A 43661-nucleotide genomic window follows, 5' to 3' on the forward strand; every position below is an offset into this window, starting at 1 on the left:
TGGGATTTTTTTAATTTTTTATTCTTTTAATTTTGTTTAGGTGGAACTTTTTCTGGAAGTTCACATTCCAACCTTTTAAAATAAAATCATCAGTTCTTAGTTACATTCTGGTGCTTGGCTAGCTCCTGCTTTAGCCGCTGAATTTCAAGTTCCATTTGATGCTTTTCTTTTTCTGCTTTATCTGCGCGGGAATTCGCTTCGTCTGCCTTTTTCTCTGCTATATCCGCGCGTTCCTTTTCTCTCTGCGTATTTCGTCTTTCAGCCTGAATGTCCATTTTTTCCATATTCTCAAACAGATAGCCCATTCCACGACCTCCAATCTCACCCATTAATTCTCTTGCTTCTTCCGTGGGCACATTCATCTTCATCAGTAAAGACCATATAACATTTTTATATATTTCTTTTATCTCTTCCGGAGCATTGCCATATATGGAATCTATCAGTTCTTCGGAAACATTCCTGAACTTTTCATAATCCTCCGGTGTCTGTATTTTATTAATCAGCATCACAAGTGCCATTTCATCACACTTTTTGCTGAGTTCTTCATTGGTATATTGGTTAACACTCACTATCTGATATGCAAAATCAGGGATATACTTTTCCATTCCTTCTGCGAAATCAATCCGATCTTTCAGATGTAAATCAGCTGTCCACTTTTTCGAACCTTCGTAATACACAATTGGAATAATTAATGGATACTTGAAATTTTTCCTTTTGCTGGCATCCTTATTCTATTTTATTATTTCATTTGTTTTGCAATACACAATAATTCCTTAAAGCTACAAAGAGTTTCTTCCTTATCGGTGTCTGGTCCCCAGCTTATTCTTATCGAACTTTCAATTTCTTCTTCCGCAATTCCCATCGCCATTAATACATAACTTGGAGCATAACTTTTAGACGTACATGCAGATCCATTTGACACACTGCAAAATTGTTTAGTTGATATCATCAGCGCCTCTGAAGAAACTCCTTCAATACATAAATTTAAAGTACTCGGAACACAAAATTCCTGATCTCCATTAAAATGATATTGAAGGTCTGAATCCTTAAGCAATTTCAATATCTCAATCTTAATAGCCTGGGTATGTTCATAATTCCGTTTATATTCATTTTGGGCAATTTCACATGCTTTACCACATCCTGCGACTAATGCCACTGGTATCGTTCCAGGCCTAATCCCATGTTCCTGTTGCCCGCCATACAAAATATTCTTCACCGGCGGAAGTTTATATGCCTTTTTCCTCAATATCAAAACACCAATTCCCTGTGGTCCCATCAATTTATGAGCACTAAAAGAAAGCATATTGTACTTAATCTTTCTAACTTCCTCAACCAGTTTTCCACAACTCTGTGTTGCATCTACATGAAAAAGGACATTCCCTTCCTGTAATTTTTCCCCGATTTCTTCTACGGGCTGAATAATTCCAGTTTCATTATTCACATGCATTACGCTCACAAGAAGTGTATTATCCTTCACTTTTGTAAGAATTTCTTCAGCACTTATTCTGCCGCTTATATCTGGTGATACAATATCTACTTCAAAGCCTTCTTTTTCAAGATGTTTTACAGTTTCTAATACCGCCTTATGTTCAATTGATGTTGTAATAATATGCTTTTTATTATTCTTTTCAGCATACTCCCGGAGGCCCTGAATTGCAATATTATTGCTTTCAGTTGCGCCACTGGTAAAAAAAACCTCATCCGAATTGACCTGCAGTAAACTTGCAACCTGTTTTCGCGCTGTTTCAACAACGTTTCGCGCCTTTTCACCAAAATTATGCGTTCTGCTATCAGCATTTCCTATGTCATTTTTATATACATCAATCATAAAATCCAGAACTCTCTCGTCTATAGGAGCGGTTGCATTATAATCTAAATATACACTCATACTACTTCTCCTTTATTGCAAGATTAACTAAATCTTCGGCACTTTTTATAAATCCTGTACCACATAAATGGGCAATTCCTCTTTCCAAATTCAGACGGAAATACTTTGCAACAGTTTCATTGTCTGTAGGTAAATTCATTTTGATACACCAGGCTTTCACTAAAGCCTCATATAACTCATAATACTCTCCGCCAAAAGTAAACCAGGACATTTCCAAATTACTGTCTGCAACAATAGGAATATCTGTAGGAATTGTTTTCTCACTTAATGAATAACAAAGAGCCCATCTGCAAAGAATGTTCCAATTTTTTATTCCTGTTTTTCCCTTTAAACGAGACAATTGGTCTTTCGCTTGTTGAGACAAGCGTATTTGTTTCATTATCATAATTTTGCTCCAATCAAATAACCACGCTCAATAGATGTACTTTTGGAATCCTCATCATATTTCAACGTAAACTCATCCCCTACATTCTCTCTCATTAATTCATAATAATTCTCGTCTATTTCTGAGTCAGTTGATAAAATTATTGTTTGTTCTCCAGCATTTGGAAAATATGTTGTAATTAACGCAGTACGATGCAATGAATCCAACCTTGATAAAGGTGTATCAATTATCACTGGTAACTTCTTTTTCGAACAAATTGCCAATGCCCAAAGTATGGAAATAACCATTAACTGCTGCTCACCAGCTGACAAAGAATCTTTCGGAATCTCTATTCCTTCTTCTGACAAATACTTTAGATCTAACGTTTCAGGGTCCATTACTATTGTTTTGATTAAATTTTTCTTATTCGCCAACTTTGTATAGCAATTAGTAATAGTCTCTGCTAATACATCAATTTTTCTTTTCTGTAATTCAATCTCGTATCTCTCTATAATCTTCAATGCAATATTAGAATACCTTTTAGTTCTATCTGCCTTATCTTTAAGCTCCGCTATGGATAAATATGTTTCCACTTGCTTATTTAATTCAGATGTTGCTGAATTCATTTTAGAGACCGCTTCACTATATCTTTGTTCCAAATCAGCAATTTTAATCTTATCGTCAATAATCTGATTCTCCATAGTCCTTATTTTATTTTGAATATCCTCTAACTCATTTTCATTAATATCCAATGTTAAATAACTCTGCAAATCGCTGATTTGTTCACTTATTTTTATTTTTCTTTCTAAAATAACGCGTGCTTCGGAAACAACATTTTTTAACACACCTTCAACTAAATTATTAGTTTGGAACAGAGCCAATTCGGATAATCCATATATTTGCTCTTTCTGATTTTCTTTAATTCTTCTTTTAACATATTCCACAAAATCAATACTAGATTTCTGACTTCCATTATATTCAGCCTTAAAGTCATCTAAAAAATCATCTAATTGGCATACAGCTTCCTGCATAATCATATCCTGGTGTTCATCAGTTGCCTGTAATTTAACGTCAACAATTAAATCATTTACTAACACCAACGGAAGCAAATCTGCCATTAGCTCAAACAATCTTTCATTTTCACCATCTCGTTCTTTTTCTAGTGCAGATTTTTGACTCTCAATTTCCAACTGTTTTTCAACTGCATTCCCACCTTTAACAGTATAGGATTGGCGTAAAATCTCCAGAGAATCTTGATCTTCCAACAAAATTTGATGCATTTTTTCTAATTCAAGCTCTATATCTCTAACATATTTTATTGAAGCTTCTTTTTCTTCGCGTAATTGATCAATTACATCCTCTGTTTTTTTACCTTTTTCAGCTCTAGTTATTCTTTTTAAATTGCGTAAAATATCACTGCTTAACACATCCAATACCGATATTCCCAGCATAGAACGAATTGAATTCTTAAGTTGAATATTTGTACTATCTACTGCTAATTCGGCGATTTTCTCACCATCAAAGAAAAAGAAACTAGATAATGCACTAGGCAATATGTTTTCAACAAACATTGGCCAATTTGCTGTCAAAAACTCATTAAACATCCCATCTTTATATACATAAATGTGTTCTCTGGTTCGCTTATTAAGCGCATCCCATTCTCTTCTTACTACATAATTTTCTTTGATTGTATTATTAATCTCAAATTCTAGTTCTACTTTACAAATATTATCATCTGCATTTCTATTTATGAAAGATCTTAGATATTGTGAATATGATTTTCGCCCACTTTCTGTATATGCGAATGAATTAGAACCATATAGTGCCAATAAAACAGCTTCTAGAAATGTAGTCTTACCTCTTCCGTTCATACCACCAATCAAAACTACTGGTTTATGACTGTTAAATACAAATTCATTATCGCCTGCATAAACTCCAAAATTATGCATGTGTAGTTTCTTTATTACCATAAATTATTCATCCTCACCATCTTCGAATTCAGTTTCTAATGGTTGATAATCTAAAAATTTCTCATTATATTTTCCGCCATGTGCTTTTTTTCGAACCATCATATCAGAATAAAATTGTGTTGCATCATCTTCATTTCGATAAAAAGTTTTCTCTATAGTACTATTAATACTTTCAAGAATTTCTTTTCTTTGATTTATTCCAGCTGCTTTAATTTCTAAATCTATTAAAGTATACATCATTTCAAAGGATAGTTCTTCATCAGGATACATTTGTTGACAAACACTTTTTAATATCTCCCATTCTTCCTGTCCAAAATTTTCATCATGAATCCATTCCGGATCATCAAATTTTCTGCCCAGCACACGCTCATAAATCTTTGGCAGTGTATCATCAAATTCATGTTTTTTATTTACCCAAATTCTACGAATCGCTCGTAATTCCTCAATTCTTATAAGCTCTAAGTTTTTGAACTCCTCTGGTCCATTTTCATTAATTTCGTTTTGAATACTCAATAATTTTTCAAGCCATTCTTCTCGGATTTCCTTTTTGTATGGACCATGAAATAGTTTACCGTAATTCCCCTGCAAATTTCCCTTCATTCGTCTGAAGCTTCTTCTTCCACGATCCTCTTCCTCATTTCCAAATTCATTTCTAAATTCAAGAAGTGGAGTCATCCACTCTTTCTCTTGATCATTAGCAATCATGGCTTCCATTGATTTATCTTTTTCAACCATTGTGCATACCCAACAGCCAAATCTACTTTTTCCACATGACGGTGCTGACTTATCTACTTGCAGAGGACACTCATTATCAGCAGTGGCTCCTCTATACATTGTCAGTAAATCCATATTTGAATATCCCCATGGATTCTTATATTGCATTAAAAATGTCCAGACATCATCATCACTCCAGTCTTCCATTGGAGAAAAAACAAGCTCATTTGCAAGTGTAGGGTTTGGGCTTAAAAGCTCTCTCACCCTTTTCTTCTCCAGATTTGTCATTGTTCTATTTCTTCTGGCACTTTCCTGTTTTCTTGTGCCAAGAACAAGGATAACTTCACCATGTTCCGCTATTCTTTCTTTAATAAATTTATTAACTGGCTGAATTTTCAAACGATCTGTGCACCAACGATATTTCATTCTCGGAAATGGATATCCTCTTCCAATGAGATTAACCCAAAAAGTATTATCATAATCGGGTTCTAATCTACAAGTAATAAACTTAAGGGATTTTTCTCTTGATTCTTTTTCCATACAATCCAATGATTTTTTAACCCATTTCGATACTACCGGAGATTCTACCAATGTATCTGTATTCATTATATATATTAGCTTCTTTCTCTTCTCACGTGGTAATTTTTCCATCGCAAGCCACACTAGCTGAACAGCTGCAGTACTGTCCTTTCCGCCAGAATATCCGATCATCCACGGAATATCATCTGCCAAATACAGATTTTGTATTGTTACAATTAATCCTTCTATAAAGTCTTTTGTTATAGCCATTTTATTTATTCCTATTCTTTTTGATGTTTCTTGCGATAATAAAATTTTATCACAGGATAAATATATTTATTGTTTATTTTTTATTCTAATATACATTCTATCATAAATTCATTTTCTATAATAGCCCTAAATTCATAAATTTACAAAGGAAAAGATATACTTAAGTAACCACTTGAGTATATCTTTCCTAATACATAATGTCAACTCTAGCAAATCTACCTATTTTCCATCAGCTTAATGTAGGTTACTGTTCACTAGTAGCATAATTACTGTCTCCAAAACATTTTCCCAACAATTGGAATCAGTATAGTTCCTTATACAATTGCCAAAAGGCCTTATCTTTCATATACACCGGCTTATCATTTCCAATTTTCACTACACTATGATGTTTTTCAAGCGTTTTAATTGCATTAAACAAAGCCGAACTTTCCTGGCTTTTTGACTCTGTCTTAAACACAAAATCAATATCTGAATTCTTTAAATCAGACACATTATGAACTACCCAGGTTAATATATACTTTGCATAATCATCATCCCCACTTCCAAAATGTTTTAAGGACTGAGTAGACAAAATCGTTCCAACACCAAATTCCCTTCCCTCTTTCAATATTTTTTTCAAAGAGGGAAAATCACGACTCATAAAATTATCTGCCTCATCAACGAGAATCATCTTTGTAAGTTGTCTATAATTTCCTTCCATTTTACTAGAACCCAAAGCTTGCATCTGTGAATAGAATAAATCTAATGTTATTGCAACAACCAAACTTTGAATATTTTCGTCATATGAAGATAAATCAATTACCACTACTCCATTAAGTATTTCAAATAGTGTTTTAGTATTATTTGGATTCGCCTCAAATACTTCGAACATCATTAAAGTATCCAATGCAGCTGATAAAGAATCACCTTTTTTTATTTCTTCATCATTCATATAGCGCTGATATACTTGATATAAGGTAGGTGCAGGTTCATCCCATGTATCTGGATTTGCAGGCATTATTCCACTCGCTCTATAAGTTTCCAAAATGCATTGCAATAATGTATTTTGCTGCTTGGGACCAAGATTAAATGCTTTTGACAGAGTATCCTTAAATGCATTGGCTGTATGCATTGGCAACAACGGTTTAAACACAGATGATTTTGTCAATGCTAATGGATTAAACGGTAAATGATATGGTTTATATATTGTAGCATTTGTTACTTCAACGAAGTCCGTCTTCGTTTCATTGTAATCACCTTTATAATCAAAAATTAAAATTCCTACAGGTTTTCCCTCTACATTCTTCCCCTGTTCCCTATACATCTGCGTAATCAAGGATTTCGTAAACTGTGTTTTTCCGGTCCCCATTGTTCCTATGATTCCTGTATTTGTATGAAACAACTGAGTCGTGTCATTTGGACTCCAAATTATCGCCGAACCATTCTGGTCATTATTGCCAAATAACACCTGCATACTTTTAGACTCTTCAGCTACTTGACCCTCCTCTTTAGTTTCTGTATGTTGCGCTACTGCAGTTTTATTCTCATCTTCTTTTACAGAAAAAGCGCTACTGTCTTTATCCATACTATCTTGATTTTTTTCTCGTCCTTCAACTACTGTTTCATCAGAGCCTTCCATATGAGACACATGAATTTTTGTCAAATCTCCAGTTAAATTATCAACAGGACAATCAGCCAGAATTAAAAAATCATTATCCTTATGTTCATGAATATTTATATATATTTCCGATACTGTTTTTAAAATAAGATTAAACTCATCATTCTCTGGTACTTCAATGAAGTTTATCGCATCTTCTTTGAAAGATGTTTTTCTTTCAATAACCGCTTTTCTAAACGATAAAACTGCACCTTTTCCTATAAGCTCCTGTATATCCTCTGATAAGACATATTTTTCATTGAGAATTGCCTCTCGGTATTTATCTAAAACTAAATCCCAATCCTGCGAGTCGTCTACGTGGTAAACTTTCATTTTTTTACAACTTGTAACAAGCATTTGCATAAGAAAATTTCTATTAACCTTGTACAAAATTGTATTCTTTAAGCATTCTTCTGGACAGAAAGCATTACGTAACCCATTTGCAGTCGAAGATACTTGCTCAAATGCCTTTTTTATTACAGATGTATCATTATTTCCAGTCTTTACCTCTGTTGGGTACAAATATATCTTAGGCTGTTCACTGCTTTTATTCACGCCAATAAAAAGAAGATCATCACTCGTCGGTCCTTTTTCAAAACCAAGATTTTTTGCAGAAAGTACGCCTTCATCTTTTGACAAACCAGTTCCTCCTGAAACCCTCAGCATTTCCTCCAAAGATATTGGCACCCATACTATATCATCATGTCTCAAAAATGCCAGCATGAATTTAATCGCAGCAACAATACTAATCTTCTCCCTGCTGAAAGTCGAGTCTTTCGCTCCTCTCTTTGAAGAAACAAGGCGTAATAACCAGTCTCCGTTAATTGCATTAAACAGATTAATAATATTATGAACATCATTAAAATTTGCTTCAACACCTTTTAGTTTTAAATACTCCTGGATAACCATTGAGTACTGTTGTGACTTGTGCGTTACCGTAATGGCGTCATATCCACTACTTGATGTATACTGGTCACTGTAATGAATAATTAACAAATCGCTATTAGCCTCTTTTTCACTAAAAAAATCCAAATCAACCTTAGGATCCACAAATACTACCCAATTAGAATTTTTGTAAATATAATCCATTTTATGTTCCGCAGTTTCATCAATCTGCGTAGAAATACTTGTCTCCTCATGATACGGATTTCCCGTTGATTCAACCTGCATTAATGCATTGCACTTAGATGCCAATTCCACAATTGGCGTTTTTTCTGCATATTTAGAACCATATCCCGTCCTGTACTTATGTCCATATTTGCTTGATGGAATTCCAGATAAAAGCCCTTCTAAAGATACTCCTGTCTCAATCTGACTCATTGTTGCCTGCTCTGAGGTAATTTCTGACTCCATTTCATAAAATGTCACATGCGCATATTCATATGATTTTCCACTATCTTTATGAAAATAGCATGAAATATTTTTTGAAATAATTCCCTCCAAATTATTCATGGATTTTCCGCTCTCAACGAAAAGCTTTTGTTCCTCCAAATAATTTTTTAATGTGGCATATTCCTTTATATTTGAAAATACATTGTTTACTACATCATCTGTATAAATATGAAGTTCAAACTTAACTAATTTATCAATATCAGCATTCCGATTAATTGCATGCACCAAAAACTGAGCAAGTCCCAAAAACACCTCACTACAGTCTCCCATATTTATTAAATTGATCCTTACCGTTTTGTTATTGATATCATCAAAAATATATCTAAAATGTGATATAAATTCTGATATTTTCTCTTCAACAAGCCTAGGCACATATCGTCTACCACCACGATATTTTTTATTCTCAACAGGAGCATAATACTTCCACTCCTGAGAATAGAGCTCATCGGAAAGGGTGAAATGGCGTAAACAATATTTCTTCAGCATTTCTTCCCACTTCAATCGTACCAATTTGAAGAGCAGATTCCTGTTCTGGAGATAAAATCTCGCCATCTTGTAATGAAGCGTAACAGTCTTTAAATGCTTCTATATATGCACTAACAAAGCTCTTTAAACCACCACCTAAATAAGCTAACGTAGGAATTGTTTTTTCTTCTTCAAAAGCTGATAATAATTCTGTATAAGCTTTCGCCAACTTTTCTGGCACTTTAAGTTCCTTTTTTTCCAACACGACTTTGTCTGATGTGTAAAAATTTCTTATCTGTCCATATATTGCTTTCTGAGATACAATCTCCTTTTCTATTCTTAATTCTCTAAGTAAATTAGTTTTCGCAAAATATTCCTGAGCATCAGTTTGAATTGCATCATTTTCAAATACAAAACTTTTCTTTGCAGCCAGCTTTTCCTTTAAAATCCTCCTTCCTATAATCTCTTGACTCTTAGGCTCATCTGGGTACAAAACAAAAGGAACAATTACTCCAGAAAAATTAATATCAATCTTTATCCCACTGCCTAAATTCACTAATTCATTTTCAGAACTATAGATGTAAAGCCTTTCACCACATTTGCAACTATAAATCTCATTATCACCTAATTTACATTTTCGAATATCTTCTGCACCTTTATTAAATACTAAGTCAGTACCAACACCAACCAGTTTAATACGGCAATTGGATTTTTTTGGCTTATAAACAATAGAAAAGCTATGTTTTACTGTAGGAAGTATAAACTGCGCAGGCATATCCATAATAGCAATTTTAAAAATATAAGTTATATTATTCGATTTATCTTCAATCTGAATTTTATGAAAACTAATTTCTTCTCTTATAAATTTAAAAATAATGCTTTTGCCCTTCTTCGTATACTCTGCATCATCTGCAACAATTGCATTATTCAATACTGTAATATTACAAGACACCTTCAAATGTATTGAAGCATATTGGTCTGAATTAAATATAAGAATATTTTTAGTTCGTTTTTTTGCAGTTTGAGACCCTTCATTACGAATTATTACCTGATCATTTACTGCAAGTGCATTGATAGGCAAATCTCCATAAACCACAATGTCCTCATTTTCAATATTTAATGGGTTCTCCATTTTAGCTTGCTTTTTTTCCATTGCAGCAACAATACTGGCATATGTAAATGTTTCGCTCCACTTTTCTGAATTTCTTTTATATTCACGTTCAATATCATTAATAATATTGGTATCCAATGTCTTTGACATTTCCGCCTCAAGATTTCCAAATCTAAGTCCTCGGTCAATTCTTTCATATAATATATTATTCTCTTTTATTATTTTATCGATTTTAGCATCGCTTTCATTTTGGTAATCTGTCTTGCCTGCAACTGCAAATAAGCGAAAGCTCTGATAATTACTCTGGTCAATTTTTCCACTACTCATAATAGATAATAAATCACGATATTCATAAATAGATGATTTATCACTAAATACATCTGTATCTCTTCTATTTAATTCAAATTGTAGGACTCTCTTTTCCAAATTGGCAAGCTCTGTACTACTTTCCACCTTCTCTTTAATCTCAACCATCAGCTGCTCTGAGTAAAAAGGCATACCATTTGCAGCCATATCTCTTGAGCCACTTTTAGCACTATCAATAGGATTAGAAGATATCATCAACAATGATTTCTGCATAGAATTAGCCGCATTTCTTAATGTCGCACAAAGAAAATCATTCGTCATTCCATCAATTTGTGCCGCAATAATTACTTCATCATTTTTTACTTTTAGAGTATATGTTTTATATACAGAATTATCCCTGCACACAAGTTCATATATTCCGATTATTTTATTTTCTTCTGCAAGATGTTTCAGAGCAGAAGAAACCTTAGCAACCATATCATCATTATCCAGTTTTAAGCAAAAACTCTCTCCCTTTAATAATGTTCCATCAGATGCTGCTTTCTGAAAGAAACTGTTTACTTTTTTTGCAATAAACTCATAAAATTCGTTTAACATACTGTGCATCCCCACTGTCACTCTTTCTGTCAATCAGATTCAATTTCGTAAAGAACTCCTGTAAATATTCTCTTGAAGTATTGTCTAAACAAATTCCTCTCAATTCATATTCTTTAAACAGTTTATTTAACCGTATTTTCTCCTCATTTCTAAGACAAATTTTAGTTAAAAAAATTATGTCCCGCTCTGTTAGGTTTAAAACTAATCCTGATTTTTTTCGATTCTTAACCCAACGTTCTTTGCAAAACCCAGAAAATTTTTCACTGTAAGCCTGATTCGCTCTTTGTCGTTCTGTATGCAAAAACTGTAACTCAACGCAATCAAATAAATGCCTTATTGCAGTTTCCGTTTTAGAACTCCCTTCCTTATATGAAATATCTGAAAATCCTTTAAAATCTCCAACATATGAACAATACGTAGCCTCTGCTTTTTCAACTTCAGCAGCTATTTCTTCATCAAAATAAGGAGCACTTCCTGCCAGCTGACTTAAGGATATATAATCTACTTTCTCTTCATCCTCTGTCTGATTTAAAATCTTCAATGTTATAGCATGACTAAACATATGATTGATACTATCCTGAAGTCTATTCCATCCTTCTTCACAGCATTTTCTATTTTTACTGACTTTTTCCCAATCAACTGCATAATAAAGTTTTTCTTCACCAGTTCTCTTTCCCGTACAAAACTGATCCAAAATAATACACGTCTGAGATACATAATAAAAATAATATACAGCTAATAAATTTGCCAGATCCTCCTGTGAAGTCATTCCAGACTCTAACATAAAGTAAAAATCATTTTTGAATCTCTCTTGAATATCATTCTTAATAATAAAATATTCTTTTCTATTACCGCCTTCCAGTGCCTTATTAGACTCTATATTTTTTATAACTAGTTCTTCCAAAACATTATATTTATATGTGTTCTTCACATCTTCTATTTTCTTACAATCATCATCATTCATATCCAAAATAGAAAATAAAAAATGAGCTAAACTCTCAACGCTTTTATTATTTGCCAAAGTTTGATACGGATACAATCCTAAATTATATGCTACAAAACCATCTTTAGAAAAAAATAAACTTCGGATCATATCTTTAAAGTAATCAGTATCTTCCTCTTCAATCTCCAATTCTTCTAAAAGCTTAGCGCATAGAGTATTATATTCTATTGGTTCTGTTTTCTTTTTTAACACTTCTCTAAAAAATCCGCTTACTACAGTTTCCAGCTCTGTAACAATTGGTGCCTGTGCCTTTCCCGTTGCTTTATATGGAAACACTTGAAAATTCCCATCTGGTCTATGAGTAATTCTTACGGAATCAATAGACTTATCAGTTATATCCTTCGCATTAAAGTTTTCTTTGAATTTTTCTACACTAAACCTGTATCCCATTATTTCACCACCTTAAACTTATACCCAAACATACGCTTAGCAATTGACGCCTTAGTTCCATTTCCCGATAGAATAGTCAACGTTTTATCCAATGATCCTGTTTGCAAAATTCGATTAATAAAACTTATAAATTCAGCATGATTATTTCTATCATTCGCAGTTTGAATATAACCACGATTTAGCTTATCTAATAATTCATATAATGAATAATCAATATCAAGCTTAATTTTTTCTTCATTTTTCCCTTCAAAAGCAACTGTAATAGATGGAATAAATCTCTGTAATTCTTCTTTTTCTTCCAGATATGGAACATTCTCTGCCTTTGGAACCATTTCAATTTTTTCATATAGTGAAAATCCACCACGTTTTTCCAAGCAACAATTCCCCTCTTCATCACCATTGCACCATTGCATTACAGCTTTTTCAACTAATGCATAAACTCTATTCAATTTCCTAAACATGCCAGAATTATACCAGTATAAATCTTGTAAATAATTTTTATAAGTTTCTTCCGAAGCCATACCTTTATCTAGTGTTTCCATTCTAGCAACAAGGCTGTAAAAATTCGCTTTTATTGTTTTATCTGTATTTATTTTTTCAAGCATATTATCATCACAAATCACACTATAATATGGGCTGTTTTCAAATACTCTTTTAATTTCTTGCGACACATTTGAACTGACATAATAAGACACAGCAGCCTCATCTGCTTCTTCAGACCTTAGTAATAAAGGATCATGCCTTTTAAGCATATTCATTAATGCAGTTATATCTGCCGATTCAAATAATAGTGCTGGTGTGATTTGTTTTACAAATTCTTTTAAGTACGCAGAATTATCTATACATAAATTATGAAAATGATTAACACTAAAACGTGGTGAGACAATTATATCATATATAAAATTCAAAATTTCTCTTGTAGTTAAAATCATCTTATCCTGAATAATTGTTTTTACAAGTAATTCAGCCACAAATCTTTGACGTTTTTTGTCTTTCATATAATCATAGTTCAATTTGACAGGACACTTTTTGGCAAGAGAGCAATTTAAGCATTCTTTCGAATATGTTTTATAGAACAGATTCTCCTCATCTGCAATAAACACTTTTTCCAATAATTTTTCTATGTAGTCAGCGTGAATTCCCTCCGCAGAGAGACTATATAAATTATAATCAGAAAAACTAATATGCTGAAAATTACTTTCACAATCATATTCATTATTATTCACTCGCGAAGTAAGTATATCACTATTCTCAATGTATTTTCTCAAAGTACAAAAATGATCCGCATATTTTGAATCTATAAAGTTACTAAGAACGCCTAAATTAATTGCCAAAATAACATTTTGCCCAAGTGATGCTAAATTCTCGTCTCTATAATCAGATAGAAATTCATTTAGTGTTTCAATCGCTGTTTTTGACGGGGCACTACTTTCAGTCGCATCATTATAAACGAAATAGTCATCTATCAAATGCTCTTCGTCCAAGTTTTTTAAGTAAGATAAAAGATGTGACTTACCATCGCCAGCACTTCCACATAATAATACCAGTGTCTTTTTTCCAGAGGCATTAACCTTACGAAGAAGCCCCTTAAGATCTTCCTCCATCTTTCGAACTACATGCATATAACTTTTGAATTGATCAAATTTCTCCACATTATCAATAGAATCACTTGATGATTTTCTTAATCTATTAAGTTCATTTATAAATTTACAATTTTTCATTACGTCCCCCATTAGCAATTTTTCTAAAAGTCTATAATTCAATTTAACGTGATCATCTTAACTCCTATTTCAACAAATCAAGTAATGTATACTCTCCTTTTGGAATCCTCGCAGTTCTGTGATATTCTTTTATTGCTGACACAAGAATCTGGGAATCCGAAAAATAATTAAACACATAGTCATAAGACTTTACCTCTGGCATTCTAAGATTTTCTTTACAAAAATCACTTGGTTTTTTTCCGGACTTTTTAAATTCTTTGTATTGATTTTCGGCAAAGATAATCAACATTTCAATTTCCGGTGCAGTTATTACATTGATAACATCTATTTTATGTTCATACGCTTTGCCAATTTTAAATTTTTCTCTTCTTGAATCCAATATCCGAATCACTGATATTTTATCCGCAAACCCTTTTCTCAAATACTTCTGTTCAAATTTATTTCCCTCCCTGCAACGAATTACCGCTTCTTCTAACATTTCTTCTCGTGAAAACACAAGCAAATCAGCATCAAGAAGAATATCCATAACGGCATTTTCCGCTGCACCCTCACATATACAAGCTTTATATTTTGCCAACTCCATAGCACACCTCCATTTATTTCAGAGATGCAGCTATACTTTTCTTCAACTGCATATATGCTTCATAAGTAGGTGTCGTTCCTTCCAGGAATCCGCTCTGGTAAGCATCACTTTTTTTAATATCATTCCTTTTTAAAATATTGGAAAGATTTTCGGCTGTAATGCCATTTCGGTTTCTGGTAATAAATATACTATCGTTACGATCATATTCATCTAAAAGCTCTGAATAATGAGTAGAAAAAATCAGCATTCCTCCATTTTTGTTCAGCTTTCCATCCAGGAAGAACCGGATTAAAGTGCTTACGATTTCCTTGTTGAAATGATTCTCAATCTCATCCACAACCAGGCAGCCCCCCTCTTTCAGAACCTCCTGTGCAAGTGTAAAAGTAATCATGCCTTTTATCGTTCCGGACGAAAGATAATTATTCAGTTCTATAGAACTATTTAAAATAATCTCTTCTTTCTCCTTAAATTTCAAATGAATTATTGGTTTCTCATTTTTTTCTTCAAAATATAAATATTCAATTGTCGGATCCAAATAAGAAATAATCTCCGTTGGAATACATTCGGAAAATGGTAATACATTCATATTAGTAAAGAACAGCAAACTGACTACCTTGATATGTTCACCGTTTTTCTTATTGTAAGCGATCATAATGCTCACATCATCAGACAAAAAACTTTCCTGCTCATTTCGAACTATAATTGGTTCTCTCCCATCAAAATCCAGCATAGTTTTACGCGTTGTTACTTCTTCAATATTCTTCGTCCACAACGATTCCGAATCAATCTGATATACTACCCCTTCTACTTTAACGTTCTTAGATGTAATAACTGTCTCTAATCTACAAATTTCTTCATTAACTTCTGAATAAAAATATATATTCAAGACCGCTTTTTCCGTATTTCCTAATATATCTTTTGTATTGATATGATTGATTGGTTCGTTATTTATGATTCCCAATGCAAGAATAAGAACCTTCAATACAGAGGTCTTTCCAGAGGCATTGATTCCTATAAATGCATTAGATGGATTTAAATATATATTGGAAAACAACGAATATAAATTTATTTTATCTTCCTCTGCCACTCTTTGCTGCGCATAAAAAGGCAAATCCAATTTTTCTTTAAACAATGGCAACCCTTGTGCTGTGACTCTTAATAATTTCATTTAGTCCTCCAAATTTAAAAACGTTTTTTGCGTTGATATTTTATATTTATTACTATTATATCCATATCTTCATAATTTATCAACGTATAATTCGTTTTTATTTATACTGTCCAACCAACCTCCCAATCTCCCCTTTCATCATCTCCACCACATCATCCGGTCCAAGAATTTTTATATTTTCTCCCAGTGAAAACACCCACCCCAGGAACTGTTTGCTGACGTGTATATCTACACTCACGGTGAAGTGCTCGTTGTCCGCTGGAATCATCATTACATCTTTGCCAAAACGGTCAATAATTACACCTGCCAGATTATTCTTTACCAGTAATTTTACTGTCCGTTCTTTTCCACCAAACATTCCAAAACTTTTCTTCGCATAATCTGCCATATCCAGCTTTTTAAAATGTTCATTTCCTTCTCTGCTTTCTTTTGATAGTTTGATATGCAGCATCTTGTCCACGCGGAAATGCTTAATCTTTTCTTCTTCTGAGTCATATCCGACCAGATAATAATTTTCATTATTCCAGGATAAGCCCCAGGGACTAATGTGATACCAGGCACCACTGTGGCGAAGTTCCATTTCTTTTTTCTCATTCCACTGATAATACTGGAACTTGATCTTTTTATCCGCTGAAATTGCATTGTGAATCGCATCTACTGTGTAATAGATACTCTCATTCATGGTTTTAATTCTTCCAGATACAAATACCTGGCGTTGCAGTTTCTGGGCATCATATTTACTTACCAGGGTTTCCAGTTTTTTGATCAATGCATTTGATTTTTTCTCTGTGATAAATTTCGAAGACTGGATTGCATCAACCAAAAGTTTTAATTCCGGGAGTTCAAAGGCACGATCTACAACATGATAATGATAGCGGTTTCCATCTGGTTCTCCCTCTACCTCAATACCAAGAACACTCAAATCTCTCAGATCATTATATATACTTTTCCGGTCTGCCGTGATATCATATTTGGCCAGTTCTTTCATGATTTCAGGCATGGTAATATAATGCTCATCATCTGTCTTCTCCTGCATGATCTGAGCAAGCCGGTATAATTTGAATTTCTGGTTACTTCCTTTTGGCATCTGACCCATCTCCTTTTATCAAGTGATAAGTCCAGTATACCATATTGCTATTGTGATTGTCCCTTTCTTTGCAACATCGCCTTTAATCATTCATATAATCATAGTAATCGGATTCGCTGGCAAACAAGATATATTTACCATTTACCAAACCCATGTAACCATCACCTGTATTAAATCCCTTCATCACCAGTTTCTCCATTTCTTTGAATTTCTGATTTAACCTTCTTTAATGGTTACAGTTTACAGCAATAGGTGGGGTATAAAAATCCCAGATAAACTTATTCTTATATACAAAATGGAGACAGCCCTAAGGACTGTCTCCAATAAACTTTAAAATCTTTCGCTTCTATAACACTTCAAACTCACTTCAATGTCCACTTCAAAGTTACTTCAAACAATCTTCATTTTACTTTGAAGCATTTTCATTTAAACCGTTTTAATTCTTCCCCTTCCACTTTCTGAAGCTATCTTGTCAGCTTTATACCTTCAATACTATCTACTATAGCTTTCCGATTTCGCTCATGCAGGTACACCGGATTCAGTTTGCTTTCCCAGTAGCACTATCACCTTTGATAATTGTAATATTACGCTTTATTTCAAACTCATAATGCAATTTATTATTTTTTACAACTACTTTATGTTTACCTTTCATTCATTATCCCCTAAACATACTCTCCAGCAATAGCCAAAAATTCCTGCATATTATGAACGATCTGGTTTGTATTTAACACCTTAGCTTCGAATTTTCCCTCTCCAAAGTCCATAATATGGCGAAGATTTATCGTCAAGTCTTTATTTTCCGCAATTTGCATTATCCATTTTGCACAGTTGTCACCGCACACAGAGGCATTAAACACCCGATCATTTTCATCAAATGCCATGAGCATCAATGTTTTTACTCCACCCGATAAAGCTTTAGGAGATATCGGACCTAACACAGGGCTCTCAATTAAATGTGCCCCTACTACTTTCGATTTATCTACATCAAAAATCATCTCAACAGATAACGGATTTGTAATCCATTCATCCTCATACATATTATCAAAGTATGTGGGATGATGATAAACAGCCTCTTTCATATCACCTAAATAAATGTTTAACATTTAGCACCCCATATAATCAATACAGTCTGTGAAGTCCATAATTCATCATCTTCTTTTATTATATACACAAAGAGACCGGATCACCAGTTCCAGTCTCTTTTATTTTTATTATTCTCTTGTATAAATTAATACAACTTCGCACCCGCCGGAATATGGTTATCCACCATCAGAAGATGAAGTTTCTCTTCTCCCTCTTCCTCATGAATAGCGCTAAGGAGCATTCCGCAGGATTCAATTCCCATCATAGCTCTTGGCGGCAGGTTTGTGATTGCGATTAATGTTTTACCAACCAGTTCTTCCGGCTCGTAGAATGCATGGATTCCAGAAAGGATGGTACGGTCTGTACCGGTTCCGTCATCCAGTGTGAACTGAAGAAGTTTCTTGGATTTCTTAACAGCTTCGCAAGCCTTTACCTTAACAGCTCTGAAATCAGATTTGCTGAAGGTATCGAAATCTACCTGCTCTTCAAACAGCGGCTCAATTGTTACCTTGGAGAAGTCGATCTTCTCGTTTGGTGTAAAGAAGCCATTGTTGTCACCTGCCGGTGCTGCAACTTCTACGTTCTCTGCGGAAGCAGCGCTTCCTGCCTGAGCAGCATTATTTGCTTCGTTCTTAGCAGCGCCCTGGCTCTTCATTGTGGGGAAGAGCAGTACGTCACGGATGGCCTGGCTATCGGTGAGAAGCATAACCAGACGGTCGATTCCGTATCCAATACCACCTGTCGGCGGCATACCAATCTCAAGTGCATTCAGGAAGTCTTCATCTGTATGGTTAGCTTCCTCGTCACCAGCGTCTGCAAGAGCATCCTGTGCTTTGAAACGCTCGCGCTGATCGATCGGGTCGTTCAGCTCGGAGTATGCGTTACACATCTCCCATGTGTTGATGAAAAGCTCGAAACGCTCTACCTTGCTCGGATCAGTAGGTTTCTTCTTGGTCAGAGGAGAAATCTCGATCGGATGATCCATAATGAATGTTGGCTGGATCAGCTCTTTCTCGCAGTATTCCTCGAAGAAGAGATTGATGATATCACCTTTCTTGTGACGCTCCTCATACTCAATATGATGCTCAGCAGCAAGCTTCTTGGCAGCTTCATCATCAGGTACCTGATCGAAGTCGATTCCTGCATATTTCTTGATTGCATCGTTCATAGTCAGACGTTCGAATGGTTTGCTAAGGTCAATCTCGATACCATTATAGGAAATCTTCGCAGATCCGCACACCTTCTCTGCCAGGTAACGGAACATGGATTCCGTAAGTTCCATCATTCCTTCATAATCTGTATATGCCTGGTAAAGCTCCATCAGTGTAAATTCTGGATTGTGACGGGTATCAACACCCTCATTACGGAATACACGGCCAATCTCGTAGACTCTTTCAAGTCCGCCAACGATCAGTCGTTTCAGATAAAGTTCCAGTGAAATACGAAGCTTAACATCTTCATTCAGTGCATTGTAATGTGTCTCAAATGGTCTGGCAGCTGCACCACCAGCATTGGAAACCAGCATTGGAGTCTCTACTTCCATGAAGTCACGGCCAGCAAGGAAGTTTCGGATCTCTTTAATGACCTGAGAGCGCTTGATAAATACGTTCTTGCTCTCCTGGTTCATGATCAGATCTACATATCTCTGACGATAACGCATATCTGTATCTGTCAGTCCGTGGAATTTCTCCGGAAGGATCTGCAGGCTCTTTGATAAAAGAGTCATTTTCTCTGCATGAATAGAAATCTCACCGGTTCTGGTTCTAAATGCAAAACCTTCCAGACCGAAGATATCGCCGATATCAGATTTCTTAAAGTCTGCATAAGAATCTGCTCCGATAGCGTCTCTTGCAACATATACCTGAATGTTTCCCTGTAAGTCCTGGATATTGCAGAAAGAAGCTTTTCCCATGACTCTCTTGAACATCATACGTCCAGCGATTGCCACATGGAGCGGGCTGGCATCCATAATACTTCTTCTCTCTTCGTAGTCGTTCTTCTGAACTTCCTTCGCCTGCTCTTCATCAAGACCTGTTACATCCGGCTCTGTACGATCCTTCAGCAGCTCTGCTTCGTGTGCCTCATAAAGGTTCTTTACTTCCAATGAATGATGGGTCTGATTAAATTTTGTTATCTGAAATGGATCCTTGCCATTCGCCTGAAGCTCTGCCAGTTTATCACGGCGGATTTTCAGAAGCTGATTCAGATCCTGATTCTTCTGTTCTGCCACTTTTGTGCCTCCTTAAATATTACGCTGGATTTCCAGCACTTTGTACTTCATGATACCGGATGGCAGCTCTACTTCTACAATATCACCTGTGTGTGCGCCCATAAGAGCCTTTCCTACAGGAGATTCATTAGAAATCTTGCCTTCCAGGCTGTTTGCCTCTGTGGAGCCAACCAGCTTCAGTTCTATATCTTCGTCAAACTCGAAGTCATGTACTCTTACTTTACATCCTACGCTGATCTTGTCAAGATCGACTTCGTCCTCAACTACAACCTCAGCGTTCTTCAGGATTTTCTCAATTTCTTCAATACGCGCTTCGATATCTCTCTGCTCATCTTTAGCTGCATCGTACTCTGCATTCTCGGACAGGTCTCCCTGCTCTCTTGCCTCTTTGATCTTACCTGCTACTTCTTTTCTTTTTACTACCTTTAAATCATGCAGCTCTTCTTCCAGTTTTTTAAGTCCTGCATAGGTTAGTAAGTTCTTCTTTTCTTCCATTATAGCCTTACTCCCTTTCATTCCGGCGGCTTGTCGCCCCGTATCATACATTTCTTATATGCTGTTTCTCCCGGAAAATTCCATTACTATAAAAGTCCTGAACAAAAAGCTGCAGAAATATACCAACCACAGATAACATTCATTCGCCAAACAGTCCACTTTTATAATTGTTAATGCCTGCAGAAGCAGACATTTCATTACCCAAAAGGGTACAAATTCACTAGGATATTCACAGTTTCACCATTATAGCTAAATCAACAGGCATTGTCAAGACAGAAAAATAGCGAACAAATGTAAAAAAAGATGCCGCAGAACCACCATTTTCCGTGATTCTGCGGCATCTTACTTCTTAATTATGCTATTCTCTCAGAATATGCTTCTGAAAGGGGAAAAGTTATCCTTCGATGGCAATGTGTTTCTTCTCTTCCACTGCTGGTTTCGCTTCTTTCTTCGGAACAAACAGTTTCAGAATGCCATGTTTAAACTCAGCCTTAATATCCTCCTGCTGAACATCCTCGCCTACATAAAAGCTTCTGCTGCAGGCTCCTGCGTAACGCTCCCTGCGGATGTAATGACCGGATTCTTTCTCCTGCTCATCTTTGTCCAGACCTTTCTCAGCGCTGATGGTCAGGTAGCCATTCTCCAGGGAAGCCTTAATCTCATCTTTGGTAAATCCTGGAAGATCGACTACCAGCTGATAACCGTTATCCATTTCCTTAATATCAGTCTTCATAACGTGGCTGGCTCTCTTGCCATAAAGCTTCTTCTCGGTATCTTTCATTGCTTTATCATCATAATAGAATGGAAAATCATTAAAGAAATCATCAAATAAGTTCTCTCCAAAAATACTAGGCATTAACATAAGTCATCTCTCCTTTTTATATATGCTGTTTACCTTGTTTCTTGGAACTCGGGTGGTAGGGAATTCATAAAGCCTTTCGCTTTTGCTTTCTTTTTATCCCCTTCCTTTGTTCTAGTTGTAATATAGCACCTATTATTAGCACTGTCAAGAGGTGAGTGCTAATTATTTTGTGAAGATTTTGTGAACGCTACGGTCTGTGCTAGACGGATATCCACCGGACATCCAGCCCCCATCACATACTGCATAAAAAGGAACAACATATTTTTGCAACTTATCTTGCACTTTCACTGCTATCAACAAATGTATCTTCTGTTTATATATATTATTACCATGAATTTGCATTGCTCAGTCTACAATCCCCAATAACCAGTCTCTGGCATTAATACGTCGAATTCCCTCATATTGTTCTTCTGGTTCTTCATCCATTGTTAAGATAATCTTTGGATAATGATCTCGTATCGCCTGTAATGGCCTTAATTCTCTTAAAAGTGTATTTTCATCTCGTACAGTCAGTGCCACCTGGAAATATACTGTTCCCTTTTTATTCTGTGCCACAAAATCCACTTCATATGAATCGATTTTTCCAACATACACCTCATATCCTCGACGTAACAATTCCAGATAGACTATATTTTCCAGAACATGTCCTGCATCTGCCTGCCTCGAACCTAAAAGCATATACCTCATTCCAATATCAACTATATAATATTTTTCAAGAGTTTTTAAATATTGTTTTCCCTTTATATTATAACGTTTTGCCTGATATATAATATAACTCTCGCTAAAAGCCTCTAGATATTTTTCCACCGTTTTTGTATCAATTTTTCGCCCTTCTGAGGTCATCGTATCTGCAATTTTTTTTGATGACAATGGATTTCCTATATTATCAAACACAAATCTTAAGACACTCTTAAGCATCATAGTATCTGTAATTTTTTTTCTGTTTATAATATCCTTTACAACAATCGTATTATAGATTCCTTCCAGATAATCTCTGATCTCATCTGGCTGATTTTTTAATTCCAGTGTAAACGGAAATGAACTATTCTGCAAATACTCAGCATATTTGATTCCTCTGTCATTCATACTGCCAGTACTCTCCATATATTCCTTAAAAGACAACGGCAACATTTCAATCTGAATATATCTTCCTGAAATCATAGTTGCAATCTCACTGGACAACATATATGCATTGGAACCAGTCACATAAATATCTATGTTTTTTTTAATATAAAGACTGTCCAACACTTTCGGAAAATCTGTTACATTCTGAATTTCATCAAGGAAAATATATGTCATTTTTCCATCAATCAGACGTTCCTTTAAATATTTATATAATTTCCTGTAATCTGTCAGTTCTTCATAATCAAGATCTTCAAAATTAATAGAAATAATCTGTTCTTCCTCAATCCCATGCTCTTTTAAATAATTGCGATAAATTTCCAGAAGCATAGATTTTCCACAACGTCGTACACCTGTAACAATTTTAATCAACTGCTTATCTTTCCAGGCTATCAGTTTTTCTAAATATTCTTTTCTTTCTATAATCATAATAATGCTCCTCTCTTTACTAATTATATTCCAAAAGCAACAAAAAAATCAATAGTTTTAGGATTGTAGTCCCAAAACTATTGATTTTTTATTTTTATTGGAACAAAAATTAACTTACTAGCTGCTTCTGATAATTTACTGATGGCAATAGATCTTGCAGATGGCATTACTTTCCACAGCACTCCACAATGGCCTTTTCCACATCTTCTATCTGGAATGGTTTTGCCAGATGTGCGGTCATGCCGGCTGCGAGACATCTTTTTGCATCTTCCTCAAATGCATTTGCAGTCATTGCAATGATCGGAACTGTTTTTGCATCCGCCCTGTCCATAGCACGTATGGCTTTTGTTGCTGCGATACCATCCATAACAGGCATCATGACATCCATCAATATGGCATCAAAGGTTCCCGGAGAATTACTTTCGAAGTACTCCACCGCCTGTCTGCCGTTTTTTGCAACTGTAACCTTCGCACCGTCATCAGTCAGCAACATTTCTATGATTTCAGCATTAAGCTCATTATCCTCGGCTGCCAACAGATGCAATCCACGAATATTATATTTCTCTGCAATCTCAAAAGGAATGGTAATGACAAACACAGATCCAACTCCCACCTGACTTGTCACTTCAATACTTCCATGCATCTGCTCAATCAATCCCCTGGCAATCGCCATTCCCAGACCAGTTCCCTGATAAACACTACGGGCATCTGTTTTTTCCTGTGAGAACGGATCAAAAATGCGGCTCAGGAACTCTGCACTCATCCCTATACCTGTATCAGAAATTGTCCATCTGTATGTACAGATCCCATCATGTACATCTACAGCCTCCATTACCGTGGTAATCTTTCCTCCCGGCCGGTTATACTTAATGCAGTTTCCATAGATATTCAGAAAAATCTGGCGAAGATGCAGTGAGCTTCCATAGACATAAGGATAGGGAATATCCTCCTTATTTTTCTCATAAATCCACTGAATATCCTCATCTGCTGCCCTGTGTGTGATAATGCTCTCAATCTCATAGACCAGATCTTTAAGACAGATATATTCATGAGTCAAAACAATATGACCTTCCTCTATTTTGCTCATCTGCAGAACATCATTAATAAGGGAAAGTAAATAATCCGCTGCTATCTTCATCTTTTTATGATTTTCCCGTATCAGTGCTTTATCCTCAAAATGGGTCTCATCAATCTTTAACAGACCAATAATACCATTCAAAGGTGTCCTGATATCATGGCTCATACGGCTTAGGAAATTCGTTTTCGCCCTGCTCTCGGCACGCATTTCATTAAATGCAGCCTGAAGGCGTGCCTGTTCCTGCTCATCCCGTTCATGTCTCTGTGTGGTATCCTGCAACAGAATGATTGCATAAATCATAGGGATCTCAGCAAGAATTTCTGTATCAAACACCACCATTCTGGTCATAAGAACTGTTTTCTGTACCCAGCGGATACTTCCATCATCTTCGCGGGCACAATACTCCACAGACATATTTGTTTCTCCGTTCTCAAACCTCTTACGAAGCTTTTCACAATTATCTGTCATACAGTAACCGGCAATTGTTTCCTGGGTGATTTTTTTCTCATATTCCCAGCAGTAATCCTGATAAGAACATGGAAGTGAATAATCCATAAAAAGTTCCCGGCTCTTCTGTTCTTTTCCATTCAGTACAATCCTTCTTTCCAGAACATCTTTTGTCAGATTTACTGTATAGATCACATCTGACAATTCCAGAAGCGCATCCACATAGCTGTCATTTTCCAGGATAGACTGTTTCAGCTGTTCATAATAAAGCTGCAGCTGCTCTTTTGCCCCTGTCTGACCTTCTGAAGTCTTTCGGATGGTTTCAAATGCCAGGAGAAAATGATGCAGCTTTTTGTCCTCATCCCAGTCCACAGGAATCAGTGTCAGGCGGTTATATGCCCCCTGTTTCCCGATATTATACTCATATTCCAGCACATCTTTCTTCGTATGCATTTTCTTTTGAAGTTCCGAAATCTGCAGCCCTTCGCGAATATCTGCCTGACAGGACTTTTCAATCTGTTCCTCTATGATCTGTTCCACTGCACCGGAATATGCACCATCAGAGGCCAGGAAAAAATTTTCACTGGAACGAATCGCCCGATAGGTATCCATCCCGGCATCACAATATAGACAATCTGAGAAATTACTGCCGTGCTGATTAAGCAGCTTTAACAGCTGATATCCCTGATTCTTTTCTGCTGCAGCCTCTTCCCTTTTTACATGATTCTTATTGATATACATGTTTTTGTCTGCGCAGTTAAACAGCTCCCTCATTGTACTTCCGGGAAAATCACAGGCCAGTGCAAAACCTACCGCATAGCTTAGCTGAGTATCCGGATACACTCTGGATTCCTCTGCCATATCTCTGCGCACCTTTTCAAGGCACTGTGTCATCTGTTCCCTGTCCAGTCCATGGGTAACTACAAGAAACTCATCTCCACCTGCTCTTCCCACAAACTGCTCTGCTGGTATGGAAGCCCGCAGGCAGATAGCAAATCTACGGATATAGGCATCACCGGCTTCATGTCCTCTGCTGTCATTAATACGCCGGAGATTATTAAGGTCAAAACTGCAGACACCGGTATCTGCATCCGTTTCTTCCTCACTCAGTAATTCTTCACATTTATTTTTGTTCGGAAGTCCTGTCGCATCATCCAGATATACTTTTCGCTGCAACAGACGGTTCATTGCAGCATACTGTATTGCTTTTATAAACTCATATCCGATCAGCAGCATCAACACAACAATATCTGCTGTGATATATTTTTCAAGCAATGATAAGGATGTGGCTTTTTTCTGCGAATATTTTTCGGCCAGACCTGTTGCTTCATCACAGATTACAAAGAAATCCTCACTTCTGGATATAATATCTGTTTTTTCATATCCTTCAGACCGCCCCAAACAGATTTCTTTATACAGATCAGAAAATCCCTCGTCCAGTTCCTGCATTTTATTCTGAAAATCCGTATCATTCAGATATACCAGATTCAGTTTCGTATTTCCATTGCGCAGACCATCAATGAAAGACCTTACCTCCTGGATCATTGCATCGTCCTGTTCCCCGGCAACCTCCAGCTTGATGATCCTCTGTGTCTCTCCACGGACTAAACCAGTATAATTTACAATACGAGCCGTTCCCTGAATATCAGAAACAATTCCCATCATTATAATAATAAGAATAGCCAGAATAACTGCCAGAACACCAATACTGACCTGAATCATACTGGATTTCTTTTTCTTATTCTTTACTTCGGACATGGTCCTCCCCCTTCTTGTTTTATTCTGTAAAAAATGGCCTGGATGAACCGATATCCCAGATATCCTGATATAGCGCCTGCCAGGACTCCGCCAAGAACATCTGTGGGATAATGCACATACAAATACAATCTTGATATTCCTATCAGACAGGCAAGAACCAGAACCGGTTTCCACAGCTTCTTTTCTCCCATTCTTTCAGCATATGCATTATTTTACCCTACTTTTTCCTGTATGCCTACTCAAATTTGAATGTATTTATTTATAAACAGGATTAGGGTGTCAAAAGGTCACTGACCTTTGATATATATTTCCTTTTGCATCAAATAAGTGAAACCGGCTCAGTTCCGGTTCTTCTTTTGGATCTCGCTCAAACCGAAGAATATACTGTTCCAGTAATTTCTCAACTTCTTTCTGGTTATCCAATTTGCCAAGATACTCCTTCTCTTTGAACAATTGCCAGCCTGCTTTTCCATCAAGACCAGCGTCTTTGAAAAATGTCAGTAACTTATCACTTCCTTTCAGGCAAAGAAAAAGACGCAAGCCACATTTCTATGACTCACGCCTTACTTCGCTCACAATATTCTATTTTCGTTAGTTATCTGCTAGATTGTTTACTGGCAACATTTATACATAAATCAATTCCTTGAGAATAATCTCTTCCGCAATCGCTCTGTGCTGATTAGCAGCTCTTACCCAGGCAATCTGATTTTTCTCTTTATCCGGTAATGGTTCTTTTTCTTCCAACTGTTTCAGGATCACTTCTTCCCGTTCTCTGGCTGCCTGCGTTCATTTTATTAGCACTCTCCATTTCTCATCATTTTTTGACCACAAATTTACGACATTTACGACAAATCTGACACTGCTTTACAATACCAGACAAAATGACTGATGCCCCGGAAAGCCTGTAAAACAGGCACTTCTAGGATACACAAGCCAGGACAAAAATCGACTTTCATTATCAAGAGGTGAGTGCCAATTTCACATTTTCCAATTTTTCTATTTTCCTACAGCATTTCCCTCAGCTGATAATTTGTATACACCTGTTCATAATCATATTCCGAATCATACCTGGTAAGTGTCACCATAGGATCTGCACCTGGAATGATCTGGTAGCTATAGGAAACCTCGTAATCCTCATCTATAAATTTCACAGCACCCTGGTTTTCAGAGCCTTCTGTGATTTCTGTCCTGTAAGCTGTGAAAACACGTCCGCTGTTTATGTCATTTGCCATGGCAGTCATAACTTCGGCCAGATTTCCAAGATCCTCATTTATCGTAAACTGGTTCCAGCGGTCTACCAGAACCGCACCATAGCATTTATCGCCATACTCACTGGTGGCCTCTCTCCAGCAAATATTGATATAGTTATCATCCGTTATTCTGTAGCTTCCAACGTAGTCCCTGGGATCATAATATTCATCTCCTGCCCAATGAGCTGTAAAGGTTCCATTGTCTTCATCCACGGAAACTTCATAACCTTTTTCTAAATTCGCAGCCCCAAGATAGCGGGCAATGATTTCCTCCGGATTGTCTGTTTCCGGATGATAAATATAGGGATTCTCCTTTGGAATCTTAGCCTTTTCACTATCTTCCAGATCGTCCAGATTATCCAGGCTCTGAGCTTCTCCTGTCTGCACCAGTTCACGTCCAAAAATCACCTGGGTATCCTCATCTAAGCTCCCCACAAACTCTCCGTCTACCGTATCAAGATAAATGTCTCCTTCCTCCAGGGAAACAAGTATTTTCCCATCCTCCAGTTTCCATGAGACCTTCAGAATTTCTGCCGAGTCTGGCTCCTCACTATTGTAGGACATTTCCATGTAAGCACTTCCGTCTTCCATCAGCCTCATTTCCAAGTATTGGTTCAAATATTCTGCTACATTGTGGCGTTCGCTGCTTTCGTCAGAATATATTACATAATTGGCATACCAGATGCCCATATAGTCCTCCGGATTTTCGATTTCTGCATGGGCAATAGCAGGAAACAATGCGACGGTTAACATTCCGGTAAATACTGCAGCAATTATTCTTCTTTTCATAAGCACCCTCCCTGAATCATATAATTTTTCTGAAAAATATAATTTCAACTTTGCAGCCAGATACAAAACAGTAACCAGAAATTTTTTCTACAACTGTATCATTCTGCTGTAACTATATTATAAGAAATTTACCCAGGAAAAAGCACTATACTCTGGTTAGTATTTTTCTCATTGTCCATATAAAAAAAATCCAGCTTGCAGGATTCTCCGCCTGCGACGGGTCGCCTCGAGCGACAGCTACCCTTTCCGCCGCAGTGCGTTCCTGCTCAGTAAGGCTTTTGATGTAATAGGCAATTCCAACAGAATTTCCTATTACATTAAAAAGGCGTCCCCTGCAAGCTGAACCACTTACAAGAACGCCCTATACATCGAATATTAAGAAACTGCCATATTAACTTGTCAGATTTTTCAGACACGCGCTACCGCTCTATACCATATTCTATCTCTCTAAAAGCTTCCCAACCAGGCTTGTCACCAGAAACGCCGCAATATCTACAGCCACAATAGTAGACCCTACCGGCGTTCCGCCCAGAATGGAAACAATAATTCCAAAAAATGCACACAACACGGATAAAATCGCCGAACAGATAATTACTGCGCTGAATCGTTTATAGAGCCTCATTGCCGACAGTGCCGGGAAAATGATCAGAGCTGAGATCAACAGGGACCCCACCAGATTCATAGCCAGTACAATGATCACCGCTGTGATCACCGCAATCAGAAGATTGTACATATCCGTCCTGGTTCCAGTAGCTTTTGCAAAATTTTCATCAAAGGTAACCGCAAATATCTTATGATAAAATACTGTAAACAATGCCACAACAATAACAGACACCACCACACACAGCCACACCTCAGCTGTGGTCAGAGTCAGGATTGACGTAGAACCAAACAGGCTGCTGCACACATCTCCGGAAATATTAGAGCCTGTGGAAAAAATATTCATCAGCAGATAGCCAACTGCCAGGGCTCCAACAGAAATCATAGCGATTGCCGCATCTCCTTTGATCTTTGTACTCTGTCCTGTACGAAGAAGCAGCACCGCACAGATCACAGTTACCGGCATGACAAACAGCATATTGTTGCTGAAATTCAGCACCGATGCAATGGCCATAGCTCCGAATGCCACATGGGACAGTCCGTCCCCAATAAAGGAAAATCGCTTCAGCACCAGCGTTACCCCCAGAAGAGAGGAGCAAAGTGCAATAAGCACGCCTACGATCAAAGCATACCACACAAATGGATACTGGAAATAAAATACCAGTTTTTCAAAAATTCCGCTCATGCTTTTCCCTCCTCTCCAGCATCCACAAGCCGCTTTCCAATCTTGCTTTCCAGATATTCCTCTTTTGTTCCGAAGAAAACCTTCTGTCCAATATGCAGCACATGACTTGCATAAGTTGCTACTTCACTGATATCGTGGGAAATCATGATGATGGTTACTCGGTCTTCTTTATTTAATTCGTTGATAATCTGGTACATATCAGCAGTTGCAACCGGATCCAGACCAGAAACAGGCTCATCCAGAAGGAGGATTTTCCTTGTGGCGCAAAGGGCTCTGGTCAGAAGCACTCTCTGCTGCTGCCCGCCGGACAACTGGCGATAACAACGGTCAGCCAGATCCGTAATCCTGGTTTTCTCCATCAATTCGCGGGCTTCTTTTTTCTCTGCTTTATTGTAAAAAGGACGAAGCCCCATTCTTCCCAGGAAACCAGACATCACAATTTCGTCTACCGAAGCAGGGAAGTCTCTCTGAAGCGCAGTCTGCTGTGGCAGATAGCCAATCTCGTTGATTTTTAAATCGTCTCCCAGAATGATGCTGCCGCTCATAGGGCTCTGAAGATGAAGAAGGGTTTTCATCAGTGTGGATTTCCCAGAGCCGTTTTCTCCTACAATACAAAGGTAATCACCGGAATTTACGCTGAAATTCAGCCCGGACAAAATCGCTTTTCCTTCATATCCCAATGTAAGGTTCTCACAAGTAATCAGACTCATAATGCCTCCTTCAGAATCTGGAGATTATTTTCCATGATGGAAAGGTATGTGGTTCCCTCTTCCACATCCTTTGTAGTTACGGACTGCATGGAATTTAATGTCAAAATCTTCTGATCCTTAGTATTTGTATTTTCAATTACTGCTTTCGCCACTTTCTGATCGGAATTCTCGATAGTGAGAACAGCCGGAAGGTTCAGCTCATCCAGCTTACCAGCCAGAAATGTGATGGTCTCGAAGCTGGCATCTGTTTCTGCGGAACAGCCGGCAAATGCAGCGTAATAGGTAAGATTATAGTCGTCAATTAAATAGCGGAACGGGAAACGATCCGCAAAAAGCAGGGTTTTTGACCGGGATTTCTCCACTGAAGTCTGGTATTCCTGATCCAGAGCTGCCAGTTTTTCTTCATAAGCCTCGGCGTTCTGCTGATAAAGCTGGGAATGCTCCGGATCAGCATCAGCAAGACTACTGGCAATGGTGTCGCAAAACAGAGACGCATTTTTCAAGGACAGCCAGACATGCTCATCGTATTCCAGATCATCATCGTGGGTATGCTCTTCTTCGTGAGTGTGGCCGTCTTCTTCCTGCATTCCCTCTACAAGCTCTTCCTCCTTCACCTGATCTCCCAGCACATCCATCAGGTTGATTGCTTTTCGGTCTGGGTTTCCGGCGCCCTTCAATGCATCGGCTACCCAGGAATCAGACTCACCGCCTACATAAATAAACAGGTCACAGGTGGATACCTTCAAAATATCTTCCATGGTAGGCTGGAAACTATGCATGTCTGTTCCGTTACCCAAAAGCAAGGTAAGATCCACATTCTCAGCCTGGTCACCCAGGATTTCCTTTACCCAGTCGTATTCTGGAAAAATAGTGGCTACAATCTGAAGCTTCTGACTATCTGTGCTGGCATTCTCCTGTTCGCTGCCATTTCCCCCGCTCTGGCTTTCCGTCACACCGGAATTGTCAGTTCCTGCCGCCGCACCTGCACCGCAGCCTGCCAAAAGGCAGGCCGTACCTATTGTGGCAGCTGACATGAGTAGCCTTTTGAATTTATTTTTTAATTTGTGCATGTTCAACCTCATTATTTTCCTCTACACTCCTCACAGATTCCATAAAACACCGTCCTGGTAAAATCCCACTGAAATCCATGGTCTGCCAGCATATGCTCGCCCAGATGTGTCATCTCCTCACATTCCAGATGAATCACCTTTCCACACTTCTCGCATTTGCAATGAAAGCATATATGCTTATGACAATGCTCATCATGTCCCAGATACTCGAAGCATGCACTGCTGGTGCCGTCTACCACATATTTGGCAACCAGTCCCTGCTCCACCATCCGGTCAAGCTGGCGGTACACCGTTGTGGTTCCGATAGAAATCCCCTGACTTTTAAAGTATTTACATATATCGCTGACTGTAACATGTTTTCCTTCCATAGAGCACAGATAATTCTCCAGCTCTGTAATCTGTCTGGTACGATATTGTGCTTTTTCGCTCATTTCCCGCGCCTCCAATTTGAAAATCATTTTCATATTATAGCAGATTCTTTTTCAAAGTCAATATGAAAATCGTTTTCATTTTTATCATTCCGTATTTTTTACAGTGCAATCCAAAATTCTCTTGTTTCTGCAGCACACAAGTGCTATTCTTATTCACAAAACAGACATGTCGTCTATCGGTGACATCACTATATAAGAAAGTTTACGTTTCTAAAGGAGCCTGACATCATGGAAAATATAAGTTATGGAAAAATTGTTCTGATCGGCGCAGGTCATGTGGGATCTGCAATTCTGGACTCTCTTCTGCGAATGAATCTTGCAGATGAGATCGTTGTCATAAACAGAAATGAAAAAAAAGCATTGGGAGTCGTACTGGATGCCAGCCACACCACCGCCTTTGCATACAGTGCCAACGCAAACATCCGGGTGGGTACCTACGAGGACTGTAAAGACGCCCAAATTATCATCAACACCGCAGGTCCCAGCATTCAGCCAGGTAACTCCCGTGACCGCATGGTGCTGCTGCAGACCAATGTACAGGTGATGAAGGAGATCATGACACAGATTACCACTTACACCCGTTCTGCCATTATTATCAATGTTTCAAATCCAATGGATATTCTTACTTATATTGCGCAGAAGGAATTCAACTACCCCCGAAATCTTCTGATCGGTACCGGTACTCTTCTGGACACCGCCCGCTTCAATAAAATGCTTGCCGACCTGTGCGGTGTAGATGCAAAAAATGTCACCGGATTCGTTCTGGGCGAACACGGCGGCACAAGCTTTATTCCATGGAATGCGGTTAATATTGTAGGAATTCCTTTCCATGATTTTCAGAAACAGTTTGGTCTGAAAGAGTCTGTTGACTGTGAAAAGCTGCTTCACGAGGTGAAGGTCAGTGGTCTGGACATTGTAGAACTGAAGGGCTACACAAGCTCCGGCATCGCCCTCAGCGTCTGCCGTCTTGTAGGAGCCATTATGCGAAATGAACGTGCCGTTGTACCGGCTTCCGTTGTTCTGGAAGGGGAATACGGATTAGAAGGAATCGCAATGAGCCTTCCATGCGTTATTTCACGAAATGGCGTGGAACGCACACTGCAGATTCCGCTGGATAAAGAGGGTGAGAAAAATCTTAAGATCTGCTACGATTATCTCCGTAATGTAATCGAGAGTATTTCCTGACACCATAAATAATAAAAGCTTACTACAACTTAGACATTTATTTTTTCAATGTCTAAATCGCAGTAAGCTTTTTTACTTATAAAACATACATAAAGTTAATCCCCATAAAAATGGTAAAAACATTCCTGTTATCTCTTGCACCCACTTGCAATGGCGTGTACCGGACATGCCTGCTTACACCGTCCGCAACGGATACATTCCGGACTGTTGGGGTTTTCCACAGGGTTGACCACCATCTGGCAAGCCTTTGCACATTTTCCACAGTGAACGCATTTTTCCATATCTACACGGTAGCGGTAAATGGAGACCTTATTGAATACGGAATAAAACGCGCCAAGCGGACAAATATAACGGCAAAATGGTCTGTAAATAATAATGGAAAGAACAATTGTCACGATCAGAATTGTATTTTTCCATATGTACAGCCAGCCAATGGCACCGCGCATAGCCTTGTTCAAAAGTACCAGCGGCAGTCCGCCCTCCAAAGTTCCGGCCGGACAGATCAGCTTACAGAAATAGGGTGCTCCCTGGCCCATTATATCTGTGAGAAACAGGGGAAGCAGAATTACAAACACTAGAAAAATCACGTATTTCAGCTTTCGAAGAAGTTTGTCTCCTTTGAAAGTACGAATTTTCTTTGGAAAAGGAATCTTATTCAGCAGATCCTGGATCAGTCCAAACGGACAGAGAAATCCGCACACCAGTCTTCCCAGGATCGCTCCTACAAAAATCAGAAATCCGATTACGTAGTAGGCAAATTTAAAGTTCCAGCTTCCAACCACGGCCTGTAAGGATCCAATTGGACAGGCTCCTGCTGCCCCGGGACATGAATAGCAGTTCAGTCCCGGAACACAGGCATTTTTCAGCTTTCCTGTATATATTTTTCCAGTTACAAATCCGGATATATGGGAATTTGTAAGTGCTGCCCAGAGTGCCTGTATGGTATGTCTGGGCCAGTTTTTTATGTTCATTTTCTTATCATCCAATTCCAATACACTCCATACAGATATTTACAGCTTTTGTAAAAACAACTTCCATTTCACCCCGGTAAATACCAAAGGCCATCATCAGAATCCCCACCGCTGCAAGGGCGATTCCTGTCCATTTGGACTGAGTGATTTTATTTATATAATTTTTCATCCTACATTCCCTAACCACTTTTTATTTTCCGGAATTAATTTTTTCCAGTGCATCCTCTACAGCTGTTTTCCAGTCTTCCAGATTTCTGCTGCCCATGATCGGATCTCCTACAATGTTTCCATCTTTATCTACAAAGAAGGATTCCGGGAAGCTGCTGAGACCGCTGATACGTCCATTCATGTTTCCTGCATCCGGAATCAGAAGAGGATAGGTAACTCCTGTTTTTTCCTTGAGAATCTGCGCTTTTTTCACAGTATCTTCATCTGTAGTTCCGTCCTCTCCTACAGAATCGATAACCATTCCAACTACGCCCACACCCTTTTCCTTCATTTCCTGATAAAGCTTGTCAAGGTCTGGCATTTCATTTACACACGGAGAGCACCAGGTTGTAAAGCAGTTTACAAGAGTCAGGTCATAGTCACTGAATACTTTTTCTGTATAGGCATTTCCATCAATATCCGTTGTCTCAAATGCGCCTACATTTCCTGCATCCGGGTTGGCATTTTCTGCAGGCATATCAAATACAGATTTGCTTGGATCAAAAGCTGTCATTTCTGTGATCGTAGTCTCAATTTTTTCGATCTCGTCTGTCAGGTCAGACTCTGCATCTTTATTAATGCTGAGATAGTACTTATAATTTCCATCCTCACTTGTTCCCAGCTCTTTGTGCTCATTGCAGCCTGTGATGGAATCCAGATCATCGATCACGTCCTTGCTGTAAACACCAAGTGTGCCAACTCTTTCAATGCTCTTAAGCCAGTCCTCATAGCCGGTTCCAAGAAGGTTTACATCTTCGTTTTTCTGATCCTCAGTAAGCTTATTCCAGTGGAAAAAGGCATACTTGAAGCCAGTACTGTCATCATTCCATTCTTCCTCTGTGATCATAAGCATGTCGGAGTTTTCGATCTGTTTCTTCAGTTCTTCCGGAAGGACTGCCTTTAAGCCAAGGAATGGGAAATCGTAGGAATCCTGCACCTTCATATTAATATCTGCTGCTTTTACTGTTTTTTTCACAGGTGTGCCATCTTCAGAGAAAACAGCTGTCTCAGAACCGTCACCGGCTACCACTGCGCCAGCTTCGTCTGCAGAAACGGCTGCTCCGGCCTCATCTGCAGAAACTGCTGCGCCAGCTGCATCCGCAGGTACGCTCATGCCTGCTGCATCTGCCGGAACTGCCATGCCAGCTTCTTCTGCTGATACGCTTTCAGCCTTAATCATAACCGGATTGAAAGATGTTGCTGTCAGAACCCCTGCTGCCAGAATTGCCATAAGTCTTTTTTTATTCATCATTTTTAATTTTCCTTTCAGCGTTTTTTATTTGTCTGAACGTATTTTAACATCTTTCCTATAAAATCTGTGTTAAGATTTTTATTTTTTTCAAAATATGATAATATTTAAATTATAAATACTCTCTTTTTTGCGAGTATCTGATCTGCGCAAAATCATATTACGAAAGGAGCAGTTATGCACATTTTAATTATAGAAGACGAAGAGCAGCTCTGCCGCTCTGTTGCGGAGGGACTTCGCATAGATGGTTATGAAACAGATATCTGTTTCGATGGAGACGAAGGGCTTTACCTGTGTATGACAGAAAATTATGACCTGATCCTGCTGGATCTGAATCTTCCCGGCACGGACGGTCTGGAAATTCTCCGTCAGTTCCGGAAACACAATACGAATACCCCGGTTCTGATCCTGTCCGCCCGGGATCAGATTGAAGATAAGGTAAACGGTCTGGATCTGGGAGCCAATGATTATCTTACCAAGCCCTTTCACTTCCAGGAGCTGGAAGCCAGGATCCGAAGCCTTACCCGGCGGAAGTTCGTTCAGGAGGATGTATGCCTGAAATGGAATCAGCTTACCTTTGATACCAGAACAAGAGAAACCTCTGTAAATGGAGTGCCGCTTTCCCTTACCAGAAAAGAAAGCAGCCTTCTGGAATATTTCCTGCTCCATCAGAACCGTGTCATTTCGCCGGAAGAAATGATTGAACATATTTGGGATGGAAGTGTAAACACCTTCAGCAATTCCATCCGTGTGCACATTTCATCTCTTAGAAAAAAACTAAAGGCTGCAATTGGATTTGACCCTATTCAGAATAAAATTGGCCAGGGCTATATATTGGAGGAATACAGATGACAAAAAAACGTTTCCACACCTCACTTCAACTGAAACTTACTTTATTGCTGTCCTTACTGATGATCATCTCCTGTGTTCTTATGTACTTCTTCATCAGCCATTCTGCCGTATCGGGAATGGACGGATTGCAGAATTATATGATCAAGGTGGACCCACAGGATGGAGATTCACCCATTACCTTTAATGTAGATCCCAAAGCTCTTTTTCCTCAGTTTGAGCAGGAAATCCAGGAAACCAAGGAGGCTTTTCTTCTCCGAAGTGTTATTGCAACCACGATCATTATTCTTCTTTCCAGCGTGTGTACTTATTTTCTTACGAAAAAGGCCCTTACACCGTTGCAGAAGCTAACCAGCGAAGTCAGTCAGATCCAAGCGCAGAACCTTTCCACCCAGCTGGAAGTTCCCAATTCAAAGGATGAAATTGCACAGCTGACCAGCTCTTTCAATGAAATGCTGACCAGGCTGGACAATGCCTTCAGTACACAGAAGCAGTTTTCCGCAAATGCAGCTCATGAGCTGCGGACACCCCTTGCAGTCTTGCAGACCAACCTGGAAGTTTTTGAGAAAAAGCAGGAACCGGAAATGATTGAATACAGACAGCTTTTCACTATGATCAAAGAACAGACAGCAAGGCTTTCCCAGCTGGTGGGAACCCTTCTTGACATGACGAATCTGAAGTCTGTTCCACGAACAGACCATGTTTCACTGGAAGAGCTTGTAGATGAGGTTTTCTGCGACCTGGATCCAGTTGCAGAAAAAGCAGGGATTTCTATTCATTTTGATGACAGCTCCAGTCAGGATTTGTATACTGATGTCCACACGCCTGATGCATCTGCACTTAATAACAATATTCTCAATATCACCGGCAGTTATGTGCTTCTTTATCGTGCAGTCTACAATCTTGTGGAAAATGCCATTAAATACAACCGTCCCAATGGCTCTGTCACAGTTTCGGTGAAGGAGAAAAACGGTCAGGCTATGATCCTGGTAAAAGACACCGGCATCGGCATTTCACCTGAAAATCAGAAAAAAATTTTTGATCCTTTTTTCCGTGTAGACAAATCCCGCAGCCGGGCTATGGGCGGTGCCGGACTGGGACTGGCGCTGGTTGACTCTATTGCCCGGGAACACGGTGGCTCAGTAAAAGTATTAGAAAGTAATGAAAAAGGCAGCATAATTGCACTTATGCTGCCCGTTAGTAGTTTAAAAAATTAAATTTCATAATCCGAAAACGGTGCCGGATCCGTAGATACATCATAAAAATGCCACCATTCACATTCATATGCCTGGAAGCCTACGGACTCCATTACTTGTTTCAAATACTCGCCGTTTCTTCTTCCGGTTTCGGAATGACCGGAATAATTCAGTGAAGCGCGTTCGTCCATAGTGTCAAACGGAGATGGCATTTCGATTTCGTTTCCTTCTTTGTCAGTCAGTGTGACGTCAACACACATTCCGTTCATATGGGTAGGACGAAATTTCTTAATTTTCGTCATATCCGGTGGACGGGCAATGAAATCATCATTTGGCATAATCTCCCAGAACCGCTTCTGTGCACGAATGGGACGATAAGCGTCCCAGATTTTCACCTGGTATCCATCTTTTTCGAAAATTTCTTTCGCTTTTATCAGAATCTGTGCGGTGTGCTCATCCAGCCAGCAGTCCGCTGACTGGTACACCTGCACGCCGGTGAAATTATCCGGCGTGGCATATTTCAGATCGATGATAAAATCGGAAGACAGGTCCGTAAGTTTAATTAAGTTTCCTTTTCTTTCCATTAGACTTACCTTTTCACAACAGTTACCTTTATGTTTTTAAAGTTCACTGGTTATCAAACAATTAATGTTCCTAAAGCTTTTCCTTGAAGTTCCAGAGCGTGTTTGAAAAAGGCTCTAGAACCCAATTCCAGTTGCAATTCCCAGCAAAATCGCCTGTGTCACAAACAAGATCAGAAACAGCGGAGTAAACCACTTATACCATTTCTGCAGGGAAATTCCACCCAGGCCACAGATGATAACGATATCTGCCGTCGGCCAGAAAATATTGGAAAGTCCGTCGCCAAACTGGAATGCAAGAACTGCTGTCTGTCTGCTCACACCAATAATATCTGCCAGCTGTGCCATGATCGGCATAGTTGCAGAAGCCTGACCTGTTGCAGACGGAATGAAGAAATTGATCAGAGTCTGTACTACAAGCATTACCTGTGCAGAAACTGCATGAGGCGCATTTTTCAGCACATTTGACAAGCCATAGATAACAGTATCCATAATCTGCGCATCCTGCATAACAACTGTGATAGCCTTCGCAATACCAGTCAGGATACATCCCCACATTGCAGTCTTGGCGCTGTCAATAAACTCACTGCACCATTTATTCGGAGACCATTTACAGATTGCTGCAGCAATCATGGACATAAGAAGGAATAAGCCACAAAGCTGCGGGAAATCCCATCCCCATTTGATCAGACCCAGCATAAGAACAACCAGCACTACAAGAACATCCAGAAGAACCAGACCATCTTTTAAGGTAAAGCTGTATTCATTTAACTCATCTCTGTCAAAGGCATGAATGTTTTTTTCACCAAATACAACGGATGCACCTGGATTTTTCTTAATTTTCCGCCCGTAAACCATTACATAGATAATGGAAATTGCCATGAAGATCACGAAGCAGATCGCACGGTATCCGGTTCCGGAATAAAGCTCTACCCCTGAAATTGTCTGGGCAATTCCTACAGAATATGGATTCAGTGTCGCGCCCATAAATCCAACAAACTCTCCAACCGCAATAATGGCAAATCCGAACATTGCATCATATCCAAGAGCAACTCCCAGACCTACGATCAATGGATAAAATCCGTAGAATTCACTTGCCATACCAAACACGGAACCGCCCAGTCCGAAGATCATCATGATGATTGGAACAAGCAGAATTTCTTTTCCCTTCAGTTTCTTTAAAATGGTTCCGATTCCTGCATGGAAAGCACCTGTTTTCACCACAACACCGAAAGTTCCGCAGCAGCAGAGGATCATGAAGATTACATCAGCAGCCTCCACGCAGCCTCGATACAGTACACTGAAAAATCCAAGGAATCCGGTTGTGGTAACTTCGGATTTATCAATTGTGTGATAAGTTCCATCAATAGCTACGTTTCGAATTCTTCCATTGATGTTCATTTCCTGATAATCGTAGGTTCCGGATGGAATGATCCATGAAAGAATCGCCACCAGAAGTACAACGGATGCTACGATGATCAGGGTGTCTGGCATTGCCAGTTTTCTTTTTCTCTTTCCCGTCATAAATGACTCCCCCTTTAGATAGATGGATTATAAAAACTATTCGCTTTGCCTGAAGAGTTTTACACTTTTTTCTTATGTATACCCCATACATGTATCCACTCCGCAAACAGCAATTATAAATTCATAATACACTGCATATACTATGGAGTCAATCAAAATTAACGTGTTAAAGCGTTATTTTTCAGACTAAGTTGACATATTGTTTCAAATTTATAGACAAATTTAACTAACATTCCAGTCAACACTGTAACGAGATTCGTATTTCAAATAATCAAAATGCCCCGCCGGGGAAATGATGAAGCTTCCCTTTGACGAGGCATTTAAAACCTTATATTGAACTTCTGGTTCACGTGTCTTTCTCTTCCTTTAAGACTACCGGATTATGTTTGAAACAGGCTCTATGTTATTATTTTAATGTAATCGTGTTATCCTTCAGATTATACCCGATCACATCATCCCAGTTTCTCCGAAGGGCAATTTCTGCGGTGAGATTGGTATCATCATAAACAATAGACCACTGGGTATTACTGGTAACTTCCTCCTCTGACGGCTCCTGTGATGCGACCTTCAAAGCCTCCCATGCAACATCACTGGTGTAAACTTCCTCATAGTCAAAAATAGCTTCCATTTTGTCATACCGCTCTTTTCCGTGACCGTAAATGCCATTCTTCTGATTCGGAAGGACTTTATCCTTATAGAGTCCAAAGAAATTCGTGATGGAACGAATTGGTGTGGCAACCATTTCTCTGGTTTCGCTTTCACAGTCATACTCCACTACTCTGCCATCACCGGAAGCATCTGTGATATAAAAGTGATAATCTCTGCCGCTTGTAGCAAACATGTCATACTGGTTCAGAAGCTCTACGGCTTCTTCTGTAGTTGCCGCGCGGTCCAGAATCAAACGGATCACAAGCGTAGTTCCGATCACCGGCCTGCCTGTATTCTGGTGAACCGGTTCGCTGTCCAAAGTAAGGACTGCAATAGATACCCCTTTTTCATTCATGCCGTCCAGGCAGATAAATGGTGCTGTTAATGTGGCAAGCTTTTTCTTCATACTCGCATCCGGAATATTTGCAGAGATATTATCCAATGCTGCGAAAGCCACGGATTTGTAACCACCCTTCGGTTCACAGTAAACCAGCATTGCGGAAGTATCCCGTTTGAAATCATAGTTTCTGCCCATCAGCACATTTCCGTCTGCTTCCTGCAGGGTAAAAGCACTGCAACCAAAATCCGGTGCTTTAATATGTACTGGCAAGATAGGAAGTGCCTCTTTCACAATGGCATCAACAAAGCTCTGGTTATCTGTTATGCCGTATTCGATCAGCCGATCCAGATCATAATCATATTTCACATCCATGCGATACAGATTATACTCGTCATAATCTGTCACTTTCTGTATACTGCTTATGGTTTGAAAACGCCCCTCATACACTGAAATAAAACCACCAGCAGCCACTATCAGAAGCAAAAGAATCACCAGTAAAACCGTACGGATTATCTTATGTTTCTTCGATTGTGTCTTCATCTGCATACCCCCTCCGCAATATTTTTGATATAATCATTATACTGGATTAAATAATAGGTATGCAAGGCAATTATTGGATATGACTTGTTTTTCTGTTGAATTAACCTGTTTTATTCATAACCTAACACCTAACCATGGCGCGTTTAAAAACTGAAATCAAACGCGTTCTATGAATTTGGCTCACTACCTTATAAACAACAAAGAGCCGGATTTCTCCGACTCTTTGTTTAACTATTTCTGATTTATTTAATTTCATATTTTCAAAAATATTTTCCTGTTTCATTCCAAAACTTCATAAACTATTGTCTCATATGGTTTCAGGCAAATTTCACCGTTTACAGTTACATTATCATATAAGGACCGCATCTGTTTTTTCAGCACGATTTTCTGTTCTAAATCCATATAGTTCAGAACAAAGAAGTATTTCTTATTTCCTTTCACACGCTGAATGACTTCCACCTCCTGTGGAGTCTGGAGCATCTCCTGGAACGGTTCCAGAATTCCTGTGTATTCTAACAGCACCTTCATGTTTTCTCTGGAAAAAGTACTGCCAAAATGAATTGCATATCCCTTTCCTGTATTCTTTCTGATTATGGCTGGTTTTTCTGCGTAATAGCTGTTATCGTAGAAAGCCAGAGTTTCTCCGCCCTCTACTGGCTCCATAATGTCGTTAAATAATGGCATGTCAATCATCTGACCATTCCAGCTGGCAGTAACAGGCGGCTCTGCCGGGCTTGTGAACGTAAAATCTCTCACATCCGAACCAGTAATTTCCTGCAAAAGTCCGGGCTGCGGAAGCATAACACATTTGCCGTTTTCCTGCTTGTATCCGGAACGACAGCCTATGATCAGAATTCCGCCATTTGATACATATTCTTTCAATATAGCGGCTCTTTTTCCCGTCATAATAACAGGGTGTGCATAGATGAGTACCGGATATTTCTGTAATTCCCTTATATCTGTATTCTCGCTCAGATATAGCGTATTATATGGAGTATGATAAATTTCAGAAGCAATAAAGATTTCTTCTGAGCTCTGTGCTTCCATCCTTTTATGCCATGCATCCACATTGGTATCCCACATATTGTCGTAGTCTTTTAATACTCCAAATGCAGCAGTATAATCTGCTCCACAAACCTCATCCAGGCATTTCAATTTCTTATAAAAATCTTTTACCTCTGCCAGTTTACGGTTGTCCCGATTATCATAGTCTAAGATTCCATGCCAGTACATCTCCGTACTGAATGTACAGGTTCTCCACCTGAAAAAAGAAATATAATCTGCACCATGTGCCACACTCTGCATTGCCCAAAGTGTAAGCTGACCTGGTCTTGGTGCAGGACCTTCCATTCTCGTAGTCCATCCATTTGCCCCGGACTGCTGCTCCATAATACCAAAATGGGGACATATGGAACGTACTTCCGTCAGATTTTTGCTCCAGTGACGGTCATTCAGATCTTTCGCAGTCTTCGGCTCTCTATTCAACCCAAAGGCAAAGCTTGGGTAGGAATCATATGTATAAACATCCAGGCATTCCTCTGCCATCTTGTGATTATCCAGATTCCAGAACATACCATTTGTGGTGATATAGTCTCCGTCTTTCTTATATTTCGAGATTATTTCTGCCTGCATTTTACAGAAAGAAATTGCACTTTCTGAAATAAAGCGGTAATAATCCAGCCTGAGATGTGGATTGTAACCATTATTTAACACTGGTCGCGGAACATAAATCTGCTCCCAGTCTGTATAGGTCTGATTCCAGAAAACAGTTCCCCAGGCTTCGTTGAGGTTATCCAGAGTTTTATACTTTTCTTTCACAAAATTACGAAAGGCAACAGAATCTGCCTCTGAATAAAATTCATCTACCTCACAATTCAGTTCATTGTCAATCTGCCATCCCACAATCGCCGGATGTTTGCCGTAATGCTGCGCCAGCTTTTCTACGATCCTTGCAGATAATTCTCTATATTTTGGTGAATTGTAATTGTAATGTCTTCTGGCTCCATGACGATATGGAACTCCATCCTGACGGCAATTTAAAACTTCCGGGTATTTTTCCGTAAGCCACGCTCAACATCATAAACTTAAGAAAAAAATGGAAAGGAATCTGTTCGCAGGTTCCTTTCATTGTGTTAAAATATAGGCAGG

34 protein-coding genes and 3 pseudogenes are annotated in these 43661 nt (G+C 38.5%); 3 read left to right on the forward strand and 34 right to left on the reverse strand.

What is annotated here, in order from left to right; genetic code table 11:
* Positions 1–89: 89 nt before the first annotated feature.
* The 26 genes and pseudogenes from AB5618_RS17680 to AB5618_RS17805 all read right to left on the reverse strand — a co-directional run.
* A pseudogene (locus AB5618_RS17680) lies at positions 90–707 on the reverse strand (Rpn family recombination-promoting nuclease/putative transposase); the annotation flags it as partial.
* 32 nt (positions 708–739) lie between these two features.
* Positions 740–1888 carry a cysteine desulfurase family protein gene (locus tag AB5618_RS17685; protein ID WP_195478638.1) on the reverse strand — a complete coding sequence of 383 codons (1149 nt, stop codon included), beginning with the start codon at positions 1886–1888 and terminating at the stop codon, positions 740–742.
* Position 1889: 1 nt separating this feature from the next.
* The gene (dndE, locus tag AB5618_RS17690; RefSeq protein WP_173772983.1) at positions 1890–2273 is read right to left on the reverse strand and encodes a DNA sulfur modification protein DndE; all 384 of its coding nucleotides are present in this window, start codon (positions 2271–2273) and stop codon (positions 1890–1892) included.
* Positions 2270–4222, reverse strand: a complete 1953-nt coding sequence (gene dndD, locus AB5618_RS17695) for a DNA sulfur modification protein DndD (RefSeq protein WP_173772982.1) — start codon at positions 4220–4222, stop codon at positions 2270–2272. The genes dndE and dndD overlap by 4 nt, the downstream gene beginning before the upstream one ends.
* 3 nt (positions 4223–4225) lie before the next feature.
* Positions 4226–5725 (reverse strand): DNA phosphorothioation system sulfurtransferase DndC, encoded by a 1500-nt coding sequence (gene dndC, locus AB5618_RS17700; protein WP_173772981.1) that lies wholly within the window; start codon positions 5723–5725, stop codon positions 4226–4228.
* A gap of 301 nt (positions 5726–6026) precedes the next feature.
* Positions 6027–9239 (reverse strand): DUF87 domain-containing protein, encoded by a 3213-nt coding sequence (locus AB5618_RS17705; protein ID WP_368366933.1) that lies wholly within the window; start codon positions 9237–9239, stop codon positions 6027–6029.
* Positions 9196–11232 carry a hypothetical protein gene (locus AB5618_RS17710; protein ID WP_368366934.1) on the reverse strand — a complete coding sequence of 679 codons (2037 nt, stop codon included), beginning with the start codon at positions 11230–11232 and terminating at the stop codon, positions 9196–9198. The genes AB5618_RS17705 and AB5618_RS17710 overlap by 44 nt, the downstream gene beginning before the upstream one ends.
* Entirely contained in the window at positions 11213–12625 is a 1413-nt protein-coding gene (gene dptG / locus AB5618_RS17715; RefSeq protein ID WP_173772979.1) for a DNA phosphorothioation-dependent restriction protein DptG, read from the reverse strand. The genes AB5618_RS17710 and dptG overlap by 20 nt, the downstream gene beginning before the upstream one ends.
* Positions 12625–14346 carry a DNA phosphorothioation-dependent restriction protein DptF gene (gene dptF / locus AB5618_RS17720; protein ID WP_173772978.1) on the reverse strand — a complete coding sequence of 574 codons (1722 nt, stop codon included), beginning with the start codon at positions 14344–14346 and terminating at the stop codon, positions 12625–12627. Before dptF ends, dptG begins: the two co-directional genes overlap by 1 nt.
* Before the next feature lie 64 nt (positions 14347–14410).
* Positions 14411–14929 (reverse strand): hypothetical protein, encoded by a 519-nt coding sequence (locus AB5618_RS17725; RefSeq protein WP_270412974.1) that lies wholly within the window; start codon positions 14927–14929, stop codon positions 14411–14413.
* Positions 14930–14942: 13 nt separating this feature from the next.
* Positions 14943–16097: an ATP/GTP-binding protein gene (locus AB5618_RS17730; protein WP_368366935.1), complete on the reverse strand. Its 1155-nt coding sequence runs from the start codon at positions 16095–16097 to the stop codon at positions 14943–14945.
* A gap of 97 nt (positions 16098–16194) precedes the next feature.
* Positions 16195–17184 (reverse strand): YafY family protein, encoded by a 990-nt coding sequence (locus AB5618_RS17735; protein ID WP_173772976.1) that lies wholly within the window; start codon positions 17182–17184, stop codon positions 16195–16197.
* 662 nt (positions 17185–17846) lie between these two features.
* The gene (locus AB5618_RS17740; RefSeq protein WP_173772975.1) at positions 17847–18287 is read right to left on the reverse strand and encodes a DUF4869 domain-containing protein; all 441 of its coding nucleotides are present in this window, start codon (positions 18285–18287) and stop codon (positions 17847–17849) included.
* 125 nt (positions 18288–18412) lie between these two features.
* Positions 18413–20497 (reverse strand): lysine--tRNA ligase, encoded by a 2085-nt coding sequence (gene lysS / locus AB5618_RS17745; protein WP_368366936.1) that lies wholly within the window; start codon positions 20495–20497, stop codon positions 18413–18415.
* 12 nt (positions 20498–20509) lie between these two features.
* Positions 20510–20992, reverse strand: coding sequence for a transcription elongation factor GreA (gene greA, locus AB5618_RS17750; protein WP_148461413.1), 483 nt, complete (start codon positions 20990–20992; stop codon positions 20510–20512).
* Positions 20993–21386: 394 nt separating this feature from the next.
* Positions 21387–21854, reverse strand: a complete 468-nt coding sequence (locus AB5618_RS17755; protein WP_148461412.1) for an Hsp20/alpha crystallin family protein — start codon at positions 21852–21854, stop codon at positions 21387–21389.
* Between the two features lie 345 nt (positions 21855–22199).
* A complete protein-coding gene (locus AB5618_RS17760) occupies positions 22200–23405 on the reverse strand; it encodes an ATP-binding protein (RefSeq protein WP_118577695.1) in 1206 nt (401 codons plus the stop codon).
* A 166-nt stretch (positions 23406–23571) separates the two neighbouring features.
* Positions 23572–26688, reverse strand: a complete 3117-nt coding sequence (locus tag AB5618_RS17765) for a response regulator (RefSeq protein WP_173769125.1) — start codon at positions 26686–26688, stop codon at positions 23572–23574.
* Complete coding sequence (locus tag AB5618_RS17770) at positions 26676–26879, reverse strand: phosphatase PAP2 family protein (RefSeq protein ID WP_319017142.1); 204 nt, start codon at positions 26877–26879, stop codon at positions 26676–26678. The genes AB5618_RS17765 and AB5618_RS17770 overlap by 13 nt, the downstream gene beginning before the upstream one ends.
* Positions 26880–26967: 88 nt before the next feature.
* On the reverse strand, positions 26968–27228 hold the full coding sequence (locus AB5618_RS17775) for a hypothetical protein (RefSeq protein ID WP_226854149.1): 261 nt from the start codon (positions 27226–27228) through the stop codon (positions 26968–26970).
* Positions 27229–27312: 84 nt separating this feature from the next.
* Positions 27313–27459, reverse strand: a pseudogene (locus AB5618_RS17780) (TnpV protein); the annotation flags it as partial.
* Between the two features lie 233 nt (positions 27460–27692).
* Positions 27693–28727 carry a hypothetical protein gene (locus tag AB5618_RS17785; protein WP_173769126.1) on the reverse strand — a complete coding sequence of 345 codons (1035 nt, stop codon included), beginning with the start codon at positions 28725–28727 and terminating at the stop codon, positions 27693–27695.
* A gap of 439 nt (positions 28728–29166) precedes the next feature.
* Positions 29167–30012 carry a metal ABC transporter permease gene (locus tag AB5618_RS17790; protein ID WP_173769127.1) on the reverse strand — a complete coding sequence of 282 codons (846 nt, stop codon included), beginning with the start codon at positions 30010–30012 and terminating at the stop codon, positions 29167–29169.
* Positions 30009–30722 carry a metal ABC transporter ATP-binding protein gene (locus AB5618_RS17795; RefSeq protein ID WP_118577697.1) on the reverse strand — a complete coding sequence of 238 codons (714 nt, stop codon included), beginning with the start codon at positions 30720–30722 and terminating at the stop codon, positions 30009–30011. The genes AB5618_RS17790 and AB5618_RS17795 overlap by 4 nt, the downstream gene beginning before the upstream one ends.
* Positions 30719–31792, reverse strand: a complete 1074-nt coding sequence (locus AB5618_RS17800; RefSeq protein ID WP_148461401.1) for a metal ABC transporter substrate-binding protein — start codon at positions 31790–31792, stop codon at positions 30719–30721. The genes AB5618_RS17795 and AB5618_RS17800 overlap by 4 nt, the downstream gene beginning before the upstream one ends.
* An 11-nt stretch (positions 31793–31803) precedes the next feature.
* Positions 31804–32223 (reverse strand): Fur family transcriptional regulator, encoded by a 420-nt coding sequence (locus AB5618_RS17805; protein ID WP_173736348.1) that lies wholly within the window; start codon positions 32221–32223, stop codon positions 31804–31806.
* Positions 32224–32451: 228 nt separating this feature from the next.
* Between AB5618_RS17805 and AB5618_RS17810 the strand changes: the two genes are divergently transcribed.
* Positions 32452–33408: an L-lactate dehydrogenase gene (locus AB5618_RS17810; protein ID WP_173769128.1), complete on the forward strand. Its 957-nt coding sequence runs from the start codon at positions 32452–32454 to the stop codon at positions 33406–33408.
* A 128-nt stretch (positions 33409–33536) separates the two neighbouring features.
* Here the strand turns inward: AB5618_RS17810 and AB5618_RS17815 are convergent, their stop codons facing one another.
* Genes AB5618_RS17815 through AB5618_RS17825 form a run of 3 tightly spaced genes read right to left on the reverse strand, consistent with a single transcriptional unit; the run spans position 33537 to position 35838 of the window.
* On the reverse strand, positions 33537–34379 hold the full coding sequence (locus tag AB5618_RS17815; protein ID WP_118577806.1) for a 4Fe-4S binding protein: 843 nt from the start codon (positions 34377–34379) through the stop codon (positions 33537–33539).
* A gap of 7 nt (positions 34380–34386) precedes the next feature.
* Positions 34387–34548, reverse strand: a complete 162-nt coding sequence (locus AB5618_RS17820) for a CD1871A family CXXC motif-containing protein (RefSeq protein WP_148461398.1) — start codon at positions 34546–34548, stop codon at positions 34387–34389.
* Between the two features lie 21 nt (positions 34549–34569).
* Entirely contained in the window at positions 34570–35838 is a 1269-nt protein-coding gene (locus AB5618_RS17825) for a TlpA disulfide reductase family protein (RefSeq protein ID WP_148461397.1), read from the reverse strand.
* A 174-nt stretch (positions 35839–36012) separates the two neighbouring features.
* On the opposite strand from AB5618_RS17825, the gene AB5618_RS17830 reads away from it, so the two are divergent.
* Positions 36013–36687 carry a response regulator transcription factor gene (locus tag AB5618_RS17830; protein WP_148461396.1) on the forward strand — a complete coding sequence of 225 codons (675 nt, stop codon included), beginning with the start codon at positions 36013–36015 and terminating at the stop codon, positions 36685–36687.
* A complete protein-coding gene (locus AB5618_RS17835) occupies positions 36684–37901 on the forward strand; it encodes an ATP-binding protein (RefSeq protein ID WP_368365981.1) in 1218 nt (405 codons plus the stop codon). The genes AB5618_RS17830 and AB5618_RS17835 overlap by 4 nt, the downstream gene beginning before the upstream one ends.
* Here the strand turns inward: AB5618_RS17835 and AB5618_RS17840 are convergent.
* From AB5618_RS17840 to AB5618_RS17860, 5 genes and pseudogenes are all read right to left on the reverse strand, one after another.
* Positions 37898–38464 (reverse strand): M15 family metallopeptidase, encoded by a 567-nt coding sequence (locus AB5618_RS17840; RefSeq protein ID WP_148461395.1) that lies wholly within the window; start codon positions 38462–38464, stop codon positions 37898–37900. The two genes, AB5618_RS17835 and AB5618_RS17840, sit on opposite strands and share 4 nt — an antisense overlap.
* 114 nt (positions 38465–38578) lie before the next feature.
* Positions 38579–39985, reverse strand: coding sequence for a YfcC family protein (locus AB5618_RS17845; RefSeq protein WP_118577704.1), 1407 nt, complete (start codon positions 39983–39985; stop codon positions 38579–38581).
* 406 nt (positions 39986–40391) lie between these two features.
* Positions 40392–41513 (reverse strand): linear amide C-N hydrolase, encoded by a 1122-nt coding sequence (locus tag AB5618_RS17850; RefSeq protein ID WP_368366937.1) that lies wholly within the window; start codon positions 41511–41513, stop codon positions 40392–40394.
* 279 nt (positions 41514–41792) lie between these two features.
* Positions 41793–42596, reverse strand: coding sequence for a beta-galactosidase trimerization domain-containing protein (locus tag AB5618_RS17855; protein ID WP_368366938.1), 804 nt, complete (start codon positions 42594–42596; stop codon positions 41793–41795).
* 78 nt (positions 42597–42674) lie between these two features.
* Positions 42675–43571 (reverse strand): annotated as a pseudogene (locus tag AB5618_RS17860) (beta-galactosidase); the annotation flags it as partial.
* Positions 43572–43661: the final 90 nt, after the last annotated feature.

The sequence above is a fragment of the Ruminococcus sp. J1101004sp1_RTP21198st1_B9_RTP21198_201120 genome (assembly GCF_040924245.1).
Classification (GTDB): Bacteria; Bacillota; Clostridia; order Lachnospirales; family Lachnospiraceae; genus Blautia_A; species Blautia_A faecis.

Excerpts from the sequence above, each read along its gene's own strand:
- dptG (WP_173772979.1), bottom strand. The coding sequence starts at position 12,625 with ATGGGATACAGGTTTAGTGTAGAAAAATTCAAAGAAAACTTTAATGCG.
- AB5618_RS17800 (WP_148461401.1), bottom strand. The coding sequence starts at position 31,792 with ATGCACAAATTAAAAAATAAATTCAAAAGGCTACTCATGTCAGCTGCC.
- AB5618_RS17850 (WP_368366937.1), bottom strand. The coding sequence starts at position 41,513 with ATGAAGACACAATCGAAGAAACATAAGATAATCCGTACGGTTTTACTG.
- AB5618_RS17835 (WP_368365981.1), top strand. The coding sequence starts at position 36,684 with ATGACAAAAAAACGTTTCCACACCTCACTTCAACTGAAACTTACTTTA.
- AB5618_RS17805 (WP_173736348.1), bottom strand. The coding sequence starts at position 32,223 with ATGAGCGAAAAAGCACAATATCGTACCAGACAGATTACAGAGCTGGAG.
- AB5618_RS17755 (WP_148461412.1), bottom strand. The coding sequence starts at position 21,854 with ATGTTAATGCCTAGTATTTTTGGAGAGAACTTATTTGATGATTTCTTT.
- greA (WP_148461413.1), bottom strand. The coding sequence starts at position 20,992 with ATGGAAGAAAAGAAGAACTTACTAACCTATGCAGGACTTAAAAAACTG.
- AB5618_RS17815 (WP_118577806.1), bottom strand. The coding sequence starts at position 34,379 with ATGAACATAAAAAACTGGCCCAGACATACCATACAGGCACTCTGGGCA.
- AB5618_RS17725 (WP_270412974.1), bottom strand. The coding sequence starts at position 14,929 with ATGGAGTTGGCAAAATATAAAGCTTGTATATGTGAGGGTGCAGCGGAA.
- dndD (WP_173772982.1), bottom strand. The coding sequence starts at position 4,222 with ATGGTAATAAAGAAACTACACATGCATAATTTTGGAGTTTATGCAGGC.
- AB5618_RS17765 (WP_173769125.1), bottom strand. The coding sequence starts at position 26,688 with ATGTCCGAAGTAAAGAATAAGAAAAAGAAATCCAGTATGATTCAGGTC.
- AB5618_RS17785 (WP_173769126.1), bottom strand. The coding sequence starts at position 28,727 with ATGAAAAGAAGAATAATTGCTGCAGTATTTACCGGAATGTTAACCGTC.
- AB5618_RS17790 (WP_173769127.1), bottom strand. The coding sequence starts at position 30,012 with ATGAGCGGAATTTTTGAAAAACTGGTATTTTATTTCCAGTATCCATTT.
- AB5618_RS17820 (WP_148461398.1), bottom strand. The coding sequence starts at position 34,548 with ATGAAAAATTATATAAATAAAATCACTCAGTCCAAATGGACAGGAATC.
- AB5618_RS17830 (WP_148461396.1), top strand. The coding sequence starts at position 36,013 with ATGCACATTTTAATTATAGAAGACGAAGAGCAGCTCTGCCGCTCTGTT.
- AB5618_RS17735 (WP_173772976.1), bottom strand. The coding sequence starts at position 17,184 with ATGCCAAAAGGAAGTAACCAGAAATTCAAATTATACCGGCTTGCTCAG.
- AB5618_RS17710 (WP_368366934.1), bottom strand. The coding sequence starts at position 11,232 with ATGTTAAACGAATTTTATGAGTTTATTGCAAAAAAAGTAAACAGTTTC.
- AB5618_RS17855 (WP_368366938.1), bottom strand. The coding sequence starts at position 42,596 with ATGTGGGATACCAATGTGGATGCATGGCATAAAAGGATGGAAGCACAG.
- AB5618_RS17770 (WP_319017142.1), bottom strand. The coding sequence starts at position 26,879 with ATGGGAGAAAAGAAGCTGTGGAAACCGGTTCTGGTTCTTGCCTGTCTG.
- AB5618_RS17845 (WP_118577704.1), bottom strand. The coding sequence starts at position 39,985 with ATGACGGGAAAGAGAAAAAGAAAACTGGCAATGCCAGACACCCTGATC.
- AB5618_RS17825 (WP_148461397.1), bottom strand. The coding sequence starts at position 35,838 with ATGATGAATAAAAAAAGACTTATGGCAATTCTGGCAGCAGGGGTTCTG.
- AB5618_RS17760 (WP_118577695.1), bottom strand. The coding sequence starts at position 23,405 with ATGATTATAGAAAGAAAAGAATATTTAGAAAAACTGATAGCCTGGAAA.
- AB5618_RS17840 (WP_148461395.1), bottom strand. The coding sequence starts at position 38,464 with ATGGAAAGAAAAGGAAACTTAATTAAACTTACGGACCTGTCTTCCGAT.
- dndC (WP_173772981.1), bottom strand. The coding sequence starts at position 5,725 with ATGGCTATAACAAAAGACTTTATAGAAGGATTAATTGTAACAATACAA.
- AB5618_RS17685 (WP_195478638.1), bottom strand. The coding sequence starts at position 1,888 with ATGAGTGTATATTTAGATTATAATGCAACCGCTCCTATAGACGAGAGA.
- AB5618_RS17730 (WP_368366935.1), bottom strand. The coding sequence starts at position 16,097 with ATGAAATTATTAAGAGTCACAGCACAAGGGTTGCCATTGTTTAAAGAA.
- AB5618_RS17795 (WP_118577697.1), bottom strand. The coding sequence starts at position 30,722 with ATGAGTCTGATTACTTGTGAGAACCTTACATTGGGATATGAAGGAAAA.
- AB5618_RS17705 (WP_368366933.1), bottom strand. The coding sequence starts at position 9,239 with ATGCTGAAGAAATATTGTTTACGCCATTTCACCCTTTCCGATGAGCTC.
- dndE (WP_173772983.1), bottom strand. The coding sequence starts at position 2,273 with ATGATAATGAAACAAATACGCTTGTCTCAACAAGCGAAAGACCAATTG.
- AB5618_RS17740 (WP_173772975.1), bottom strand. The coding sequence starts at position 18,287 with ATGTTAAACATTTATTTAGGTGATATGAAAGAGGCTGTTTATCATCAT.
- dptF (WP_173772978.1), bottom strand. The coding sequence starts at position 14,346 with ATGAAAAATTGTAAATTTATAAATGAACTTAATAGATTAAGAAAATCA.
- AB5618_RS17810 (WP_173769128.1), top strand. The coding sequence starts at position 32,452 with ATGGAAAATATAAGTTATGGAAAAATTGTTCTGATCGGCGCAGGTCAT.